55 protein-coding genes (1 of these 55 only partly in view) are annotated in these 54,420 nt (G+C 65.0%); 29 read left to right on the forward strand and 26 right to left on the reverse strand.

Annotated elements, in window-relative coordinates:
* Window positions 1-93: 93 nt before the first annotated feature.
* From mog to KTQ37_RS09880, 3 genes are all read right to left on the reverse strand, one after another.
* A complete protein-coding gene (mog, locus tag KTQ37_RS09870; protein WP_218630346.1) occupies window positions 94-621 on the reverse strand; it encodes a molybdopterin adenylyltransferase in 528 nt (175 codons plus the stop codon).
* A complete protein-coding gene (locus KTQ37_RS09875; RefSeq protein WP_218630347.1) occupies window positions 618-1,844 on the reverse strand; it encodes an argininosuccinate synthase in 1,227 nt (408 codons plus the stop codon). Before KTQ37_RS09875 ends, mog begins: the two co-directional genes overlap by 4 nt.
* Before the next feature lie 138 nt (window positions 1,845-1,982).
* On the reverse strand, window positions 1,983-2,969 hold the full coding sequence (locus tag KTQ37_RS09880; protein WP_218630348.1) for a hypothetical protein: 987 nt from the start codon (window positions 2,967-2,969) through the stop codon (window positions 1,983-1,985).
* Window positions 2,970-3,180: 211 nt separating this feature from the next.
* Here KTQ37_RS09880 and ilvA point away from each other — a divergent pair, with 211 nt between their 5' ends.
* The gene (ilvA, locus tag KTQ37_RS09885; RefSeq protein WP_218630349.1) at window positions 3,181-4,428 is read left to right on the forward strand and encodes a threonine ammonia-lyase IlvA; all 1,248 of its coding nucleotides are present in this window, start codon (window positions 3,181-3,183) and stop codon (window positions 4,426-4,428) included.
* A 3-nt stretch (window positions 4,429-4,431) separates the two neighbouring features.
* Here the strand turns inward: ilvA and KTQ37_RS09890 are convergent, their stop codons facing one another.
* The gene (locus KTQ37_RS09890; protein ID WP_236021174.1) at window positions 4,432-4,809 is read right to left on the reverse strand and encodes an Hpt domain-containing protein; all 378 of its coding nucleotides are present in this window, start codon (window positions 4,807-4,809) and stop codon (window positions 4,432-4,434) included.
* 138 nt (window positions 4,810-4,947) lie between these two features.
* On the opposite strand from KTQ37_RS09890, the gene KTQ37_RS09895 reads away from it, so the two are divergent.
* Entirely contained in the window at window positions 4,948-6,195 is a 1,248-nt protein-coding gene (locus KTQ37_RS09895; RefSeq protein ID WP_218630350.1) for a PP2C family protein-serine/threonine phosphatase, read from the forward strand.
* Here KTQ37_RS09895 and KTQ37_RS09900 read toward each other — a convergent pair.
* Window positions 6,192-6,635 (reverse strand): NUDIX hydrolase, encoded by a 444-nt coding sequence (locus KTQ37_RS09900; RefSeq protein WP_218630351.1) that lies wholly within the window; start codon window positions 6,633-6,635, stop codon window positions 6,192-6,194. The two genes, KTQ37_RS09895 and KTQ37_RS09900, sit on opposite strands and share 4 nt — an antisense overlap.
* A 96-nt stretch (window positions 6,636-6,731) precedes the next feature.
* On the opposite strand from KTQ37_RS09900, the gene hslO reads away from it, so the two are divergent.
* The 6 genes from hslO (at window position 6,732) to KTQ37_RS09930 (ending at window position 13,227) form a co-directional block, all read left to right on the forward strand.
* Entirely contained in the window at window positions 6,732-7,748 is a 1,017-nt protein-coding gene (gene hslO / locus KTQ37_RS09905; protein ID WP_218630352.1) for an Hsp33 family molecular chaperone HslO, read from the forward strand.
* A complete protein-coding gene (locus KTQ37_RS09910) occupies window positions 7,741-8,337 on the forward strand; it encodes an NUDIX hydrolase (protein ID WP_218630353.1) in 597 nt (198 codons plus the stop codon). Before hslO ends, KTQ37_RS09910 begins: the two co-directional genes overlap by 8 nt.
* On the forward strand, window positions 8,334-9,479 hold the full coding sequence (locus KTQ37_RS09915; RefSeq protein WP_218630354.1) for a CCA tRNA nucleotidyltransferase: 1,146 nt from the start codon (window positions 8,334-8,336) through the stop codon (window positions 9,477-9,479). Before KTQ37_RS09910 ends, KTQ37_RS09915 begins: the two co-directional genes overlap by 4 nt.
* Window positions 9,480-9,537: 58 nt before the next feature.
* Entirely contained in the window at window positions 9,538-11,370 is a 1,833-nt protein-coding gene (locus KTQ37_RS09920) for an ABC transporter ATP-binding protein (protein ID WP_218630355.1), read from the forward strand.
* 53 nt (window positions 11,371-11,423) lie between these two features.
* A complete protein-coding gene (locus tag KTQ37_RS09925) occupies window positions 11,424-12,647 on the forward strand; it encodes a class I SAM-dependent RNA methyltransferase (protein WP_218630356.1) in 1,224 nt (407 codons plus the stop codon).
* A gap of 67 nt (window positions 12,648-12,714) precedes the next feature.
* Window positions 12,715-13,227, forward strand: a complete 513-nt coding sequence (locus KTQ37_RS09930; RefSeq protein ID WP_218630357.1) for a L,D-transpeptidase family protein — start codon at window positions 12,715-12,717, stop codon at window positions 13,225-13,227.
* Window positions 13,228-13,254: 27 nt separating this feature from the next.
* On the opposite strand, the gene dalA is transcribed toward KTQ37_RS09930, so the two are convergent.
* A complete protein-coding gene (dalA, locus tag KTQ37_RS09935) occupies window positions 13,255-13,764 on the reverse strand; it encodes a divisome-associated lipoprotein DalA (protein ID WP_218630358.1) in 510 nt (169 codons plus the stop codon).
* Between the two features lie 171 nt (window positions 13,765-13,935).
* Here dalA and KTQ37_RS09940 point away from each other — a divergent pair, with 171 nt between their 5' ends.
* A complete protein-coding gene (locus KTQ37_RS09940; protein ID WP_218630359.1) occupies window positions 13,936-14,544 on the forward strand; it encodes a L,D-transpeptidase in 609 nt (202 codons plus the stop codon).
* A gap of 42 nt (window positions 14,545-14,586) precedes the next feature.
* On the opposite strand, the gene ubiG is transcribed toward KTQ37_RS09940, so the two are convergent.
* Window positions 14,587-15,330: a bifunctional 2-polyprenyl-6-hydroxyphenol methylase/3-demethylubiquinol 3-O-methyltransferase UbiG gene (gene ubiG, locus KTQ37_RS09945; RefSeq protein WP_218630360.1), complete on the reverse strand. Its 744-nt coding sequence runs from the start codon at window positions 15,328-15,330 to the stop codon at window positions 14,587-14,589.
* Between the two features lie 66 nt (window positions 15,331-15,396).
* Between ubiG and pip the strand changes: the two genes are divergently transcribed.
* The 6 genes from pip to infB all read left to right on the forward strand — a co-directional run bounded on the left by pip (window position 15,397) and on the right by infB (window position 22,340).
* Window positions 15,397-16,368, forward strand: a complete 972-nt coding sequence (gene pip / locus KTQ37_RS09950) for a prolyl aminopeptidase (RefSeq protein ID WP_218630361.1) — start codon at window positions 15,397-15,399, stop codon at window positions 16,366-16,368.
* Between the two features lie 16 nt (window positions 16,369-16,384).
* The gene (gene tspO, locus KTQ37_RS09955; protein ID WP_218630362.1) at window positions 16,385-16,843 is read left to right on the forward strand and encodes a tryptophan-rich sensory protein TspO; all 459 of its coding nucleotides are present in this window, start codon (window positions 16,385-16,387) and stop codon (window positions 16,841-16,843) included.
* Window positions 16,844-16,976: 133 nt separating this feature from the next.
* Complete coding sequence (gene rimP, locus KTQ37_RS09960) at window positions 16,977-17,570, forward strand: ribosome maturation factor RimP (RefSeq protein WP_218630363.1); 594 nt, start codon at window positions 16,977-16,979, stop codon at window positions 17,568-17,570.
* Window positions 17,571-17,573: 3 nt separating this feature from the next.
* Window positions 17,574-19,184 carry a transcription termination factor NusA gene (gene nusA, locus KTQ37_RS09965; protein ID WP_218630364.1) on the forward strand — a complete coding sequence of 537 codons (1,611 nt, stop codon included), beginning with the start codon at window positions 17,574-17,576 and terminating at the stop codon, window positions 19,182-19,184.
* 1 nt (window position 19,185) lies between these two features.
* On the forward strand, window positions 19,186-19,815 hold the full coding sequence (locus tag KTQ37_RS09970; RefSeq protein ID WP_218630365.1) for an RNA-binding protein: 630 nt from the start codon (window positions 19,186-19,188) through the stop codon (window positions 19,813-19,815).
* A complete protein-coding gene (infB, locus tag KTQ37_RS09975) occupies window positions 19,812-22,340 on the forward strand; it encodes a translation initiation factor IF-2 (protein WP_218630366.1) in 2,529 nt (842 codons plus the stop codon). Before KTQ37_RS09970 ends, infB begins: the two co-directional genes overlap by 4 nt.
* Window positions 22,341-22,409: 69 nt before the next feature.
* On the opposite strand, the gene KTQ37_RS16890 is transcribed toward infB, so the two are convergent.
* From KTQ37_RS16890 to KTQ37_RS09990, 4 genes are all read right to left on the reverse strand, one after another.
* The gene (locus KTQ37_RS16890; protein ID WP_260014899.1) at window positions 22,410-22,541 is read right to left on the reverse strand and encodes a hypothetical protein; all 132 of its coding nucleotides are present in this window, start codon (window positions 22,539-22,541) and stop codon (window positions 22,410-22,412) included.
* Between the two features lie 88 nt (window positions 22,542-22,629).
* Window positions 22,630-23,022 (reverse strand): (deoxy)nucleoside triphosphate pyrophosphohydrolase, encoded by a 393-nt coding sequence (locus tag KTQ37_RS09980; RefSeq protein ID WP_263847872.1) that lies wholly within the window; start codon window positions 23,020-23,022, stop codon window positions 22,630-22,632.
* A 50-nt stretch (window positions 23,023-23,072) separates the two neighbouring features.
* A complete protein-coding gene (argJ, locus tag KTQ37_RS09985) occupies window positions 23,073-24,473 on the reverse strand; it encodes a bifunctional glutamate N-acetyltransferase/amino-acid acetyltransferase ArgJ (protein WP_218630368.1) in 1,401 nt (466 codons plus the stop codon).
* Between the two features lie 19 nt (window positions 24,474-24,492).
* On the reverse strand, window positions 24,493-25,338 hold the full coding sequence (locus tag KTQ37_RS09990) for a peptidylprolyl isomerase (RefSeq protein ID WP_218630369.1): 846 nt from the start codon (window positions 25,336-25,338) through the stop codon (window positions 24,493-24,495).
* A 185-nt stretch (window positions 25,339-25,523) separates the two neighbouring features.
* On the opposite strand from KTQ37_RS09990, the gene secA reads away from it, so the two are divergent.
* Window positions 25,524-28,193, forward strand: coding sequence for a preprotein translocase subunit SecA (secA, locus tag KTQ37_RS09995; RefSeq protein WP_218630370.1), 2,670 nt, complete (start codon window positions 25,524-25,526; stop codon window positions 28,191-28,193).
* A 198-nt stretch (window positions 28,194-28,391) separates the two neighbouring features.
* Window positions 28,392-28,751, forward strand: a complete 360-nt coding sequence (locus tag KTQ37_RS10000; protein WP_218630371.1) for a hypothetical protein — start codon at window positions 28,392-28,394, stop codon at window positions 28,749-28,751.
* 7 nt (window positions 28,752-28,758) lie between these two features.
* Here the strand turns inward: KTQ37_RS10000 and radC are convergent, their stop codons facing one another.
* The 3 genes from radC to dnaK all read right to left on the reverse strand — a co-directional run bounded on the left by radC (window position 28,759) and on the right by dnaK (window position 32,724).
* Window positions 28,759-29,523 (reverse strand): RadC family protein, encoded by a 765-nt coding sequence (radC, locus tag KTQ37_RS10005; RefSeq protein WP_218630372.1) that lies wholly within the window; start codon window positions 29,521-29,523, stop codon window positions 28,759-28,761.
* A 70-nt stretch (window positions 29,524-29,593) separates the two neighbouring features.
* Complete coding sequence (dnaJ, locus tag KTQ37_RS10010; RefSeq protein WP_218630373.1) at window positions 29,594-30,745, reverse strand: molecular chaperone DnaJ; 1,152 nt, start codon at window positions 30,743-30,745, stop codon at window positions 29,594-29,596.
* Between the two features lie 65 nt (window positions 30,746-30,810).
* Entirely contained in the window at window positions 30,811-32,724 is a 1,914-nt protein-coding gene (dnaK, locus tag KTQ37_RS10015) for a molecular chaperone DnaK (protein ID WP_218630374.1), read from the reverse strand.
* Between the two features lie 178 nt (window positions 32,725-32,902).
* On the opposite strand from dnaK, the gene KTQ37_RS10020 reads away from it, so the two are divergent.
* Window positions 32,903-33,538, forward strand: coding sequence for an alpha-ketoglutarate-dependent dioxygenase AlkB family protein (locus tag KTQ37_RS10020; protein ID WP_218630375.1), 636 nt, complete (start codon window positions 32,903-32,905; stop codon window positions 33,536-33,538).
* Between the two features lie 60 nt (window positions 33,539-33,598).
* Here KTQ37_RS10020 and KTQ37_RS10025 read toward each other — a convergent pair whose 3' ends face one another.
* Both KTQ37_RS10025 and mutY read right to left on the reverse strand, forming a co-directional pair.
* Window positions 33,599-34,741 carry an alkane 1-monooxygenase gene (locus KTQ37_RS10025; protein ID WP_218630376.1) on the reverse strand — a complete coding sequence of 381 codons (1,143 nt, stop codon included), beginning with the start codon at window positions 34,739-34,741 and terminating at the stop codon, window positions 33,599-33,601.
* A 60-nt stretch (window positions 34,742-34,801) separates the two neighbouring features.
* Window positions 34,802-35,848 carry an A/G-specific adenine glycosylase gene (mutY, locus tag KTQ37_RS10030; RefSeq protein WP_218630377.1) on the reverse strand — a complete coding sequence of 349 codons (1,047 nt, stop codon included), beginning with the start codon at window positions 35,846-35,848 and terminating at the stop codon, window positions 34,802-34,804.
* 83 nt (window positions 35,849-35,931) lie between these two features.
* Between mutY and KTQ37_RS10035 the strand changes: the two genes are divergently transcribed.
* The 3 genes from KTQ37_RS10035 to KTQ37_RS10045 are packed head-to-tail and all read left to right on the forward strand — an operon-like array spanning window position 35,932 to window position 38,284.
* Window positions 35,932-36,486 (forward strand): DUF721 domain-containing protein, encoded by a 555-nt coding sequence (locus KTQ37_RS10035; RefSeq protein WP_375546120.1) that lies wholly within the window; start codon window positions 35,932-35,934, stop codon window positions 36,484-36,486.
* Window positions 36,487-36,489: 3 nt separating this feature from the next.
* Window positions 36,490-37,143, forward strand: coding sequence for a DsbA family protein (locus KTQ37_RS10040; protein ID WP_218630379.1), 654 nt, complete (start codon window positions 36,490-36,492; stop codon window positions 37,141-37,143).
* Between the two features lies 1 nt (window position 37,144).
* Window positions 37,145-38,284, forward strand: coding sequence for a CaiB/BaiF CoA transferase family protein (locus tag KTQ37_RS10045; protein WP_218630380.1), 1,140 nt, complete (start codon window positions 37,145-37,147; stop codon window positions 38,282-38,284).
* A gap of 16 nt (window positions 38,285-38,300) precedes the next feature.
* On the opposite strand, the gene KTQ37_RS10050 is transcribed toward KTQ37_RS10045, so the two are convergent.
* A complete protein-coding gene (locus KTQ37_RS10050; protein ID WP_218630381.1) occupies window positions 38,301-38,888 on the reverse strand; it encodes a glutathione S-transferase family protein in 588 nt (195 codons plus the stop codon).
* A gap of 132 nt (window positions 38,889-39,020) precedes the next feature.
* Here KTQ37_RS10050 and KTQ37_RS10055 point away from each other — a divergent pair, with 132 nt between their 5' ends.
* Window positions 39,021-40,256 carry an MFS transporter gene (locus KTQ37_RS10055; protein ID WP_218630382.1) on the forward strand — a complete coding sequence of 412 codons (1,236 nt, stop codon included), beginning with the start codon at window positions 39,021-39,023 and terminating at the stop codon, window positions 40,254-40,256.
* Here KTQ37_RS10055 and KTQ37_RS10060 read toward each other — a convergent pair.
* Both KTQ37_RS10060 and KTQ37_RS10065 read right to left on the reverse strand, forming a co-directional pair.
* Complete coding sequence (locus KTQ37_RS10060; protein WP_218630383.1) at window positions 40,244-41,086, reverse strand: SDR family oxidoreductase; 843 nt, start codon at window positions 41,084-41,086, stop codon at window positions 40,244-40,246. The two genes, KTQ37_RS10055 and KTQ37_RS10060, sit on opposite strands and share 13 nt — an antisense overlap.
* Window positions 41,083-41,376 carry an Rdx family protein gene (locus KTQ37_RS10065; RefSeq protein WP_218630384.1) on the reverse strand — a complete coding sequence of 98 codons (294 nt, stop codon included), beginning with the start codon at window positions 41,374-41,376 and terminating at the stop codon, window positions 41,083-41,085. The genes KTQ37_RS10060 and KTQ37_RS10065 overlap by 4 nt, the downstream gene beginning before the upstream one ends.
* 75 nt (window positions 41,377-41,451) lie before the next feature.
* Between KTQ37_RS10065 and ade the strand changes: the two genes are divergently transcribed.
* From ade to KTQ37_RS10085, 4 genes are all read left to right on the forward strand, one after another.
* The gene (gene ade, locus KTQ37_RS10070; RefSeq protein ID WP_218630385.1) at window positions 41,452-43,254 is read left to right on the forward strand and encodes an adenine deaminase; all 1,803 of its coding nucleotides are present in this window, start codon (window positions 41,452-41,454) and stop codon (window positions 43,252-43,254) included.
* Window positions 43,251-44,726 carry an AMP nucleosidase gene (locus tag KTQ37_RS10075; RefSeq protein ID WP_218630386.1) on the forward strand — a complete coding sequence of 492 codons (1,476 nt, stop codon included), beginning with the start codon at window positions 43,251-43,253 and terminating at the stop codon, window positions 44,724-44,726. The genes ade and KTQ37_RS10075 overlap by 4 nt, the downstream gene beginning before the upstream one ends.
* A 148-nt stretch (window positions 44,727-44,874) precedes the next feature.
* The gene (locus tag KTQ37_RS10080; RefSeq protein ID WP_218630387.1) at window positions 44,875-45,162 is read left to right on the forward strand and encodes an HU family DNA-binding protein; all 288 of its coding nucleotides are present in this window, start codon (window positions 44,875-44,877) and stop codon (window positions 45,160-45,162) included.
* Between the two features lie 91 nt (window positions 45,163-45,253).
* The gene (locus tag KTQ37_RS10085) at window positions 45,254-46,117 is read left to right on the forward strand and encodes a DMT family transporter (protein ID WP_218630388.1); all 864 of its coding nucleotides are present in this window, start codon (window positions 45,254-45,256) and stop codon (window positions 46,115-46,117) included.
* On the opposite strand, the gene KTQ37_RS10090 is transcribed toward KTQ37_RS10085, so the two are convergent.
* Window positions 46,114-46,677 (reverse strand): DUF4202 domain-containing protein, encoded by a 564-nt coding sequence (locus KTQ37_RS10090; RefSeq protein ID WP_218630389.1) that lies wholly within the window; start codon window positions 46,675-46,677, stop codon window positions 46,114-46,116. The genes KTQ37_RS10085 and KTQ37_RS10090 overlap by 4 nt on opposite strands.
* A gap of 77 nt (window positions 46,678-46,754) precedes the next feature.
* Between KTQ37_RS10090 and KTQ37_RS10095 the strand changes: the two genes are divergently transcribed.
* Window positions 46,755-47,441: an NnrU family protein gene (locus KTQ37_RS10095; RefSeq protein WP_218630390.1), complete on the forward strand. Its 687-nt coding sequence runs from the start codon at window positions 46,755-46,757 to the stop codon at window positions 47,439-47,441.
* On the opposite strand, the gene KTQ37_RS10100 is transcribed toward KTQ37_RS10095, so the two are convergent.
* The 3 genes from KTQ37_RS10100 to dapD all read right to left on the reverse strand — a co-directional run bounded on the left by KTQ37_RS10100 (window position 47,438) and on the right by dapD (window position 50,089).
* Window positions 47,438-48,706 carry a lytic murein transglycosylase gene (locus tag KTQ37_RS10100; protein ID WP_218630391.1) on the reverse strand — a complete coding sequence of 423 codons (1,269 nt, stop codon included), beginning with the start codon at window positions 48,704-48,706 and terminating at the stop codon, window positions 47,438-47,440. The two genes, KTQ37_RS10095 and KTQ37_RS10100, sit on opposite strands and share 4 nt — an antisense overlap.
* Window positions 48,707-48,784: 78 nt before the next feature.
* A complete protein-coding gene (locus KTQ37_RS10105) occupies window positions 48,785-49,138 on the reverse strand; it encodes a hypothetical protein (protein WP_218630392.1) in 354 nt (117 codons plus the stop codon).
* Between the two features lie 123 nt (window positions 49,139-49,261).
* Window positions 49,262-50,089: a 2,3,4,5-tetrahydropyridine-2,6-dicarboxylate N-succinyltransferase gene (gene dapD, locus KTQ37_RS10110; protein WP_218630393.1), complete on the reverse strand. Its 828-nt coding sequence runs from the start codon at window positions 50,087-50,089 to the stop codon at window positions 49,262-49,264.
* A 117-nt stretch (window positions 50,090-50,206) separates the two neighbouring features.
* Between dapD and KTQ37_RS10115 the strand changes: the two genes are divergently transcribed.
* On the forward strand, window positions 50,207-51,013 hold the full coding sequence (locus tag KTQ37_RS10115; protein ID WP_218630394.1) for an LOG family protein: 807 nt from the start codon (window positions 50,207-50,209) through the stop codon (window positions 51,011-51,013).
* A gap of 89 nt (window positions 51,014-51,102) precedes the next feature.
* On the opposite strand, the gene rlmN is transcribed toward KTQ37_RS10115, so the two are convergent.
* Together rlmN and KTQ37_RS10125 are read right to left on the reverse strand one after the other, a co-directional pair.
* Complete coding sequence (gene rlmN, locus KTQ37_RS10120; protein ID WP_218630395.1) at window positions 51,103-52,284, reverse strand: dual-specificity RNA methyltransferase RlmN; 1,182 nt, start codon at window positions 52,282-52,284, stop codon at window positions 51,103-51,105.
* Between the two features lie 109 nt (window positions 52,285-52,393).
* On the reverse strand, window positions 52,394-52,918 hold the full coding sequence (locus KTQ37_RS10125) for an invasion associated locus B family protein (protein ID WP_218630396.1): 525 nt from the start codon (window positions 52,916-52,918) through the stop codon (window positions 52,394-52,396).
* A 169-nt stretch (window positions 52,919-53,087) separates the two neighbouring features.
* Between KTQ37_RS10125 and KTQ37_RS10130 the strand changes: the two genes are divergently transcribed.
* Entirely contained in the window at window positions 53,088-54,077 is a 990-nt protein-coding gene (locus KTQ37_RS10130; RefSeq protein ID WP_218630397.1) for an asparaginase, read from the forward strand.
* Here KTQ37_RS10130 and KTQ37_RS10135 read toward each other — a convergent pair.
* A protein-coding gene (locus KTQ37_RS10135) for a TSUP family transporter (protein WP_218630499.1) crosses the window boundary here: on the reverse strand, window positions 54,074-54,420 show its 3' end. The gene runs 412 nt beyond the window's last position; the window shows 347 of its 759 coding nt (coding positions 413-759); its start codon lies off the right edge, out of view; the stop codon is at window positions 54,074-54,076. The genes KTQ37_RS10130 and KTQ37_RS10135 overlap by 4 nt on opposite strands.

Here is a 54,420-nt window from a genome sequence, read left to right on the forward strand (position 1 = left end):
GTGGTTGGGGGGGGGGGGGGGGGGGGGGGGGGGGTGGGGGGGGGGCCCCCCCCCCCACCCCGAGGTACTTGAGCCAAGAAGAATAGGCGAGGGTTACTTCGCCTTGGGGCGGAAGGCCTTGATCTTGGCAGGATCGGTGTCGATGAAGCCCGCGCCGATCAGGTCGAGGCAATAGGGCACCGCCGCGAAAACCGCGTTGAGGCAAGTGGCGATGGCCGAGGGTTTGCCGGGAAGTGTGATGATCAGCGACTTGCCCGCGATGCCTGCCGATTGGCGCGACAGGATCGCCGTCGGGACTTCGAGCAGCGAGGCGCGGCGCATTTCCTCGCCAAAGCCTGCGAGTTCTTTCTCGAACACATCGGCGCAGCCTTCGGGGGTTTCGTCGCGCGGTGCCGGGCCGGTGCCGCCGGTCACGAGGATCAGGTCGGCACCTTCGGACACCAGTTGGCGCAGGGTCGCGGCGACGCTCTCACGCCCGTCGGGGATGATGTGACGGGTGATGGTGAGCGGCGTGGTCACCACGCCGCGCAGCCAGTCTTCGCAGCCGGGGCCGCCCTTGTCTTCGTACTCGCCGCGGCTGGCGCGATCCGAGACGGTGACGATGGCGGCCCGGGCGCTCATTTCTTCACACGCGCGTTGCGGGTGGCGATCAGTTTCAGGCGCAGCGCGTTCAGGCGGATGAAGCCTGCGGCGTCCTTCTGGTCATAGGCGCCCGCGTCTTCCTCGAAGGTCACGTGCTTTTCGGAATAGAGCGAATAATCCGACCAGCGGCCGACGCAATGCACCGAGCCCTTGTAGAGTTTGAGGCGCACCGTGCCGGTGACGTTCTCCTGGCTCTTGTCGATCAGGGCTTGCAGCATCTCGCGCTCGGGCGAGAACCAGAAGCCGTTGTAGATCAGTTCCGCATAGCGCGGCATCAGGCTGTCTTTCAGATGGCCCGCGCCCGCGTCGAGCGTGATCTGTTCGATGCCGCGGTGGGCCTCGAGCAGGATCGTCCCGCCGGGGGTTTCATAGATGCCGCGCGACTTCATACCGACGAAGCGGTTTTCCACGAAGTCGAGGCGGCCGATGCCATGCTTGCGGCCATATTCGTTCAGCGCGGTCAGGATCGTGGCGGGCGACAGGGCCTCACCGTTGATCGCCACGGCGTCACCCTTCTCGAAGGTCACCTCGATATATTCCGGGGTGTCCGGGGCTTCTTCGGGGCTGACGGTGCGCTGATAGACGTATTCGGGCGCCTCATCGGCCGGGTTTTCCAGCGCCTTGCCCTCGGACGAGGTGTGCAGCAGGTTCGCATCGACCGAGAAGGGCGCTTCGCCGCGCTTGTCCTTGGCGATCGGGATCTGGTTCTGCTCGGCGAATTCGATCAGCTTGGTGCGCGAGGTCAGATCCCATTCGCGCCACGGCGCGATGACCTTGATCATCGGGTCGAGCGCATAGGCCGACAGCTCGAAGCGGACCTGGTCGTTGCCCTTGCCGGTGGCGCCATGGGCGACGGCATCGGCGCCATGCTCATGCGCGATCTCGACGAGACGCTTGGAGATCAGCGGGCGCGCGATCGAGGTGCCCAGAAGGTAGAGGCCTTCATAGACCGCGTTGGCGCGGAACATCGGGAAGACGAAATCGCGCACGAATTCCTCGCGCACGTCCTCAATGTGGATGTTCTCGGGCTTGATGCCCAGCAGTTCGGCCTTCTTGCGGGCGGGTTCGAGTTCTTCACCCTGACCGAGGTCGGCGGTGAAGGTGATCACCTCGCAGCCGTATTCGGTTTGCAGCCATTTGAGGATGATCGAGGTATCGAGGCCACCCGAATAGGCGAGCACGACTTTCTTAGGCGCGGACATGGCAAGCCCCTTGCTATGCTTAGTGGTTTGCACGCGGTCTATTGGTTTTTTTCCTTACGGGCAAGGGTGCGGCCGGAACGAATTGGGGCGGCCCGAAGGCCGCCCGCAAAACGTAGGAACCAGTGGAGTCGGGGGCGATTACTCGGCGGCCTCTTCGGTCACTTCGGCAACCACTTCTTCGGGCGCGCCTTCTTCGGTGGTGTCTTCCTCCGAGGTCGCTTCCTCTTCGACCGGCATCTGCGGGTCGAGCATGCGGTTCAGCTCTTCAAGAGCTTCGGGCGAAAGCTCGCGGCCATTCGAGGCGGCCAGCAGCGCGTCATGCTCGGCGGCATCGGCGGCGGCGGCTTCCTCTTCGAGGGTTGCGATCTCGGCCTCAAGGGCGGCTTTCGCTGCCAGGTCCGCATCGCGGGCTTCGGCCTCGGCGCGTTCGGCATCGAGGGCGCCCGTCGCCTCGTTATAGGCCGCCATGTCGTCGTTGTATTTCGCGACCGCCGCTTCATAGTCTGGGTCGTCCTCGGGCAGTTCGGTCGGGGTCGGCTCCGTCAGGCCGGCCAGATCGGCGTCGATCTCTTCGACCGTGCGTACGGTGGTGTATCCCGCCAGGCGCTCGTCGATCGTCGCGAGTTCCGTATTGGCATCGTCGAGTTTCTTGTCCGCCAGCATCCCGGCCTCGACTGCGGCCTTGTAGGTGGCGATGCGGCCGACCTGGCTGTTGGGCGCAGCATTGGCCAGCGCGGTCGGGCTGGCATGGGCTGCGTTCAGGCCCTTGAGCTCGGATGCGATGGCGCCATGGTTGGTTTTCGTGGCGTTCTTCTTGCCGTTCGACGACTTGCTTGAGCCGCTGAACGAGGTGCCGGTCGACTTGCTCGACTTGTCCTTCGGGCTGAACGAGGTGCCTTTGGATTTGCCGTTGCCGCCGTCGCTGCCCGAGCTCTTGCCCGAGTTGCCACCGCCGTTACCACCGCCTTTGCCGCCGCCGTTACCACCACCATTTCCGCCACCGTTGTCGCCATCCTTGCCCTTGGCAAAGACTAGATCGGCACCGGTGAAGGAGCTGGTCGCCACCGGGGCGACGACGAGGGCCGCAGCCGTTGCGGCGATGATGAGGGGGGTCTTGATACGCATGTGCGGTCTCCGCAGGTTGAGGGCGTGACAGTTGGTAAACAGATGCGGCGCAGACTATGGTCATTTTTGGGCAGGGGGAGGGCGGAAATTGGGTTGCTGCCCGAGTTGCGCATATTCTTGCCGTTTTGCCGCCGCCGCTGCGCGGAATTTTTCCTATGCCGTCAGGGAAAGGCTCTTGCCTAAAGGCGCAACGCGCGCCAGAGCATGAAACATGAGTGAATTTGCCCTCGCCACCCTTGCCGCCACCCGTGCGCTGCGCGCGTTGTTCGATCCGACTCCGCTTCAGCGCAACGATCATCTGTCCAAGCGCTATGAGGCCGATATCTGGCTCAAGCGCGAGGATCTGACGCCGGTGCGCAGCTACAAGCTGCGCGGGGCCTTCACCGCCATGCGCAAGCTGCGCGAGCGCGATCCGCAGGCCGCACATTTCGTCTGCGCGAGCGCGGGCAACCATGCACAGGGCGTGGCCTTCGCCTGCCGCCATTTCGGTGTGAAGGGAACGATCTTCATGCCGGTCACCACGCCGCAGCAGAAAATCGACAAAACCAAGACCTTCGGCGGCGACGCGGTCGAGATCGTGCTGACCGGCGACTATTTCGACCAGACGCTGACGGCCTCCAAGGAGTATTGCGCCGAAGCCCGCGCACATTTCCTCGCGCCCTTCGACGATACGGATGTGATTGAGGGGCAGGCCTCGGTCGGCGTCGAGATCCTCGACCAGTTGGGCCGCGCGCCCGATCTGGTGATCCTGCCGGTGGGCGGTGGCGGCCTGGCCGCCGGCGTCACGGGCTATCTGCGCGCGACCGCCCCGGCGACCGAGTTCCGCTTTGTCGAGCCGCTCGGCGGCGCCAGCCTGACCGCCGCCGTCGCGGCGCGCGAGCCGGTGACGCTGCGCCAGGTCAACAGCTTTGTCGATGGCGCGGCGGTGGCGCGGATCGGCGCGCTGCCCTTTGCAGCGCTCGATTGGGTGCGCCCCGAGCAGATCCTCCTCGCGCCCGAAGACCGGATCTGCATCACCATCCTTGAGATGCTGAATATCGAGGGGATCGTTCTGGAACCGGCAGGCGCCATGTCGGTCGATGTGCTGCCCGAACTTGCCGAGGAGATTCGCGGCAAGACGGTGGTCTGCGTGACCTCGGGGGGGAACTTCGACTTCGAGCGGCTGCCCGAGGTCAAGGAACGCGCGCAGCGATACTCGGGGCTGAAGAAATACTTCATTCTGCGGATGCCGCAGCGCCCCGGCGCGCTGCGCGAGTTCCTGCAGATGCTTGGCCCCGACGACGATATCGCACGGTTCGAGTATCTCAAGAAATCGGCGCGCAACTTCGGTTCGGTCCTGATCGGGATCGAGACGAAGCGGGCGGAAAACTTCGATCTGCTGACCGGCAAGCTCGACACGGCCGGGTTCACTTATCGCGACATCACCGAAGATGAGACGCTGGCCGAGTTCCTGGTCTGAGGCTCAGGCGGCCAGAACCGTCTCGATCCGCGCGAGGAACATCGCCTTGGAGTCGGAATAGCACGCCAGGATGGCGGCCAGGTCGATGGCCTCGGCATGGCCCGCCGCGGCCTTTCGCTCGCCGTCTTGACACAGCGCGCCGAAGTCGCGAAAGCCGAGGTTCCAGGCCGAGCCTTTCAGGAAATGCAGGTCTTCTTCGAGCAGGTCGGGTGCGCGGCCAAGGCGCATGGTGACGGTTTCGACCTCGTCGAGGAAAAGCTCAAGCACCTCGGCCAATCCGTCGGCTCCGATCTCCGTATGCAGGTCGAGAACTCTTTGCCAATCAATCACCGTGACCTCCGACGCACTGAAACCCTGACTGACCTGCAGGTTAGGCGCCATTCCTTTCGCAAGCTTTAATGCCGTGGTGCGCGGCGATTCACGCGATCTTAAACCCCGCCCGCGCAGGATCGGCACAGACGGTATTTGTGCGATGGGTCCAAGGTGCTTGAACAGACGATACAATCAACCCGGCCGGGGATGCCCGCGGCGGATGCAGCCCCGCGCCGCGTTCTGGTGGTCGATGACAGCCGGATGCAGCGCCGAATTCTCTCGGCCCAACTGGCGCGTTCGGGATATGAGGTGATCGAGGCGGGCAATGCGGAAGAGGCACTGGCGATCTGCGCCGAGGCCGAGCCGGATATCGTTTTGTCGGACTGGATGATGCCGGGCATGTCGGGGCTGGATTTCTGCCGGGCCTTCCGCGCAATGCCGCGCAAAGGCTACGGATATTTCGTCCTGCTGACCTCGAAGACCGACAAGAACGAGGTGGCGCAGGGTCTGGAAAGCGGCGCCGACGATTTTCTGGCCAAGCCGATCAGCGGGGAGGAACTGCGGGCGCGGTTGAGCGCGGGCGAGCGCATCCTGACCATGGAGCGGCAGTTGCAGGAGAAGAATCGCCTGCTGTCTTCGGCGCTAGGCGAGTTGCAGGGGCTTTACGACGTCATCGACCGCGACCTGACCGAGGCCTGCAAGTTGCAGCAAAGCCTTGTGCGGGAGCGTTTTCGCTCATTCGGGACGGCGCAGGTGTCGCTGATGCTGCGGCCTTCGGGCCATGTCGGTGGCGATCTGGTCGGCTTCTTCCCGATCAACGCACATCGGGTGGCGCTGTTCGGGATGGATGTGGCCGGGCACGGGATCACCTCGGCACTGATGACGGCGCGGCTGGCGGGTTATCTGTCGGGTGCGACGCCCGAGCAGAACATCGCCCTTGTTCCCGCCAGCTACGGCCATTGCGATGCCCGCCCCCCGGCCGAGCTTGCCGCCTATCTCAACCGGCTGGTGCTGGCCGAGATGCAGACCGACAGCTATTTCACGCTGATCTATGCCGATGTCGATCTGGTCTCGGGGCGGGTCGAGCTGGTGCAGGCGGGCCATCCCTATCCGGCGATCCAGCGCGCCTCGGGTGCGGTCGAGTATCTTGGCGACGGCGGTCTGCCGGTCGGGCTGATCGAGGGCGCGGAATATGAGACCGTGACCGCGCGCCTCAATCCGGGCGACCGGCTGTTCCTGATGTCGGACGGGATCACCGAAGCCGCCGACGCAGACGCGAACCTGTTGGGCGAAGAGGGGCTGGCCAAAATTATCGAGGCCGCTGCCGGGCTGCGCGGCGAGGCGTTTCTGAACGCGGTTTATGAAAAGATCGATCGCTTCGCCGGGGGGGTGCTGGCCGACGATGTCTCGGGCGTGCTGTTCGAATTCGACGAGATGCGCGGGTTGTTCGTCTAAAGCCCCGCCAGCGCCTGCGCCAGAAAGTGCCGGTCGCCTGAATTCGCGAGCTGTTCCAGCGCGACCCCAGGCTCCATCCAGATCGCGCTATGGCCGGCCTCGGTCGGCGGACCAAGGCGCAGGACGGGGCGGGCCACGTAGATCATGCACAGCTTCTCGGCCCAGAGATCGTATTCGGGCATGTAGACAAAACGCCGGTAGGTGCCGATCCGGCGCGGGGTGGCGATGCTCCAGCCGGTTTCCTCGTAAACCTCGCGGTGCAGGGCGCGCACCGGGCTTTCGCCGGGGTCGATGCCGCCGCCGGGCAGCTGAAACTCGGGCGTGGGCTCGGCCTGATGGGTGACAAGCAGCGCGCCGTCGCGCATCAGCACGGCATAGGCGCCGGGGCGGCGGCGATACGTGCGCTCATGCACGATGGGCTCTCCAAACCTGCGGATCATCCCGGCTCCTTGCCCCCTTGGGTCTTTCGGCTGTTGCGCCTATATAGGCGCGGTATGCCAGCCTTCGGGCTGATGGAAAACCCCCAAGGAACCCGCATGACCACGCTATCTCAAATCGCATGGGACGATACTGTCCTGCCGTTCCAGCTCGACCGTTCCGACGTGCGCGGCCGGGTGGCGCGGCTGGATGGCGTTCTTGAGCAGGTCCTGGCGCAGCACGATTATCCCGCGATCGTCGAGGCGCTGGTGGCCGAGGTCGCCCTGCTGACCGCGATGATCGGCCAGACGATCAAGCTGCGCTGGAAGCTGTCGATCCAGGTGCGCGGCAATGGCCCGATCCGTATCCTCGCGACGGACTATTACGGCCCCACCTCCGATGGCCAGCCCGCCCGTATCCGTGGCTGGGCCAGTTTTGACGCCGAGCGGCTCGACCCCGAGGTCGACCCGTTCAGCCAGATCGGCGACGGCTACTTTGCCATCCTGATCGATCAGGGCGAGGGCACCGTACCCTATCAGGGTATCACGCCTTTGGCTGGCGGTTCGCTGAGCACCTGCGCGCAGACCTATTTCGCGCAGTCCGAGCAGCTGCCCACGCGCTTTGCCATTTCTTACGGCCGCTCGACCCTGCCGGGGCAGGGAGAGCATTGGCGTGCCGGTGGCGTGATGTTGCAGGTGATGCCCAAGGCCTCGCCCTTCGCGGCCAAGGAAGGTTCGGGTGAGGCGGGGCTGTTGCAAAACACCGATATTCTCGAAGGCGATGAGGAAGAGAACTGGAACCGCGTGAACCACCTGCTCGATACCGTCGAGGAGATGGAGCTGATCGGCCCCACGGTGCATCCGACCGACCTTCTGGTGCGGCTGTTCCACGAAGAAGGCCCGCGCGTCTTCGATCCGCAGCGCATCGAGTTCGGCTGCACCTGCTCGGAGTCGCGGGTGCGCGACAGTCTGGCGATCTATTCGGCCAAGGATATTCGTCACATGACGACCGAGGATGGCCGCGTCACCGCCGATTGCCAGTTCTGTGGCGCGCATTACGAATTCGACCCGCAAAGCCTTGGGTTCGAGGCGACGGTCAACCCCGATGGCAGCCCGAAGGAGTCAGTCGATGAGTGATCCGCTTGCCCCGGTCCTGGCCGCTCTGGCCCGTCCGGGGCGGCCCTCGTCGGATTACGATCTCAATCCGGGGGTCGTCCTGCCGGACAACCGCGTGCTGCGCCCGGCCGCCGTTCTGGTGGCCTTCGAGGCCACGCGCGATGGCTTGCAGCTTTACCTGACCAAGCGCAGCTCGCATCTCAAGCACCACCCCGGCCAGATCGCCTTTCCCGGCGGCAAGCAGGAGCCCGAGGACAGCGGCCCGATTGAGGCCGCCCTGCGCGAGGCGCAGGAGGAGATCGGCCTGCCGCCCGGCAATCTGGAGATTCTCGGCACGCTCGAGGCGCATGAAACCGTCACAAGTTTCAACGTGACGCCGGTTGTCGCGCGTATCCACACGCCCTTCACCCCGATCCCCGAGGCGGGCGAGGTCGATGAGGTCTTCACCGTTCCCTTCGCCCATATCGCCAACCCGGCCAACTTCCGGGTCGAGCGGCGGCGCTGGCTGGGCACCTGGCGCAGCTATTACGTGGCGCCTTTCGGACCCTATTACATCTGGGGCGCGACCGCGCGTATGCTGCGGGCACTGGGCGACCGGATGGCGGAATGAAACTGACGGGCAAGTGGATCGAGGCGGGGCATCTGCAACAGGTGCTGGCCATGCTGGAGGCGGGCGGCCATCAGGCGCTGCTGGTGGGCGGTTGCGTGCGCAACGCGCTGATCGGCGCCGCCGTGACCGATATGGATATCGCCACCGACGCTGTGCCACAGCGGGTGATCGAACTGGCCCAAGCCGCCGGGCTCAAATCGGTGCCCACGGGGATCGACCACGGCACTGTCACGGTCGTTGCCGCGCATGAACCGCATGAGATCACCACCTTCCGACGCGATGTCGAAACCCATGGCCGCCACGCCACGGTGGAGTTCTCGACCCGGATTGAGGAAGACGCCGCGCGGCGCGATTTTACCATGAACGCGCTTTATGCGCGCGCCGATGGCACGGTGCTTGATCCGCTCGGGCAGGGGCTGGCTGATCTGGCCGCGCGGCATCTGCGTTTCGTCGGCGATCCCGATCAGCGCATCCGCGAGGATTACCTGCGCATCCTGCGCTTCTTCCGTTTCACCGCCTGGTATGGCGACCCCGCACTCGGCATCGACCCCGAGGGGCTGGCGGCCTGCGCCGAACACGCGCTTGGCCTTGATGGCCTCTCGCGCGAGCGGGTGGGGCATGAGATGCGCAGGCTGTTGGCCGCGCCCGATCCTGCGCCCGCACTGGCCGCGATGCAGGCGACCGGGGTTCTCGCCCATGTGCTGCCCGGCGCCGATAGCCGCGTGATCGCGCCGCTCGTGCATCTTGAGGCGGGCACCGCGCCTGCCTTCCTGCGCCGCCTTGTCGCGCTTGGTGGCGAAGATCCGGCCGAGCGGCTGCGCCTGTCCAAGGCCGAGCTGCGCGGGCTTGAGCAGATTCGCGCCGCACTGCAAAGCGATGCGCCGCCCGCCGCCCTTGGCTATCGCTTTGGCGCAGATCCAGCCGCTGATGCAATGCTGATCCGCGCGGCCTCGCTTAGCCAGCCGCTGGCGGATGATTGGCGCGCGCCGATCCTGCGCGGCGCGGCGCAGGTTTTCCCCGTCACCGCCTCCGATCTGATGCCCGGCCTTCAGGGACCGGCCCTTGGCGCGCGGCTGCGCGCGCTTGAGACCCGCTGGATCGCCGAGGATTTCCAACCGACCCGCGACGATCTGCTCAGCTAGGCCGCTCTTTCCCTTTGGTGCCCCAGACATATATCCTGCGGGTGAAAGTGAGAATGTGATGATCGACGCCTTCCGCCCCGCCGAGGGGCCGCCGCCGCAACGTTTGGGCGCCTTTTTCCGCTGGAGCCTGACCGGGGCCTGGCCCGCCCTGATTGTTGCGGGAACCATGTCGGCGTTTGCGGGCTCGATGGAGGTGGTTTCGGCCTGGTTGTTGGGCCGGGTGGTCGATACCGCCACCTCCGCCGACCCCGCCACGGTCTTTGCCGAGCACTGGACGCTGCTGGTCGGCTTCGTAATCTTCTACCTCGTGCTGCGGCCCGTGGCTTTCGGGCTGTCGTCCTCGACCTCGAACCTGCTCATCAACCCCAATGTGATGCCGCTGGTGCTGTCGCGGCTGCACCGCTGGACGATGGGCCAGTCGGTCACCTTCTTCGACAATGATTTCGCGGGGCGCATCGCGCAAAAGCAGATGCAGACCGCGCGGGCGGTGACCGATGTGGCCTCGGAGATGGTCAACACGGTGATGTTCGCGCTGGCCTCGGTTATCGGTTCGATCGCGCTTCTCATGGGGATCGACAAATGGGGCGCGCTGGCGCTGGCGGTCTGGATGGTGCTTTACTTCCTGCTGATCCGAGCCTTCCTGCCGCGCGTCCGCGCCCGCTCGAAAGAGCGTGCCTCGGCCCGCGCCATGGTAACGGGGCAGGTGGTCGACACGATCACCAATATCAAGACGGTCAAGCTCTTCGCCCATTCCGATCACGAAGACCGTGCGGCCCTTGGCGCGATGGAGAAATTCCGCCTGAAGGCGCGCGAGTTCGGCGTGATCCAGACCTGGTATCGCACGACGCAGATGGCGTTTTCCGGGCTTCTGCCAGTGATTCTGGTGGGGACGGCGATCCTGATGTGGCAGCGCGGGCAGGCTTCGGTCGGGGATATCGCGGCGGCGGGTGCGGTGTCGATCCGTATTGCGCAGATGTCGGGGTGGGTCTCGCAGGCGCTGATGGGCATGTGGGGCAATATCGGCGAGGTCGAGGACGGCATGCGCACCCTTACCCCCGCCCATACGCTGAGCGACGCGCCCGATGCGCGCGTGATCACCGCCTCGCGCGGCGAGATCGCCTTTGACCATGTCAGCTTCGCCTATGGGCGGCGCACCGGCGGGGTCGAGGATATCGCGCTGACCATCCACCCCGGAGAGCGGATCGGCATCGTCGGTGCCTCGGGTGCCGGGAAATCGACCCTCGTCGCGCTGCTCTTGCGGCTTTACGACGCCGAGAAGGGCGCGGTGCTGATCGACGGGCAGGATCTGCGCGGCCTGACGCAGGAAAGCCTGCGCCGCCAGATCGCCATGGTCACGCAGGAAACCGCGATGTTCAACCGCTCGGCGCGCGAGAATATCCTTTACGGCCGCCCCGACGCCACCGACGCCGAGCTGATCGCCGCAGCCAAGGCCGCCGAGGCGCATGAGTTCATCGAGGGCCTCGCCGATCACACCGGCAAGCGCGGCTATGACGCGGCTTTGGGTGAGCGCGGGGTGAAGCTGTCGGGCGGGCAGCGTCAGCGGATCGCCCTTGCGCGCGCCTTCCTCAAGGATGCGCCGATTCTGGTGCTCGATGAGGCGACGTCGGCGCTTGATAGCGAGGTCGAGGCCTCGATCCAGCAGGCGCTGTCGCGGGTGATGGCGGGCAAGACCGTGCTGGCCATCGCGCACCGGCTGTCGACTATCGCGCAGATGGACCGGATCGTGGTGATGGATCAGGGCCGTATCGTCGAGCAGGGCAGCCATGCCGAACTGCTCGAACGCGGCGGGCTTTATGCGCGCTACTGGAACCGCCAGTCGGGTGGATTCATCGGCACGGATGAGGATGCGCAAATCGAAGCCGCGCAATAAGCCTTGGCGCGCGCCCCCGCCCCCTGCTAATCGGGCGGCAAAAGGGGATTGCCATGTTGCTCACCATCGAACGCCTCTCGCTGCATGCCGATGCGGTTGCCCACGGCCCCGAGGGGACCGTGCATGTCGCCATGGCCCTGCCGGGCGAGCAGGTCGAGGGTGAGGCCGAGGGCGGTCGCATCGCGCAACCCAAGATCGTCACCCCCTCGCCCGAGCGCGTGAAAGCGCCCTGTCCGCATTACCGCGCCTGCGGGGGATGCGTGCTGCAACATGCCTCGGATGCTTTCGTTGCACGCTGGAAGGCCGAGGTGGTCGAGAATGCGCTGTCGGTGCGTGGGATCGCCGCGCAGGTGGCGCGGGTCGAGACCTCGCCGCTCCATGCCCGCCGCCGCGCGACGCTGGCCGGGCGGCGTACCAAGAAGGGCACGCTGGTGGGCTTTCACGCGCGGGCCTCGGATACGCTGGTCGAGGTGCCCGAATGCCTGATCCTGCGCCCCGAACTGATGGAAAAGATCCCCGCGCTGCATGCCGCGACTGCGCTTGGCGCCTCGCGCAAGGGTGAGGTGAGCTTTGCCCTGACCCTGTCGGAGGCCGGTGTCGAGATGGCCGCGCAAGGCGGCAAGGAGATGGAGCCGGCGCTTTTCGAATCGCTCTCGGGCCTTGCGCGCGACCATGATCTGGCGCGCCTGTCGTGGAACGGCGAGACCGTGGCCGCGCGCCGCCCGGCGCTGCAAAACTTCGGCCGCGCGCGGGTCACGCCGCCCCCCGGCGCTTTCTTGCAAGCCACCGAGGAAGGCGAGGCCGCGCTGGTCGGTTTCGTGCGCGCGGCGCTGGCGGGCGCCGACCGGATCGCCGACCTGTTCGCGGGCTGCGGCACCTTTGCCCTTGCCCTTGCCGACCGCGCCGAGGTGCATGCCGTCGAGGGCGAGGCCGCGATGCTCGAGGCGCTCGATCGCGGCTGGCGCGGGGCGCAGGGCCTCAAGCGCGTGACGCATGAGGCGCGCGACCTGTTCCGCCGCCCGCTTTTACCCGATGAGCTGGACCGCTATGACGCGATCGTGATCGACCCGCCGCGCGCCGGCGCCGAGGCGCAGGTGCGTGAAATCTGTGCCTCGAAAACGCGTGAACTTGCCTATGTTTCCTGCAATCCGGTCACTTTAGCCCGCGATGCGCAGGTGCTGATCGAGGCGGGCTTTGCGCTGGCCGATCTGATCGTGGTGGACCAGTTCCGCTGGTCCTCGCATATCGAGCTTGCAGCGCGGTTCCGGCGAGGCTAGCAGCCTTTCGCCGCAGCCTGATTTGGGATAGGTTGTGGATAAAACGAGCAGTCATAACAGGCAGAAAATGCACCGTCGTACCGCCCTCATGGGTCTTGGCTCTCTGGGCCTTCTCGCCGCTTGCGGCGACAGCGCGCAGGTCGCGCATAAATTCCGGTCTTATTCCGGCCCGCCGATCACGCAGGTGCAGGTCCACAAGGACGCGCGCGTGATGTATCTGATCTCGGACAAGACGCTGATCAAGGAATACAAGATCGCCCTTGGCGGCAACCCGGTCGGCAAGAAGCAGTTCGAAGGCGATGGCAAGACGCCCGAGGGGCTTTACTTCGTCAACCGGCGCAATCCGAACTCAGCCTATCACCTGTCGCTCGGGATCTCCTATCCGAACCCGCAGGATATGGCTTTCGCCGAGGCGCAGGGCAAGGAACCCGGCGGCGACATCTTCATCCACGGGCGTGCGGGCAAGGACCGGGGCCTTGGCAAGGACTGGACGGCGGGTTGCGTGGCCGTCTCCGACCCCGAGATCGAAGAGGTCTACGCCATGGTCGCCGACGGCACGCCGGTCTTCCTCTTCCCGTAAACGAAAAGGGCCCCGCGGGGCCCTTTTTCAGTTTCCGGTGACCATCGTCCACCAGATCTTGCCTGAAGGCTCCTGATACCAGCCAAAGCCCATCTGGGTCGCTGCCGGGTTCAGGATCACGTCACGGGTATCGACAACTGCCATCCAGGCCGAGAGCGTCTCGATCTCGGTCTCGTAGGTCTCCGAGATATTCTCGCCGATCACCTGGCCGGGATAGCCCGCGCGGCGGCCACGGTCGAGCATCGAGGAGCCGTCCGAGCCCCAGTGCCAGGCGCGGTTCTGCGCGGCCATGTCCTGCGCATGGGCCTGCGCGGCGGCGTTCAGCTGCGGGTTCAGCACGACCGGGGCCGTGCCGCGCACCGCGCGCAGCGAGTTCATGGATTCCTGCACCCGCAGCGGGATGAGTCCGGCCTCTTTCGAGGTGATCTTGTAAACCTGCGGCAAGGGCTTGCCGTCGGGCCCAAGCGCGGGTTCGGTCGGTTGGCAGGCGGCCAGGGTCATGGCGCCAAGCAGCAACAGCACTTTTACAGATTTCATCGCGAACGACCCCCTGAGTTGATCGTGAGTCGCTTACACGCTCGCATATGGGGGCGCAAACCCACAGTTTCGTGAAACGGGTATATGACAAGGGTTTGATTTGCGTCTGCGGCGTGCACGCAATAATGGTGCGTCGAATCGGCCACGACAGAGCCGGAACGGAGTTCGACCATGACCAGCGTGCGCAAAACCCTCGATCGCCGGGCTTTCCTGAGCACTGCCGTTTTCGCGGGCGCAAGCCTCGCGGCGCCCGCCGGTTTCGCGCAGACGCTCGATGCGGGCGTCGTGCAGCATGAGGAAAACGACTATACCAACATGCGGCGCAATATCTCGAGCTTCCGTGCGCTTGAGTGGCAGCCCTATTTCAGCAACCTCAAGAACGGGGCGATTCTGGTCGATACCGTTTCGCGCGCGCTGCATTACTGGTCCGAGGATCAGTCGATCTATCGCCTCTACCCGACCTCGGTTCCGGTGTCCGAGGAGCTGACCCGCCGTGGCCGCACTGAGGTGATCCGCAAGGTCGAAGGCCCGACCTGGTCACCGACCCCCTCGATGAAAGAGCGCAATCCCGACTGGCCGGATTTCGTGCCCGCCGGGCCGGACAACCCGCTTGGCACCCATGCGCTTTACCTGTCGTGGCAGTATTACCGCATTCACGGCACCCATGACACGCGCAAGATCGGGCGCAAGTCGTCGAACGGCTGTATCGGCCTGTATAACGAGCACATCAAGGAGCTGTTCGGATACTCCAAGGTCGGCACGCAGGTACTGCTGATCTGACCCTTGCGGGATAAGGGATAAACGGGGCGCCTTGGGCGCCCCTTATCTTTTGACGCTGGCGGTGACGTAGTTCACTGACAGGTCACGATCCGAGATCGACCAGCGCCAGGCGAGCGGGTTGAACACCATCCCCTTGCGATCGACCGGATCGAGGCCCGAGGCGCGGATCAGGCCGTAAAGTTCGTCCGGGGTGATGAATTTCGACCATTCATGCGTGCCCTTTGGTAGCCAGCGCATGATCTGCTCGGCCCCGACGATCGCGATCATATAGCTCTTGGCATTGCGATTGAGAGTCGAGCACAGCATCAACCCGCCCGATTTCAGCAGCCCCGCGCAGGTGTTCACGAAGTCCTGCGGCACGGCGACATGCTCAATGATCTCCATCGCCAACACCACGTCGAACTGCTCCCCCGCGGCGGCCAGATCCTCGGCGGCGCAGTGGCGGTAGTCGATCTCAAGGCCGGATTGCTCGGCATGGAGGCGCGCGACGGGGATGTTGCGCTCGGCTGCGTCGGCGCCCACGACGGTGGCGCCAAGGCGCGCCATCGGCTCAGAGAGCAACCCGCCGCCGCAACCGATATCGAGGATGCGCAGCCCCTCGAAGGGGCGCGGGGCCTTCAGGTCGCGCCCGAATTGCGCGGCGATCTGGGTGGTGATGTAATCCAGCCGGCAGGGGTTGAGCATATGCAGCGGCTTGAACTTGCCGTTCGGGTCCCACCATTCAGCGGCCATTGCCTCGAATTTCGCCACTTCGGCCGGGTCGATGCTGCTTGCAGCGCCTTGCATGGATCTACCTCTTGAATTCGTCCGGCCCCCATGGCGGGGGCGCTCAACGCGTTATATAGTCTGATCATGGACAGAACCGCAGGGCAAAAGCGCACATCGGGCGCCTTTCTTTACCCGCCGATCGAGCCCTTCGATCAGCGGATGCTCGATATGGGCGATGGCCACCGCATTTATGTTGAGCAGTCGGGCCATCCGCAGGGCCAGCCGGTGATTGTCTGCCATGGCGGTCCGGGGGGTGGATGCAGCCCGCAGATGCGGCGCTATTTCGACCCGGCGCATTACCGCGTGATCCTGTTCGACCAGCGCGGCTGCGGCCTGTCGAAGCCCTTCGCCTCGGTCGAGGATAACACGACCTGGCATCTGGTTTCGGATATGGAGCGGATCCGCAAGACCTTCGGGATCGACGCCTGGATGGTGTTTGGCGGCAGCTGGGGCGCGACACTGTCGCTGATCTATGCCCAGACCCATCCCGACCGGGTGCAGGCGCTGGTGTTGCGCGGGGTCTTCCTTGCGACGCGGGCCGAGCTGGAGTGGTTCTACGCCGGCGGCGCGGGCCAGTTCTTCCCCGACCTGTGGGAGCAGTTCATCCGCCCGATCCCCGACGATGAGCGCGGCGACCTGATCGGCGCCTATCACAAGCGGCTTTTCTCGGGCGATTTCGCGGAAGAGGCGCGCTTTGGCCGCCACTGGGCGATGTGGGAAAATGCGCTCGCCTCGGTCGAATACGACGGCTTTCCCGGCGAGGCGCCCGCCGAGTACGCCCGCGCCTTCTCTCGGCTGGAGAACCATTATTTCAGCAATGCCGCCTTCCTCGAAGAGGATGGCCAGATCCTGCGTGACCGCGCCCGGATCGAGCATATCCCCGCCATCGTCGTGCAGGGCCGGATGGACATGATCTGCCCGCCGATCTCAAGCTGGCGGCTGACGCAGGGCTGGCGGCAGGCGCAGTTGCGCATGGTGCCCGCCGCGGGCCACGCGCTGAGCGAGCCGGGCATCACAGCGGCCCTCGTGCGCGCGATGGACGCGCTGCGGCCCTGAGGGAGGGGAGGCGCGCATGACCTTGTCGGGTTACTTCGCCGTGTTTCTGGCAGCCTCCTGCGCGGCGGCGGCGACCGGCATGGTGTTCAAGCCCGGCGATTGGTTCGCCGCGCTGCGCAAGCCTTCCTTCACCCCGTCCGGCTGGGTCTTTCCCGTGGTCTGGAGCTATCTTTACGTCTCGCTCGCCTATGCGGCCGCGCGGGTCGCCGAGGCCGAGGGCAGCCAGTTTGCGCTTGCCCTTTTCGCGCTTCAGATCGCGCTCAACACGCTCTGGACGCCGGTGTTCTTCGGCGCGCGGCGCATGGCGTTTGGCATGGTTGTGATCGCGCTCTTGTGGGGGGCGGTCGCGGCGATGGGCCTGGCCTTCCTGCAGCTTGATCTGATCGCGGGCTTGCTGGTCGCGCCCTACCTGATCTGGCTGAGCCTTGCGGCCGCGCTGAACTGGCGGATCTGGCGCGACAACCGCGCGCTCTGAAGTTCTGCTTGCGGAATCCCCTGTAAAAGCGTATCTGCACATCAACAGCGGCGTGCCGGGGTCCAAACCTGGCGCCCACCGGAGAAGTGCAACGGGCCGCTCTGGCCCGTTTTTTGTTTTAAAGGATCGGAAGATGACCGACCTGATCGCCAAGACCGCCATCGACCGGCGTCTGGCCGAGATTGTCACCCCCGCCATCGAGGGGTTGGGATTCGAGCTGGTGCGCATCCGCCTTCAGGGCGGACGCCATCCGCTGTTGCAGATCATGGCCGACCGCCCCGAGGGTGGCATCGACGTGGATGATTGCGCCGCGATCTCGACCGCCGTTTCGGCCGTGCTCGACGTCGAGGACCCGATCGAGGAGAACTACACGCTTGAGGTCTCGTCGCCCGGCATCGACCGCCCGCTGACGCGCCTGAAGGATTTCGAGATGTGGGAGGGCTACGAGGCCCGGATCGAGACCTTCGAGCAGATCGACGGGCGCAAGCGCTTCAAGGGCATCCTGCGCGGCACCGAGGGCGACGAGGTGCTGATCGAGATCGATGAGCAGGGCGAGATGGTCACCATCGGCCTGCAATTCGACTGGCTGGCGGATGCCAAGCTGATCCTGACCGACGAGCTGATCGCCGAGATGCTGCGCCAGCGCAAGGATGCGGGCATCATCGACGAGACCCAATTCGACGACATCGAAACCGAAGACACGAATTCCCCCGACGAGGAGAACTGAGAGATGGCAATTACCTCTGCCAACCAACTGGAACTTCTGCAGACCGCCGAGGCCGTCGCGCGCGAGAAGATGATCGACCCGGATCTGGTGATCCAGGCGATGGAGGACAGCCTCGCTCGTGCCGCCAAGTCGCGCTATGGCGCCGAGATGGACATTCGCGTCCATATAGACCGCAAGTCGGGCCGCGCGACCTTCACGCGTGTGCGCACCGTGGTCGAGGACGAGGCGCTGGAGAACTACCAGGCAGAGCTGACCGTCGCGCAGGCCAAGCAGTATCTGGCCGATCCGAAAGTCGGCGACGAGGTCATCGACGAGGTTCCCCCGGTCGATCTGGGCCGCATTGCCGCGCAATCGGCCAAGCAGGTCATCTTGCAAAAGGTCCGTGAGGCCGAGCGTGACCGCCAGTTCGAGGAATTCCAGGACCGCAAGGGCACCATCATCAACGGCGTGGTCAAGCGCGAGGAATACGGCAATATCATCGTCGATATCGGCCGTGGCGAGGCCATCCTGCGCCGCAACGAGAAGATCGGCCGCGAATCCTATCGCCCGAACGACCGTATCCGCGCCTATGTTAAAGACGTGCGCCGCGAGACCCGTGGCCCGCAGATCTTCCTGTCGCGCACCGATCCGCAATTCATGGCGGAACTCTTCAAGATGGAAGTGCCGGAAATCTATGACGGCATCATCCAGATCAAGGCCGTTGCTCGCGATCCGGGCTCGCGCGCCAAGATCGCCGTGCTGAGCAATGACAACTCGATCGACCCGGTCGGCGCCTGCGTCGGTATGCGCGGCTCGCGCGTGCAGGCCGTGGTGGGCGAGCTTCAGGGCGAGAAGATCGACATCATCCCGTGGAACGAAGACACCGCGACCTTCCTGGTGAACGCGCTGCAACCGGCCGAGGTCTCGAAGGTCGTCTTTGACGAGGAAGCCGGCAAGATCGAGGTCGTGGTGCCGGACGAGCAGCTCTCGCTCGCCATCGGTCGTCGCGGTCAGAACGTGCGTCTGGCTTCGCAGCTGACGGGTCTCGACATCGACATCCTGACCGAGGCCGAGGAATCGGCGCGCCGTCAGGCCGAGTTCGCCGAGCGCACCAAGCTCTTCGTCGAGGCGCTGGACCTGGACGAATTCTTCGCGCAGCTGCTGGTGGCCGAAGGCTTCACCAACCTCGAGGAAGTGGCCTATGTCGACATCGACGAGCTGCTGGCGATCGAGGGTGTGGATGAAGGCACCGCCGAGGAGCTTCAGGCCCGCGCCCGCGACTTCATCGAAGAGCAGAACCGCAAGGCCATCGAAGCGGCCAAGGAACTGGGCGTCGAGCAGTCGCTGTTCGATTTCGAGGGCCTGACCCCGCAGATGATCGAGGCGCTGGCCAAGGACGGCATCAAGACGCTCGAAGACTTCGCGACCTGCGCCGACTGGGAACTGGCCGGTGGCTGGACCACGGTCGATGGCCAGCGCGTGAAGGACGAAGGTCTGCTTGAGAAGTTCGACGTGTCGCTGGAAGACGCGCAGGCCTTCATCATGACCGCACGCATCCAGCTGGGCTGGGTCGATCCGTCGGAACTGGCCACCGAGGCCGAGGAAGACGAGACCGAGGAAGAGATCGAGGAATAAGATGAGCCGAGGGGGCCGGGAAAAAACATCGGACGTGCCGGAGCGGCGCTGCATCGTCACGGGTGACGTGCAGCCCAAGGCCGGGCTGGTGCGTTTCGTGCTCGGCCCCGATGGCGTGATCTATCCCGACCTGGCGGAGAAGCTGCCGGGTCGGGGCATCTGGGTAACCGCAGAGCGTGAGGCCATCGACAAGGCCGCAGCCAAGGGGCTTTTTGCCCGCGCGGCCAAGGCGCCTGCGAAAGTACCCGAGAACCTCGCCGATATGGTCGAGGATGGCCTTGCACATCGCGTCGTGGAGCTTATCTCTCTGGTGCGCAAATCCGGCAGGGCTGTTGTAGGATTTGAGAAGGTGAAGGGCTGGCTGGCCGAAGGACGCGCTCGTGTCCTGTTTCAGGCCTCCGACGGATCGGACCGCGGAAAGGGCAAGCTTTGGACGCCCGAAGGCGGGCGCTGGTTCGGCTGCCTCACCAGTTCGGAATTGGGTTTGGCTTTCGGCCGCGATCATGCCATACACGGCGCGCTTGCGGCTGGCGGACTCACCCGACGTGTTATAGACGAAGCGGCAAGGCTTGCGGGAATGCGCAAGCAGGACGGCGGCAAACCCGCCCTGAAGGATACGAAGACGGCATGAGCGATACGGACGGAAAGAAACCCTTGGGTCTTGGCGGCGCGCGCCCCGGTCAGGTGAAGCAGAGCTTCTCCCATGGCCGCACGAAAAGCGTGGTGGTCGAGACCAAGCGCAAGAAGGTGGTCGTGCCGAAACCGGGCGCGTCCGGTTCCAAAGCATCGGGCTCGCCGGCGCTTGGTGATCCCTCGAGACGTCCTGCGGGGATCTCGGATGCCGAGATGGAGCGCCGTCTGAAGGCGCTTCAGGCGGCGAAAGCGCGCGAGGTCGAAGAGGCCGCCGCCCGTGCCGCCGATGAAAAGGCCCGCGAGGAAGAGCGCGAGCGTCGCCGCGCCGAGATCGAGGCCAAGGAACGCGAAGAGCGCGAGCGCGAAGAAGCGCTGCGCCTGAAGCAGGAAGAAGAGGAGCGCAAGGCCCGCGAGGCCGAACTGCGCGCCCAGAAGAAGGAAGAGGTCCGCAAGGCCCCGGCCAAGGCCGAGACCCCGGCCGATCCCGCCGCTGCCGAGGCCGCCGCCGCGCGCGCCGCGACCAAGGGCGTTTCGGCCACCGGTCCGCGCAAGACCGACCGCGACCGCGACGAGCGCAGCGCCACCCCCGACCGCGACAACCGTGGTGGCCGTGGCAAGGGCGACGAGGGCCGCCGCGCCGGCAAGCTCTCGCTGTCGGATGTCGATGGCGAAGGCGGGCGTCAGCGTTCGCTGGCCGCGATGAAGCGCAAGCAGGAGAAGGCGCGCCAGAAGGCCATGGGCTTCGGCCAGAAGGCCGAGAAGATGGTGCGCGAAGTTCAGCTGCCCGAAACCATCGTCGTGTCCGAGCTGGCCAACCGTATGGCCGAGCGCGCCGCCGATGTCGTCAAGGCGCTGATGAAGATGGGCATGATGGTTACCGCCAACCAGCCGATCGATGCCGATACCGCGGAACTGGTGATCGACGAGTTCGGCCACAAGGCCGTGCGCGTGTCGGATGCCGACGTGGAACAGGTGATCGACTCGGTCGAGGACAAGGCCGAAGACCTGACCTCGCGCCCGCCGATCATCACGATCATGGGTCACGTCGACCACGGCAAGACCTCGCTGCTCGACGCCATCCGCCAGACCAACGTGGTCTCGGGCGAGGCTGGCGGCATCACCCAGCACATCGGGGCCTATCAGGTCACGACCGAGTCGGGTGCCGTGCTGTCGTTCCTCGACACCCCCGGCCACGCGGCCTTCACCTCGATGCGTGCCCGTGGCGCGCAGGTGACCGACATCGTCGTTCTGGTCGTTGCGGCCGATGACGCGGTCATGCCGCAGACCATCGAGGCGATCAACCACGCGAAAGCGGCCGGTGTGCCGATGATCGTGGCGATCAACAAATGCGACAAGCCTGCTGCGAACCCGCAGAAGGTGCGCACCGACCTGCTGCAACACGAAGTCGTCGTCGAAGAGATGGGCGGTGAAGTGCAGACGGTCGAGGTTTCGGCCAAGACCCGCAAGGGTCTCGATACGCTGCTCGAAGCCATTGCGCTTCAGGCGGAGATCCTCGAACTCAAGGCCAACCCCAATCGCGCGGCGCAAGGCGCGGTGATCGAGGCCAAGCTCGACGTCGGCCGTGGCCCGGTTGCCACCGTTCTGGTGCAGCACGGCACGCTCAAGCGCGGCGATATCTTCGTCGTGGGCGAGCAGTGGGGCAAGGTGCGTGCGCTGATCAACGACAAGGGCGAGCGCGTCGACGAGGCTGGCCCGTCGGTTCCGGTCGAGGTTCTCGGCCTCAACGGCACGCCCGAGGCGGGCGACGTTCTCAACGTCGTCGAGACCGAGGCGCAGGCCCGCGAGATCGCCGATTACCGGATCCAGGCCGCCAAGGACAAGCGCGCCGCCGCCGGTGCCGCGACCACGCTGGAGCAGCTGATGGCCAAGGCCAAGGCTGATGAAAGCGTCGCCGAACTGCCGGTTCTGGTGAAAGCCGACGTGCAGGGTTCGGCCGAAGCGATCGTTCAGGCGCTCGAGAAGGTCGGCAACGAAGAGGTGCGCGTGCGCGTGCTGCATTCGGGCGTCGGCGCCATTACCGAAAGCGACATCGGCCTGGCCGAAGCTTCGGGTGCGCCGGTCATCGGCTTCAACGTCCGTGCGAACGCCCCGGCCCGTGCCTCGGCGAACCAGAAGGGCGTCGAGATCCGCTACTACTCGATCATCTACGATCTGGTGGACGACATCAAAGCCGCCGCTTCGGGTCTGCTCAAGAACGAAGTCCGCGAGCACTTCATCGGCTATGCCGCGATCAAGGAGGTCTTCAAGGTCTCGGGCGTCGGCAAGGTCGCAGGCTGTCTGGTCACCGAGGGTGTTGCCCGCCGTTCGGCCGGTGTGCGCCTGCTGCGCGACGACGTTGTGGTGCACGAGGGCACGCTCAAGACCCTCAAGCGCTTCAAGGACGAGGTCAAGGAAGTCACCTCCGGTCAGGAATGCGGCATGGCCTTCGAGAATTACGACGACATCCGCGCTGGCGATGTCATCGAGATCTTCGAGCGCGAAGAAGTCGAACGCAGCCTCTGAGGCAGTTGAATTTCGGAAACGAAAAAGGGGGGCTTTGCGGCCCCCCTTTTGCATTTCGGTTGTTTCTTGTCAGGATCTCGTCACGGCCCGACCCGCGTAAAGGCGACCGTCCACGCGGACGACGATCCTTTCGCTGTCGAGTTGCGCCACGAAGGTGCCCTGCACCGAGACACAGCTTCCCACCACGATGGTGCGCAGCATCAGTTCTCCTCCCAAATCCCCTCTGCTGGCTCGATAATCTCACAGCTCGCGCAAAGCGCAAAGCGAAACTATCGGGCGCGGCGCTGGCTTAAAGCCAGTCGCGCAGGATCGGGATCAGGGGCTCGTCCGCCGGGGGCATCGGGTAGCTGTGCAACTCGCGCGCACGCACCCAGGCCAGTTTCTGCCCCTCGCGCGGGGTGACGATGCCTTCCCATCGGCGGCACGCGAACAGCGGCATCAGCAGGTGGAAATCGTCATAGGCGTGGCTGGCGAAGGTCAGCGGCGCAAGGCAGCTGTGCCAGGTCTCGATGCCCAACTCCTCGTGCAGCTCGCGGATCAGCGCGGTCTCGGGGCTTTCGCCCTGTTCGACCTTGCCGCCCGGAAACTCCCACAGCCCGGCCAGCGATTTGCCCTCGGGGCGCTGCGCCAGAAGGATACGCCCGTCCGGGTCGATCAGCGCCACCGCAGAGACAAGGATCACGCGTGCGGGCGGAGGGGGCGGAGGCGCCCCCTCGGGTCCACAGCCACCGCTCACGAGCGATAGTCCGCGTTGATGTCGATGTAGCGATGGGTCAGATCGCAGGTCCAGACCGACTTCTTCGCCTTGCCAAGGCCCAGATCGACGCCGATCACCAGTTCCTGGCCCTTCATATAGGCGCTCGCGGCTTCTTCCGAGTAATCGGGCACGCGCCAGCCGTTCTCGGCAAGGACCATATCGCCAAAGCTGATGCGCAGCTTGTCGCGGTCGGCCTTGGCGCCGGACTTGCCGACAGCTGCGACCACACGGCCCCAGTTCGCGTCCTGCCCGGCGATCGCGGTCTTGACCAGCGGCGAGTTCGCCACCGCCATCGCGACCTTATGCGCATCCTCGGCGGTCTCGGCGCCGCTCACGCGGACCTCGACGAACTTGGTCGCGCCTTCGCCGTCCTTCACCACCTGATGCGCCAGATCCATCATCACGCCACGCAGCGCGGCCTCGAAATCACGCGCGGCTTTGGAGCGCAGATCGGTGATCTCGGCAGCGGTGGAGCGGCCCGTGGCCGCAAGGATCAGCGCGTCCGAGGTCGATGTGTCGCTATCCACCGTGATCGCGTTGAACGTGTCATCGGTATTGCGCGAGAGCATCTTTTGCAGGTTCTTGGTCGAGATCTTCGCATCGGTGAAGATATAGACCAGCATCGTCGCCATGTTGGGCGCGATCATCCCCGAACCCTTGGCGATGCCGGCGATCTTGATCGTGCCGCCCTCGCCCTCGATCTCGGCGGCCGAGCCCTTGGGGAAAGTGTCGGTCGTCATGATCGCGCGGGCCGCGGCCTCCATCCCTTTGGGGTCGAGGGTTGCCACCAGATCGCCCACCTTGGCGGTGATGCGGTCATAGGGCAGGGGCTCGCCGATCACGCCGGTCGAGGAGGAGAAAACGCGCGAGGCGGGCACACCGGTCGCCTGCGCGACGGCGGCGGTCACCGCATCCACGGCTTCCTGACCGAGCGCGCCGGTGAAGGCATTGGCATTGCCCGAGTTCACGATGATCGCGGCGCCCGCATCGGCGGCCACCTTCAGCTTGAGCTTCTCCTGGCAATCCAGAACACAGGCCGCGCGGGTCGAGGAGGTGGTGAACACCCCCGCGATCGCGGCACCCGGCGCCACGCGCGCCAGCATCACGTCGGTGCGGCCCGCGTAGCGCACGCCTGCGCCGATGGCGGCGAACTCGACGCCGTCGATCACCGGCAGCGCGGGGAACGCCGCAGGCGCCAGCGGCGAGACCGGGCTGGCCTTCTTGACCTTCGCCTCGACGACGGCCTTGGCCTCGGCAAGCTCCTTGCCGACCTCGGCCACGACCTCGCCCGCCGTGCCCTCAAGCTTGACACGCAGGTCTTTCACCTTGGCCTTGAGCTTGTCGATCTTGGCCTTGAGTTCGCTTTTCTTCGCCATCATGCCCTCCCGAGCCGGATCATTCGCCGAGGATCGCCGCGTCCTTCAGGAGCGCGGGGTCCACACCCTCGGTCATTTTCTCGACCTTCGCTTTTTCAACGGTTTCCGTCACGCGTTTTTCCACGGCGGCCTGGCGCAGATCGCCTTCCAGCTCGGCGCGGACCTCTTCCATCGTGGGGGCTTCGGCCAGACGGGTTTCCATCAGCTTGACGACATGCCAGCCGAACTCGGTCTGCACCGGGCCTTTGACCTCACCATCCTTCATCTCGGCCAGCGCGTCCGAGAAGGGCTTGACCATCGCCTCAAGCCCGAACCAGCCCAGATCGCCACCGTTGGGCGCCGCACCGTCGGTCGAGTATTGCTTGGCCGCCTCGCCGAAATCGAGCCCGTCCTCGATCTCTTTCTTGATCCGGGCGGCGTCCTCCTCGGTTTCCACGATGATATGCGCGGCGTTGTATTCGCGCGTGGGTTCCGCATTGGCGTATTTCGCCTCATAAGCCGCCTTGAGCGCGTCGTCCGTCACGGCGCCGCCCGCAGTGCGTTCCAAAACCGAATTGGCCAGATAGGCGCGGCGATCGACCTCAAGCGCGATCTCGTCGCGGTGCGTCATCATGTCCTGCCCGATTTCGGCCAGAGCGGTCTGCTGGATCAACTGCTCAAGGATGCCTTCGAACAGAACGTCATCGGGAAGCTGCTGATACTGCGGCGGCAGGCTTTCGCGCACGCTGGCCATGTGACCCAAGGTGATCTGGGTGCCGTTGACCGTGGCCACGACGGTGTCGGCCTTGACCTCTTCGGCCTGAACGGCGCCACCCATGGCCAAAATCACGGCAACAGACCCAAGATATTTCGCGAGTTTCGGCATCAAGGCCACTCCTGCAAGGGCCGCGGCACCCCGCGGCGTTGACACTCTGACGGCAGCCCCTTACATCGCCTAAGGTCCTGTGAAGGCAGCTTCGCCCCATTTTCGTTAGCCGTTCTAGGCGGCAAGCAGGGGCGCGACAAGGTCGCTTGTCACACGATTTGGTCAGATGAACCCGCGGAGAGAACATGCTGGGCCTTGGAACTATCGCAAAGAAGGTTTTCGGCACGCCGAATGACCGCAAGGTGAAATCGGTCCGTCCGCTTGTCGCCAAGATCAACGCGCTCGAACCCGAGTTCGAAAAGCTGACCGATGCCCAGATCATCGAGAAAACGCGCGAGCTTCAGACCCGTGCGCAGGGCGGCGAGGATCTCGACGCGCTGCTGCCCGAAGCCTTCGCCAACTGCCGCGAGGCCGCCAAGCGCGCGCTTGGCCTGCGCGCGTTCGACACCCAGCTGATGGGCGGCATCTTCCTGCATCAGGGCAACATCTCGGAAATGAAGACCGGCGAGGGCAAGACCCTTGTCGCAACCTTCCCGGCCTATCTGAACGCGCTGCCCGGCAAGGGCGTGCATGTCGTGACCGTCAACGACTATCTCGCCCGCCGCGACGCCGAATGGATGAGCAAGGTCTATGGCGCGCTTGGCCTGACCACCGGCGTTGTCGTGCCCTTCCAGCCCGATGACGAAAAGCGCGCGGCCTATCGCTGCGACGTGACCTATGCCACCAACAACGAACTGGGCTTCGACTACCTGCGCGACAACATGAAGGGCTCGGTCGAGGAAATGGCGCAGCGCGCCCATTTCTACGCGATCGTGGACGAGGTCGACTCGATCCTGGTCGATGAGGCGCGCACGCCGCTGATCATCTCGGGCCCCTCGCAGGACCGCTCGGAGCTGTACAACACGCTCGACAGGTTCATTCCCGAACTGACGGCCGAGCATTTCACCCTCGATGAGAAGGGCCGTAACGCGACCTATACCGAGGAAGGCAACGAGTATCTGGAGCGCCGCCTGCACGAGGCCGGCATCCTGCCCGAGGGCCAGTCGCTCTACGATCCCGAAAGCACGACCATCGTGCACCATGTCACCCAGGCCCTGCGCGCCCACAAGCTGTTCCACAAGGACCAGAACTACGTGGTCATGGGCACCGAGGTGATCCTGATCGACGAGCACACCGGCCGCGCGATGAAGGGCCGCCGCCTGTCGGACGGACTGCATCAGGCGATCGAGGCCAAGGAAGGCCTGCCCGTTCAACCCGAGAACGTGACGCTGGCCTCGGTGACCTTCCAGAACTACTTCCGCCTCTATGAAAAGCTTGCGGGCATGACCGGCACCGCCGCGACCGAGGCCGAGGAATTCGCTGAGATCTACAGTCTGGGTGTGGTCGAAGTACCCACCAACCGCCCGATTCAGCGTAAAGACGAACACGACCGCGTCTATCGCACCGCACGCGACAAATACGCCGCCGTGATCGAGGCGCTCAAGGAAGCCCATGCCAAGGGGCAGCCGGTGCTTCTGGGTACGACCTCGATCGAGAAATCCGAGATGATCTCGGAGATGCTCAAGGCCGAAGGCATCCCGCACAACGTCCTCAACGCCCGCCAGCACGAGCAGGAGGCCAAGATCGTGGCCGATGCCGGCCGTCTGGGCGCGGTGACCATCGCCACCAACATGGCCGGTCGCGGCACCGACATTCAGCTGGGCGGCAACGTCGAGATGAAGGTGCTCGAGGAACTGGCCGCGCACCCCGAGGCTAACCCCGAAGAGCTGCGTGCGCGCATCGAGGCAGAACATGCCGAAGAAAAGCAAAAGGTGCTTGAGGCGGGCGGGCTGTTCGTTCTGGCCACCGAGCGCCACGAAAGCCGCCGCATCGACAACCAGCTGCGCGGCCGCTCGGGCCGTCAGGGCGACCCGGGGCGTTCGCTCTTCTTCCTGTCGCTCGAAGATGACCTGATGCGCATCTTCGGCTCGGAAAAGCTCGAAGGCGTGCTGACCAAGCTGGGGATGAAGGAAGGCGAGGCGATCATCCACCCCTGGGTGAACAAGTCGCTGGAGCGCGCGCAGGCGAAGGTCGAGGGCCGTAACTTCGACATCCGCAAGCAGTTGCTGAAATTCGACGACGTGATGAACGACCAGCGCAAGGCGATCTTCAGCCAGCGCCGCGAGATCATGGAATCCGAGGATATCGGCGAGATCGCGCAGGATATGCGCCACCAGGTCGTCGAGGATCTCGTCGATCAATACGCCCCGCCCAAATCCTATGCAGATCAATGGGATGTCGAGGGGCTGACGCATGCGGTGCTCGACGGGCTGAACATGCAGCTTCCGATCGCCGAATGGGCCGCCGAGGAGGGCGTCGATCAGGACGTGCTGATCGAGCGTATCGAAGAGGCCAGTGACGCATTCATGGCGCAAAAGACCGAGACCTTCGGCGTCGAGACCATGCGCACGATCGAAAAGCAGATCCTGCTGCAAACCATCGACACCAAGTGGCGCGAGCATCTGGTGACGCTTGAGCATCTGCGTTCGGTCATCGGTTTCCGCGGCTATGCGCAGCGCGACCCGCTGTCGGAATACAAGACCGAAAGCTTCCAGCTTTTCGAGACGCTGCTGGACGGGCTGCGTTCCGAGGTGACCAAGCGCCTTGGCCAGATCCGCCCGCTGACCGAGGAAGAGCGCGCCGCGATGATGGCCCAAGCCATGCCGCAGCCCGAGCCCGAGGCACCCCCGGCCCCGGCCGCGAAACCCGGCTTCGACGAGAACGATCCAGCGACCTGGGGCGAGCCTTCGCGCAACGATCCCTGCCCCTGCGGCTCGGGCGAGAAGTTCAAGCACTGCCACGGCCGGATCGCTTGACGAAAATATGGCAAAGCTAAGGCGCTCGCCCCGTTCGGTGCGGGCGCTTTTCCATATATAGTTAACGGAACCCTGGCGGACCCTATATCTAGGGAGAATAGGGTTAATATTTGGTCACTATTGCCCCGCAATCGTCACGGCTTTGCCCGTTTTCAATCCTAGGGTGATTGAAGGGCCACGATTCGGCTGGGGAAAGCCATGCAGAAGCACAAGAACAAGCTGCACAATGCGCGCATTCTGATCGCGACCTTCATGCTGGCCGCCGCGACCGGCAACGTGATGGAAGATGCCGATACCGCGCAGCAGCGCCCGCATCTGCACAATGGTCAGCTTGTCTATGCCACCGAAATCCCGCAGGCACAGGCCGTTATCGCCCGCCCGCGCCTTGCCCTGACCGGCCAGACCATTGGCGGCGTCGCATCGCTGCCAGAGCTTGCGACCCGCGCGCTGACCGATGATATCAGTCTTGTCGCGCTCGAAGCCCCCGGCGAGCCGAAAGCCCCGCAGTTTGGCGGCTTTGGCGGCCCTGTGTCGATCCCCGCTCCGCTGAGCAACTGATCGCCCCCTAAAGATACCCTGACGACCGGAAGCTTAGCTCCGTGTCCTTGCCGATGATCAGGTGATCGTGCAGCACGATGCCCAATGCATCGGCGGCCATCCTGATGCGGTCCGTCATGGCAATATCGGCCTCGGAGGGCGTCGGATCACCCGAGGGGTGGTTATGCACCAGGATCAGCGCCGAGGCGTTCACTTCCAGCGCGCGCTTGACCACTTCGCGCGGGTAGACCGGCACATGGTCGACCGTGCCGCGCGCCTGCTCCTCATCCGCGATCAGGATGTTCTTGCGGTCGAGGTAAAGGACGCGAAACTGCTCGACCTCGCGATGCGCCATGGCGGTGTGGCAGTAATCCAGCAGCGCCTTCCACGATGACAGCACCGGCCGGTGGATGACCTTCGAACGCGCCAGCCGCTGCGCCGCCGCTTCGACGATCCTGAGCTCCTGCACCACCGCATCGCCCACCCCGGTCACCTCGCGCAGTCGCGCCTCGGGTGCCGAGAGCACGCGGCCGAAATCGCCGAAAGTGTCGATCAGCCGCCGCGCGAGCGGCTTTACGTCCTGTCGTGGGATGGCGCGGAACAGGATCAATTCCAGCAGTTCGTAATCGGGGAGGGCGGCGGCGCCACCCTCCATGAAGCGCGCCCGCAGCCGCTTGCGATGATCCCCGATGTAAGAGGGCAGCCGGCCATCGGGGAGCGCAACCGGCGCGGCCTCGTCGGGGTCACCGAAGAGCGGCAGGGGCATTTCGTGAAAGGCTGAGGGTGGCTTCATGCGGCGATTTTGCCGCAGGCTTGGTGAAGAAAGCGTTAAGAAAATGGAAAGGGCGCCCGAAGGCGCCCGTTCAACCTTTCATGCCGTCCCAGAAGCTTTTGACCTTCTTGAAGAAGCTCGCCCCTTCGGGGTTGTTCTCGGCCTCGATCTTCTCGAACTCGCGCAGCAGTTCCTTCTGGCGGGTGGTCAGGTTGACCGGGGTTTCCACCGCCAGTTCGATCACCATGTCGCCGACGCCACCGCCGCGCAACGCAGGCATGCCCTTGGCACGCAGGCGCATCTGGCGGCCCGATTGCGAGCCCTGCGGGATCTTCACGCGCGAACGCCCGCCGTCGATCGTGGGCACCTCGACCTCACCGCCAAGCGCGGCGGAGGCCATGCTGACCGGCACGCGGCAGAAAAGATGTACGCCCTCGCGCTGGAAGATCGCGTGCTCGCGCACTTCGATGAAGATGTAGAGATCGCCCGAGGGGCCGCCGCGCATTCCCGCCTCGCCCTCACCGGCCAGACGGATACGGGTGCCGGTCTCGACGCCCGCCGGAATGTTGACCGAGAGCGTACGCTCCTTCTCGACCCGGCCAGCGCCGTGGCAGGCGCGGCAGGGGTTCTTCACCACCTGGCCTTGGCCGCCACAGGTCGGGCAGGTCCGCTCGACCGTGAAGAAGCCGTTTTGCGCGCGCACCTTGCCCATGCCCGAGCAGGTCGGGCAGGTCTGCGGCTCGGCCCCGCCTTCGGCGCCGGTGCCATTGCACGACGAACACTGGGTCGAGCCGGGCACGGTGATGGTCTTCTGTGCGCCTTTGAACGCCTCTTCCAGCGTCACACGCATGTTGTAGCGCAGGTCCGAACCCCGCGCCGCGCGCGAACGCCCGCCGCCGGGGCCGCCGCGCCCACCCATGAAATCGCCGAACAGATCCTCGAACACATCTGAGAATGCCGAGCCGAAATCGCCCTGTGCAAACCCGCCGCGCGGCCCGCCGCCACCACCCATGCCGCCCTCGAAGGCCGCGTGACCGAAGCGGTCATAGGCCGCCTTCTTGTCGGCGTCCTTGAGCACGTCATAGGCCTCGTTCGCTTCCTTGAACTGGGCCTCGGCCTCGGGATTGTCCTGGTTGCGGTCGGGGTGAAGCTCTTTTGCCTTCTTGCGATAGGCCTTCTTGATCTCTTCGGCCGAGGCACCTTTGGCGATGCCCAGAACCTCGTAGAAATCACGCTTTGCCATTGCAGAATCCCCTTGGGGGAACAAGGGAACGGGCCCCGCAGGGCCCGTTCCTCAGGTTCCTGCGCTTACTTGCGCTTGTCTTCGCCCATGTCCTCGAAATCGGCATCGACGATGTCGTCGTCCACGCCGCGCGGGCCATCCTCGTCTGCATCGGTATTGCCGCCTTCGGCAGCCTGCGCCTTGTAGATCGCCTCGCCCAGTTTCATCGCGGCGTCGGTCAGGTTGCTGATGCCACCCTTAATCTTGCCGGCGTCGTCGGACTTGAGCGCCTCTTCCAGCGCGTTGGCAGCCAGTTCGATCGCCTCGACGGTCGAGCCATCCACCTTGTCGCCATGCTCTTCGAGCGACTTGCGGGTCGAGTGCAGCAGGCTTTCGGCCTGGTTCTTGGTCTCGACCAGTTCCTTGCGCTTCTTGTCGGCTTCGGCATTGGCCTCGGCGTCGCGCACCATCTTGTCGATGTCCTCATCCGACAGACCGCCCGAGGCCTGGATCGTGATGTTCTGCGACTTGCCGGTGCCCTTGTCCTTGGCCGAAACCGAGACGATGCCGTTGGCGTCGATGTCGAAGGTTACCTCGATCTGCGGCATGCCGCGCGGTGCGGGCGGAATGTCTTCAAGGTTGAACATGCCGAGGATCTTGTTGTCGGCTGCCATCTCGCGCTCGCCCTGGAACACGCGGATCGTCACCGCGTTCTGGTTGTCCTCGGCGGTCGAGAAGATCTGCGACTTCTTGGTCGGGATCGTGGTGTTGCGGTCGATCAGGCGGGTGAACACGCCACCGAGCGTTTCGATCCCGAGCGACAGCGGCGTCACGTCGAGCAGGACGACGTCTTTCACATCACCTTGCAGAACGCCGGCCTGGATCGCCGCGCCAAGCGCCACGACCTCGTCGGGGTTCACGCCCTTGTGGGGCTCCTTGCCGAAGAACTTGGTCACTTCCTCGACCACTTTCGGCATACGGGTCATACCGCCGACCAGAACGACTTCGTCGATCTCGTCCTTCGAGACGCCCGCATCCTTCAGCGCCGCCTGGCAGGGCTTGAGCGAGGCCTTGATCAGGTCGCCCACAAGGCTTTCCAGCTTGGCGCGGGTCAGCTTCATGACCATGTGCAGCGGCGTGCCGGTCGCGGCATCCATCGAGATGAACGGCTGGTTGATTTCGGTCTGCTGGCTCGACGAAAGCTCGATCTTGGCCTTTTCCGCCGCCTCTTTCAGGCGCTGGAGGGCCATCTTGTCCTTGGTCAGATCGGCGCCATGCTCCTTTTTGAACTCCTCGGCGAGGTAGTTCACGATGCGCATGTCAAAGTCTTCGCCACCCAGGAAGGTGTCGCCGTTGGTGGATTTCACCTCGAACAGGCCATCGTCGATCTCAAGGATGGTGATATCGAAGGTGCCGCCGCCAAGGTCATAAACCGCGATGGTTTTCGATTCTTTCTTGTCGAGACCATAGGCAAGCGCGGCCGCCGTCGGCTCGTTGATGATGCGCAGCACCTCAAGGCCCGCGATCTTGCCCGCATCCTTGGTGGCCTGACGCTGAGCGTCGTTGAAATAGGCCGGAACGGTGATGACGGCCTGCGTCACGGTCTCGCCTAGATAGCTCTCGGCGGTTTCCTTCATCTTCTGCAGGATGACGGCCGAGACCTGCGCGGGCGAGAATTTCTCACCCTTCACTTCGACCCAGGCGTCGCCATTGCCGCCATCGACGATCGAGTAGGGAACCAGCTTGCGGTCCTTCTCGACCTCGGCGTCGGTCACGCGGCGACCGATCAGGCGCTTGACGGCGAAAACGGTGTTGGTGGGGTTGGTGACAGCCTGACGCTTGGCGGGCTGGCCCACAAGGCGTTCGTTGTCGGTATAGGCGACGATCGAGGGCGTGGTGCGCGCCCCTTCCGAGTTCTCGATCACGCGGGGTTGCGAGCCGTCCATGATGGCGACGCAGCTGTTGGTCGTCCCAAGGTCGATCCCGATCACTTTGGCCATGTCTTTACCTCTTCTTTCGGCGATTTGGCGGGTTCGGGTCCCGTAAGGCCCCCGACCCCAATCCCAGGGTTTCGGTTCAAATGTCGGCGAACGGCGCATGTCCGTTTCCGGCTTCCCGGCGTATATAAGGAGGGTAAAAAGCCCCTGCAAGAACCGCGACCCGGGAAGATCGCAACAAATGAACGATTCCGCCGAAAGCGCGCCCAAACGCCCCGATCCGCAGGAAATCCGAGGATTTCAGCACTTTCCGGGCTGGCTGACAGCTCCAGAACAGCATGCGCTTGTCGCGCAGATCCGCGGGGTGGTTGCCGCTGCCCCGTTTTTCTCGCCGACGACGCCCTATGGCAAGCCGATGTCGGTGCGCATGACCTCGGCGGGCCGCTTTGGCTGGGTCTCCGATCGGCGCGGCTACCGCTATTCGGAAACCCACCCCTCGGGCACACCGTGGCCCGCGATTCCGCCCATGCTGACCACCATCTGGAACGCGGTCTGCGGCACCGATCGCCAACCCGAATGTTGCCTGATCAACTTCTACCCCGAAGGCGCGCGCATGGGCCTGCATCAGGACCGCGACGAGGCAGATTTCACCCAGCCGGTCGTCTCGGTCAGCCTGGGCGATGACGGTCTTTTCCGCATCGGCAACCAGACGCGCGGCGGTTCCACCCAAAGCCTCTGGCTGCGCTCGGGCGATGTGCTGGTTATGGGTGGGCCTGCGCGCCTCATTTACCACGGCATCGACCGCATCGCGCCGGGCACCTCGACTCTTCTGCCCAAAGGCGGACGTATCAACGTGACGATGCGGGTCGTCACCTGACCCCCTTTCAATGTGGCGCAAATATCCCGCGGGGGTCGGGGGGCGCGAAGCCCCCGGCGCTCAGACCGAGCCGCGCGGCATCGGGTTCGCACCCCTGTTGTAGGGCTTCCAATCCGCTACCTCCGGGTAATGCTGCCGTCGCCAGGCGCGTACACGGGGGTTCATGCGTCGCCGCCACAGTGGCGGAACCATCGCCATCAGTGCCATCAGCGGATAACCAAGCGGCAGCTGCGGCGCCTCGTTCTCGGCATAAGTCTGCAACAGCGGGAAGCGGCGATCAGGCTTGGTATGATGATCCGAATGGCGCTGAAGATTGATCAGGAGCCAATTCGTCGCCCGATGATCGGCGTTCCACGAATGATGCGGCCGCACCGGTTCATACCGCCCCTCGCCGCGATAGGCGCGGGTTAGCCCGTAATGCTCAACGTAATTCGTCAGCTCCAGCTGCCACACGGCGATGAACGCCTGATAGAGGAACAGCCCGAGCCCGATCCAGCCGCCGATCGCATATGCCAGCGCCAGCGCCGCCAGTTGAAGCGCGCCATAGCGCCAGAACGGATTGCTGCGGTGCCAGGAAAAACGCCCCGCTCGTGCCAGCCGCAGCATCTCGGCCCGCCAGGCCGATCCGGGGCAGGCGCGCAGCACGCGCAGGAAATAGCGATAGAAACCCTCATTATAGCGCGCGCTGACCGCATCGCGCGGCGTGCCGACCCAGAGGTGATGAACCTGCAAATGCTCGGATCGGAAATGTGAATAAAGCACCATCGCCAGCAGCAGATCCCCCAGCCAGCGCTCAAGCTGCGGCTTCTGGTGCATCAGCTCATGCGCATAGACAATCCCGATCGTCCCCGAGATCACACCCAGACCGAAGAACAGCCCCACCGTTTCGGAGGGGCTCAGATGATCGCTGCGGGTGACATACCAGATCGCGCCATAGATCACCGCGAACTGGATCGGGAACCAGATCAGCGTGATCAGCCGATACCAGAACAGATCTGCCTCGGGCGTCGAGACATCGGGCTGGTCCGTATTGCGGCCCAGAAGCTGGTCGAGCAGGCTCACCAGCCACCACGCATAGGCGGGCAGCAACAGCAGCGTCCAGCCGCCGAAACGCGCCTCGATCACCGCCAGAGGCACGGTGCCAAGCGACAGCCAGAAAGGCAGCGCGCGGATCGGTTTGCGGATTTCCTCGGGGCTCGACATCGGGGCCTCATGAATACGGGGCGATCATAGCGCGCGCGGCCTGCGCCGCAATCGTTGCCGTTACGGCGTCATGGCGCTTTGCGCCGCGTCCCAGACCTTGCGCATCAGCGTGGGCAGGTCTGCGGGCCGGAACGCCGCGCGGGGGGTGAACCCGTCACCTTCGGCACGCGCCACCATCACCCGCAGGCGCAGGTGGAAATGGGTAAAGGTGTGGCGCACCTCGGCGGGTGCTTCGCTCCATTCGGCGGCCAGCGGCGGGTTGGGGTTTGGCGCCTCGACCCAGTCCGAGCCGGGAAAACCGAGCGTGCCGCCCAGAAGCCCTTTGTCGGGACGCCGCTCCAGCAGCACTCCGCCCGAGGGATCGAGCGCGACATAGGCAAAGCCTGCGCGGGTGGGTTTCTCGGGTTTGGGGGCCTTGCGTGGCAGGGTCTCGGCGACGCCCTGCGCTGCCGCAGCGCAAAAGCCGCGCAACGGGCAGAGCGCGCAGACCGGCTTGCGCGGCGTGCAGATCGTGGCGCCCAAATCCATCATCGCCTGCGCATGATCGCCGGGCCGTTCGGTCGGGGTCAGCCGCGCGGCCAGCGCGGTCAGCTCGGGTTTGGCGACTGGCAGGGGCGTCTCGACCGCCCAGAGGCGCGCAACCACACGCTCGACATTGCCATCGACGACGGTCGCGGGCTCGTCATGGGCAATGGAGGCAATGGCGGCGGCGGTATAGGGACCGATCCCGGGCAGGGCGCGCAGCCCCTCGGCTGTGTCGGGGAAGCGCCCGCCGTGGTCCTGTACGACCGCGCGGGCGCATTTGAGCAGGTTGCGGGCCCGCGCGTAATAGCCGAGCCCCGCCCATTCGGCCATCACCTCGGCATCCTCGGCGGCGGCCAGATCCTCGACCCGTGGCCAGCGTTCGGTGAAGCGTCGGAAATAGTCGCGTACGGCGGCAACGGTGGTCTGTTGCAACATGACTTCTGAGAGCCACACGCGATAGGGATCGGGGCGCGCGCCCGCCGCGCGCTCGGCCGGGCCGACACGCCATGGCATCACGCGCGCCGCGCGGTCATACCACGCCAGCAGCGCCGCGCCGGCTGCGCTCTCGTCCTCGTCACGCAATCTTTATGCCTCCGCCTTGACCATTGTGCTGGCAAAGCCCCGCAGGGCGCATAAGATAACCGCGAAAATCGGGAATGACAGGGATGGCACCGAAAAAACCGCCGCAGATCAGCGACACGCCCGACCGCCGGATGCGCGGCTTCGAGCCCGCCGGGCGGCTTCTGCGCGAGCGGATTCGCGTGGCCGGTGAAAGCCGGGGGTTTGCGGTGTCGCGCCTTCTGACCCATTGGGCCGAAATCGTCGGCGAGGACATCGCCGCCCAGACCCGCCCGGTCAAGATCGGCTATGCCAAGGGCGGGTTCGGCGCCACGCTGAGCCTGCTGACCCTTGGCGCCTCGGCGCCCATGTTGCAGATGCAGCTGCCGCAGATCCGCGAGAAGGTGAACGCCTGTTACGGCTACAACGCGATCTCGCGCATCGTGCTGACCCAAACGGCCCCCATCGGCTTCGCCGAAGGGCAGGCGCAGTTCACCCCCGCGCCCAAGGCCGAGAAACCGCCGCCATCGCCCGAATTGCGCGCCCGCGCCCATGAAACCGCCGAGGGCTTTGGCGATCCCACATTGCGCGCCGCGCTTGAAAAGCTGGCGCAAAACGTCCTATCGAGGTCCGAGAGCCGGGCCAAACTGAAGAAAGGCTGACTGATGAACCGACGCACCCTCCTTCTGGGAATTTCCGGGGCCGCCGCGATCGCCGTGACCGGCGGCTGGATCGCAAGCCGCAATGCCGGCACCCAGACCTCCTTTGTGCTGCCCGCCGCGGCCGATGAGAGCGCCGAGATCCTGCCCGATATCCCGCTGGGGGATGCGAATGCGCCGATCACGCTGATCGAATACGCCTCGTATACCTGCCCGCATTGCGCGACGTTCCATGACACGGTCTTTGCGCAGCTCAAGAAGGATTACATTGACACCGGCAAGGTGAAGTTCATCCACCGCGAGGTCTATTTCGACAAATATGGCCTTTGGGCCGGGCTGATCGCGCAATGCGGTGGCGCGCCGAAATACCACGCCCTGTCGGGTATGATCTACGAGACGCAGAAGGACTGGATCGGCGACGGCAAGGACGCCACCATCGCGGACAACCTGCGCAAGATCGGTCTCAAGGCCGGGCTGAGCAAAGAACAGATCGACACCTGCATGGCCGATCAGGAGCGCGTGGGCGCGATGATCGCGACCTACCAGAAGAACGCGACGGCGGACGATATCAACTCGACCCCGACGCTGGTGATCGACGGCGTGAAGCACTCGAACATGAGCTACGAGGAGCTCAAGGCCATTCTGGACGCGAAGCTCTGAGATGACGCCACTTGCAGGTCTGAAAGTCGTCGAACTGGCGCGGATTCTGGCTGGCCCCTGGGCGGGCCAGATCCTCGCCGATCTGGGTGCGGATGTGATCAAGGTCGAGGCCCCCGAGGGCGACGATACCCGCCGCTGGGGCCCGCCCTTCATCGAGCATGAGGGCGAGAAGAGCGCGGCCTATTTCCACGGCGCGAACCGGGGAAAACGCTCGGTCACGGCGGATTTCCGCACCCCAGAGGGGCAGGAGTTCGTGCGCCGTCTGGTCGCTGATGCCGATGTGCTGATCGAGAATTTCAAGGTCGGTGGTCTGGCGAAATACGGGCTCGATTACGAGAGCCTGCGCAAGGTGAACCCGCGGCTGATCTATTGCTCGGTCACGGGCTTCGGTCAGGACGGGCCCTATGCACACCGGGCGGGCTACGATTACATCATCCAGGGCATGTCGGGCCTGATGAGCGTAACCGGCCCGGCGGATGGCGAGCCGCAAAAGGTGGGCGTGGCGGTGACCGATGTCTTCACCGGCGTCTATGCGGCGGTCGGCATTTTGGCGGCCTTGCATCAGCGCAACACCACCGGCGAGGGGCAGTTGGTCGATCTGTCGCTGCTGGACGTGGCGACCTCGATCATGGCCAATCAGGCGATGAACTTCCTGGCCACCGGCACCTCGCCCAAGCGGATGGGCAACGCGCATCCGAACCTGGTGCCCTACGCAGTCTTCCCGTGTTCGGACGGTTACGTGATCCTGGCGACGGGCAATGACGGGCAGTATCGCAAGCTCTGCGGCATTCTCGATCTCGAGGATCTGGCCGAGGCGCCACATTACCTGACCAACGCCGACCGCATCGCCAACCGCGAGGCGCTGACCGCGCTGATCTCGGAGCGCAGCCGCGGCTTTACCCGCGCCGATCTGCTGGCGGCCTGCGAGGCCAAGGGCGTTCCGGCCGGGCCGATCAACGAGATGGCGGATGTTTTCGCAGATCCGCAGATTGTCGCGCGCAAGATGCAGATCGCGCCCGAAGGCGTGCCCGGCGTACGCCTGCCGATCGCTTTCTCGGGGGCGGATCTGTCGGTTGCAAAACCCTCGCCGCGTCTTGGCCAGCATCAGGCCGAGGTCGAGGCGGAAATGAACGCAAAGTAAGGGGGCAACTGCCCCCTTACCGCACCAGCGCCTGCTTGTAGGCAGGGCGCGCGCGCATCCGGTCGAGATACTCGGTCAGGCGGTGCTCGACGATCGGGAACTTGGCGGCCAGGGCCCAGCTGAGGCAATGGCTCAGGATGATGTCGGGTACGGTCATCTCGTCGCCCATGACGAAATCCCCATCGCCCATGCGCTGCACCAGCACATGCTGCGAGCGTTCGAATTCCCACCGCAGGGTGTTCTTGATGCCCGAAAGGCGCAGCTCCTCGGGCAGGATAAAGCTGTGCCGCGCGGCCATCCACAGCGCCGCGTCGAATTCATCGAGCAGGAATTGCGTCAGGCTGTCTTGCCGCGCGCGGGCCAGAGTTCCCGCCGGATGGGTCATCGCGCCGTGGCGGTCGGCAAGGAACTGGATGATCGCGGTCGAGTCGGTCACCGGTGTGCCATCGACGATCAGCACCGGCACCTTGCCTGCCGGGTTGAAGGCCACGACCCCTTCAGAGCGCGGCGCTGCCTTCACATGTTCATAGCTTTGGCCAAGCTCTTCGAGCATCCAAAGCACCCGCAGCGCGCGCGAGGCGACAGGACCGATAACGGTATACATGGGCTCCTCCGTTTTGCGCCATTGGGTCACGGGGCGCGGGGCAGCGCAAGGCGATTGTTCGGGACACAATTGCGCGATTGACGCAGTTGCAGCCGCATGGCGAAATGCGTCTTCGCGCGAAGGGAGACACCCATGACCAAAGCCCCCCTGTTAACCCCCGTCCTGATCGGCGGGGCGATCATCCTGATGCTGAATTTCTCGGTGCGGGCCTCGTTTGGCGTCTTCCAGATCCCGATCGCGACCGAGTTCGGCTGGCCGCGGGCCGAGTTCAGTCTGGCCATCGCGATCCAGAACCTCGCCTGGGGCATCGGGCAGCCGATCTTCGGCGCGCTGGCGGAACGTTTTGGCGACCGGCGCGCGATCATTGTCGGCGCGCTGATGTATGCCGCAGGTCTTGTGCTGTCTGCCTTCGCCACGGCGCCCTGGCAGCATGACCTGCTTGAGATCGCGGTGGGCTTCGGGATCGCGGGCACGGGGTTTGGCGTGATCCTCGCGGTCGTGGGCCGCGCGAGTTCCGACGAGAACCGCTCGCTCGCGCTTGGCATCGCCACCGCGGCGGGATCGGCCGGACAGGTCATTGGCGCGCCGATGGCCGAGGCGCTTCTGGCCTATTTCACCTGGCAGAGCGTGTTCATGATATTCGCGGTCGTGATCCTCGCGAGCCTTTTCGCGCTGCCGATGCTGCGCGCCCCGCAGCGCGCCACCCGGGCCGAGCTTGAGGAAAGCATGGGCACCGTGCTCAAGCGCGCCTTCAAGGACCCGTCCTATACGCTAATCTTCCTGGGCTTCTTTTCCTGCGGCTATCAGCTGGCCTTCATCACCGCCCACTTCCCCGCCATGGTGACCGAGATGTGCGGCGCCGTGGATCCGACGGGGATGCTGGCGGCCATTGGCATCGAGACGCAATCGGCACTGGGTGCCATCGCCATCTCGGTCATCGGTCTGGCGAATATCGCGGGTTCGATCTACGCCGGTTGGGCGGGCAAGCGTTGGTCCAAGAAGAAGCTTCTGGCACTGATCTATCTGGGCCGCACCATCGCGGCGGCGGCGTTCATCTTGGTGCCGATGACACCCGCGACGGTGCTGATCTTCTCGCTGGTGATGGGCGCGCTGTGGCTGGCCACGGTGCCGCTGACCTCGGGGCTGGTCGCCTATATCTACGGGCTGCGCTACATGGGCACGCTTTATGGCTTTGTCTTCCTCAGCCACCAGATCGGCGCGTTCCTTGGCGTGTGGCTCGGCGGTAAGCTGTATGACATCTACGGCGACTACACGATGGTGTGGTGGGTCGGCGTGGGCGTCGGCGCCTTCTCGGCCATCGTGCACCTGCCGGTGCGCGAGCGGCCGATGCAGGCTCAGCCCGCCTGAAGCAGTGCCGCAAGCCCGGCGCGGTAATCGGGGTAGAGCAGGCTAACGCCAAGCTCCTGCTTGATCCGGTCGTTCCGGCAGCGCTTCGATTCCGCGTAGAAGCTGCGGGCCATCGGGCTCATGGTGGCCTCGTCATAGGGCACCATGGGCGGCTCGGGCAGGTTCAGCATCGCGGCGGCTAGGCTGAGCACGTCTTCGGGCGGCGCGGGCTCATCGTCGCAGACGTTGTAGATGCGCCCCGGATCGGGTCGCGCGATCGAGGCTGCCAGCACCCGCGCGATGTCAGTGACATGGATGCGCGAGAAGACCTGACCCGGTTTGACGATGCGCCGCGCGGTGCCGGCGCGCACCTTGGCGAAGGGGCCACGGCCGGGGCCATAGATGCCCGCAAGGCGGAAGATGTGCGGGTTGAGGCCAGGCACCGCAAGCCATTCGGCCTCGGCCAGAACACGCGCCTGACCGCGCTTGGTGGCGGGGGTGAGGGCGGTGTCCTCATCGACCCACTCGCCGCCATGATCGCCATAGACGCCCACGGTCGAGAGATACCCGGCCCATTTCAGATGCGGCGCGGCGGCGGCGATCTCGGCACCATGGGCGCGCAGCACCGGGTCGCCATCGTCATCGGGGGCGACCGAGGTCAGCAGATGCGTGACCTCGGACAGGGGCAGGGGGTCACCCGGCCAGATCAGGGCCTCGATGCCCGTGGCGCGCAGGGCCTCGGCCTTCTCTGCGCTGCGGGTGGTGCCGATGATGCGCCAGCCCTGCGGCAGCAGGATCTTGGCCAGTTCCTGCGCGGAATAGCCGTGGCCGATGCTCAGAAGGGTTTTCATGCGCCGCTCCGGTCGATGTGGCCCAGGTCGCGGTCGGGTTCGATCACGTCGCGCAGGCGTTTCTTGAGTTCTTTCGCATCGGGAAAACCGCCGTCGCGCTTGCGCTCCCACAGAAGGGTCCCATCGACCGAGACCTCGAAGGCGCCGCCATGGCCGGGGACAATGGTCACTCCGCCAAGGTCTTCGCCGAAGGTCGAGAGCAGCTCCTGCGCCATCCATCCGGCGCGCAAAAGCCAGTTGCAGCCGGTGCAATAGGTGATCGTGACGAGCGGTTTCGATGCATGTTCCATGGCCTACTGATAGCGCGCCAAGCCGGTCATAACAACGTCACTTGCAAGCCTTCGAACTCAGTGGCACCCTGAGCCATGGAACATAAAAACACTTTGAAAACATGGCCCGAGGCCGCGCCGCGTCTGATTGCCGTCGCCGCGGGTCGGGAGGCCGCCGACCTTGTGATCCGGGGCGGCAAATGGGTCAACGTCCATACGCGTGAGGTTCTGGAGGGCTACGACATCGCCGTGGCTGAGGGACGCTTTGCCGCCATCGCGCCCGATCTGTCGGTCAATATCGGCCCGCAGACCGAGGTGATCGAGGCCAATGGCCGCTACATGATCCCCGGCCTTGTCGATGGGCATATGCATATCGAGAGCGGGATGCTTACCCCCGCCGAATTTGCAGCCGCCGTGATCCCGCATGGCACCACGACCATGTTCACCGACCCGCATGAGATCGCCAATGTGCTTGGCCTTGCGGGCGTGCGGATGATGCATGACGAGGCGGCTTTGCAACCCGTCAACATCTTCACTCAGATGCCCTCCTGCGCGCCCTCGGCGCCGGGGCTTGAAACCACGGGTTACGAGATCACCCCCGAGGATGTGGCCGAGGCGATGACATGGCCCGGCATCATCGGTCTGGGCGAGATGATGAATTTCCCCGGCGTGATCCATGCCGACCCGAAGATGCTGGCCGAGATCGCGGCGACGCAAAACGCGGGGAAAACCGTCGGCGGGCATTACGCCAGCCCCGATCTGGGCGGGCCGTTCCGGGCCTATGTCGCGGGCGGCCCGGCGGATGACCACGAGGGCACCTGCGAGGCCGATGCGATTGCGCGGGTGCGGATGGGTATGCGCTCGATGATGCGGCTGGGGTCCGCGTGGTATGACGTGAAGACGCAGATCACTGCGGTCACTGAAAAGGGCCTTGATCCGCGCAACTTCATCCTGTGCACCGATGATTGCCACTCGGGCACGCTGGTCAATGACGGGCATATGAACCGCGTCTATCGCCATGCGGTTGACTGCGGCGCTGACCCGCTGGTGGCGCTGCAGATGTGCACGATCAACACCGCCACCCATTTCGGGCTGGAGCGGGAGTTGGGTTCCATCGCGCCCGGGCGGCGTGCCGATCTGATCCTGACCTCGGATCTTGTCACCCTGCCGGTCGAGCAGGTGATCGCGCGCGGGCGTACCGTGGCGATGGATGGCAAGATCACCGTCGACTGCCCGCATTACAACTGGCCCGAGGCCGCGCGTCAGACCGTGCATCTGGGCAAGGAACTGGTGGCCGATGATTTCGTCATCACCGCCCCCGAGGGCGCCAATACCGTCACCGCCCGCGTGATCGGCGTGGTTGAGAACCAAGCCCCCACCAAGGCGCTGACCGCCGAGCTTTCGGTGCTCGATGGCCGCGTCAATGGCGATCCTGCGCAGGACATCGCGCAGATCGCGCTGGTTGAGCGGCATCGCGGCACCGGCGGCGTGGTCAATGGTTTTGTCTCGGGCTTCGGTTACAAGGGCCGCATGGCCATGGGTTCAACCGTGGCGCATGACAGCCATCACATGATCGTTGTTGGCACCGACCGCGAGATGATGGCTGCCTGCGCCAATCGTCTGGGCGAGATGGGCGGCGGGATCAGCGTCTGGAAGGACGGGGCCGAGATTGCCTCGGTTCCGCTGCCGATCGCGGGGCTGATGTCGGACGACCCGGCCGCCACCGTGGCCGAACGTGCCTCGCGCATGGTCGAGGCGATGGCCGAATGCGGCTGCACGCTGAACAATGCCTATATGCAGCACTCGCTTCTGGCGCTGGTGGTGATCCCGGAGATTCGCATCTCCGACCTCGGGCTCGTCGATGTGACGCGGTTCGAACTGACGGAGCTTTTCGAATGAATGAACCGCTGACCACCCTGACCCCGCATACGCATGAGCCCGAGCTGTTCACCGATGCCGCTGAGGCCGTGGCGCGTCTTGAGGCGCTTTATGCCGAGGCGACCGGCTTCTTGCTGCAAAAGTTCAACGAGACGTTGAACGCGGGCCGCCCAAGTGCGCGCTTCCGCGCCTTCTACCCAGAGGTGCGGGTTTCAGTGGCCTCTCATACCAAGGCCGACAGCCGCCTGAGTTTCGGCCATGTCGCGCTGCCGGGAACATTTGCGGCCACGATCACCCGGCCCGACCTATTCCGCAACTACCTGACGCAGCAACTGGGCCTGTTGATCCGTAACCACGGCGTGCCGGTGCATGTGGGTATCTCGGCCACGCCGATCCCGGTGCATTTCGCGGTGGCCGCCCACCCCGAGGTGAGCGTGCCGCAGGAGGGCGTTCTGGATTTCAGCCTGCGCGATGTCTTCGATGTGCCGGATCTGGCCAATATGAACGACGATATCGTCAACGGCATGGCCGGGCCGAACCCGGACGGCTCTGGGCATCTGGCGCCCTTCACCGCGCAGCGGGTCGATTACTCGCTCGCGCGGTTGCAGCACTATACCTCGACCGCGGCCGAGCATTTCCAGAACCACGTGCTGTTCACGAACTACCAGTTCTATGTCGATGAGTTCGAGAAGGTCGCGCGCAACATGCTGGCCGATCCGACCTCGGGCTATGAGGCTTTCGTGGCGCCGGGCAATGCGCAGATCACGGCGCCCGACGGGGTCATCCCGCATCTTGCGAAGATGCCGCAGATGCCCGCCTATCACCTCAAGCGCGCCGATGGGAACGGGATCACGCTGGTCAATATCGGGGTGGGGCCGTCGAACGCCAAGACCGCGACAGACCATATCGCCGTGCTGCGGCCCCATGCCTGGCTGATGGTTGGTCACTGCGCGGGGCTGCGCAATTCGCAATCCCTGGGCGATTTCGTCCTGGCCCATGCCTATCTGCGCGAGGATCACGTTCTCGACGATGACCTGCCCGTCTGGGTGCCGATCCCGGCGCTGGCCGAGATCCAGATCGCCCTGCAGGAAGCTGTGGCCGAGGTCACCCGGCTGGAGGGATATGAGCTCAAGCGCATCATGCGCACCGGCACCGTGGCCACCATCGACAACCGCAACTGGGAGCTGCGCGACCAGTCCGGCCCGGTGCATCGCCTCAGCCAGAGCCGGGCTGTCGCGCTCGATATGGAAAGCGCCACGATCGCGGCGAACGGGTTTCGCTTCCGTGTGCCCTACGGCACGCTTCTGTGCGTTTCTGACAAGCCGTTGCATGGCGAGTTGAAGCTGCCCGGCATGGCGACCGAGTTCTATCGCACCCAGGTGGCCAATCATTTGCAGATTGGCATAAGGGCAATGGAAAAGCTGCGACAGATGCCGCTGGAGCGTATTCACAGCCGGAAATTGCGTAGCTTCGAGGAAACAGCCTTCCTGTGACGCAACGCCGCCTTTGCCGGAAAACCCGTGGATAAAGGCGAAAAAGGCTTGCCTTGCCCTGAAAAAGCGTGTGTTAGGGGCGAACGAAGCCGTGTAACGCGGCCTGAAATTGACCCCGCAACAATCGGGGCGCATGAGAGGAAAAGCAATGTCGAAACCGCTGACCAAGACCCAGCTGGTGGCCGCTCTGGCCGAAGTCATGGGCTCGGACAAGAAAACCGCCTCGGCCGCGCTGGACGCTGTTGCCGAAGTCGTCACCAAGGAAGTCGCCCAAGGCGGCGCCGTGACCCTGCCGGGTATCGGCAAGGTCTATTGCAAGGCCCGCCCCGAGCGTCAGGTCCGCAATCCGGCCACCGGTGAGACCAAGACCAAGGAAGCTGACAAGCAGGTCAAAGTCACCATCGCGAAGGCGCTGAAAGACAGCGTCAACGCCTGATCGGTTCGCTCCCCCTTGCGGGGGCCGCGCCATCCGATAGGGTCGCCCTGCGAGCAGGGCGGCCTTTTTCTTTGGCCGGGAAAGGAAGTTGATGGATCTTCGCGCAATCGCAATGGGTCTGGCCTTCGCGCTGATGTGGTCCTCGGCCTTTACCTCTGCGCGGATGATCGTGGCCGATGCGCCGCCGCTGGCCTCGCTGGCGCTGCGCTTCATGATCTCTGGCCTGATCGGGGTGGGGATCGCACTTGCGGCCGGGCAAAGCTGGCGGTTGAGCCGCGCGCAATGGCGCGCGACGCTGATCTTCGGGCTATGTCAGAACGCGCTCTATCTGGGCCTCAACTTCGTAGCGATGCAATGGGTCGAGGCCTCTGTCGCCTCGATCATCGCCTCGACCATGCCCTTGATGGTGGCGGCCCTCGGCTGGGTCGTGTTCCGCGACCGGGTACGGCCCTTGGGCGTTCTGGGCTTGGCGGCTGGCGTCGTGGGGGTCGCGATCATCATGGGCGCGCGCCTGTCGGGCGGCGTCGATCCGGTCGGCATGGCGCTGTGCTTTGTCGCGGCGCTGGCGCTGTCGATTGCCACGCTCAGCGTGCGCGGCGCGGCTTCGGGCGGCAATGTGATGATGATCGTGGGCTTGCAGATGTTCGTGGGTTCAGCAGTGCTGGCCGTTGCCTCGGTCGGGCTGGAGACCTATGAGATCAACTGGACCCCGCGCCTACTTGGGGCCTTCGCCTATACCACGCTGGTGCCGGGGGTTCTGGCAACCTGGATCTGGTTCCGTCTGGTCGGGCGGATCGGCGCGGTCAAGGCCGCGACCTTCCACTTCCTCAACCCGTTCTTCGGCGTGGCCATCGCCGCAGCCGTTCTGGGCGAACGGCTGGGCTGGCTCGATCTTGTCGGGGTCGCGGTGATCGCGGGTGGTATTCTCGCGGTGCAGCTGTCGAAACAGGCCTAGTCGCGGAACGCGGTGGCGAAGGGTTCGGGCAGGTCGAACTCGGCCAGCGCACGGGCACGGCCTTCGGGCGACATCTTGCGCGCGGTCTTCTGCACGATTTTCAACAGTGCCCCGGGTTCTTGCGAGGGGGCGAAGGGGGCGAAGTAGTGCCGCACGAAGACAAAGCAGATCACGTCCTCAAGCGCCTGCACTTCGGCGTCGCGCTTGATGCCTTCCTTGCGCAGCATCTTCGCGGCCTGTTCGACGGCCTCCTCGTCATAGCCCGCTTCGCGCATGATGGAGGCCACGCGCTCCGCATGGCGCCGGCCCTGTTCGCGGCGCCAGTTCAGGTAGCCCTCGCGCCCTTCGGGAAAGTCCGAGCGCGGCAGCAGCCAGCGTTCGATATGCTGGCCGCGCGCGGCGATTTGCAGCGGTTCGGACGCATCGGGGAACAGCCGCGTCAGCTCGGCCGACATGCGCTGACCGTAAAGCAGCGCGGCTGGCTGGCTGGCCTCGATCGTCGGATCGGCGGAATTGGCGGCGTCGATGGCGCGAAGCGCGCGGGCGAGGGGCGTTGTCATGGCGTTCCGGGGCTGATTTTCGTCAAGGCAAGGTTGCATGAATTCGTGGCAGGGTCCACGGCAAGAAGGAGAGGCATATGACAGGCTGGGCCGAGTTTCTGATCGCGGGGCTTATTTTCATGGCATCGCATGCGGTGCCTGCCAATCCGCGCATCAAGGGGCGGATCGTGGCGCTGCTGGGCCCGCGCGGTTGGGTCTGGGGATTCAGCCTGCTCTCGACCGGGCTTTTGTTCTGGGTGATCTTCGCCGCCGGCCGCGCGCCGTTTGTCGAGCTTTGGCCGCAGGCGGGCTGGATGCGTTGGTTGCTCAACATCGCCATGCCGCTTGCGGTCGTGCTCGGAACATTCGGCGTTGCCGCGCCCAACCCCTTTGCGTTCGAGGGGCGGGCCGATGGCTTCGACCCTGACCGCCCCGGCATCGCGGGCGTGGTGCGCCAGCCGCTTTTGTGGGCGCTGATCCTGTGGTCGGGCGCGCATCTGATCGCCAATGGCGATCTGTCCCATGCGATCCTGTTTGGCGTGTTCCTGGCCTTCTCGCTGATGGGCATGCGCGCGATGGAGGCTCGCAAGCGCCGCCTTTGGGGTGAGGCCGAGTGGGCGCGGCTGGCGGCAAACACCTCCGACTGGCCGTTTCAGGCGCTGATCGCGGGGCGCTGGCGGCCCCGGCGGGGGCCGTCGCTCATGCGTCTTGGGCTGGCCGTGGTGCTCTGGGCGGGGATCTTCCACCTGCACGCGCCGGTCATCGGGTTCTCGCCGCTGCCTTAACGCAGGGCGAGCAGCACCTCCATCGAGGCGTAACCGTCGGGCGCTTTGCCATTGGCACGCTGCCAGGCCATGATCGCGGCGATGGTGTTGGGGCCGATCTTGCCATCGGTGCCCTGCGTATCGAAGCCGCGCGCGGTCAGACGCTCTTGCAGCTCCTGCCGCTCGGCCGCGTTTAGCGCGCGCCCGTCGCGCGGCCAGGCCTGTGCGAAGGGGCCGTGGCCCTTCAGCCGGTCCGACAGATGGCCCACGCCGATCACATAGGCATTGGCGTTGTTGTAGCGCGAGATCGCGGTGAAATTGCCAAAGATCATCAGCGCCGGCCCCTGCGCGCCCGCAGGCAGCAGGATTGAGGCCGACCCGTAATTCGGCACCCGTCCGCCATTCACAGACCGCACCCCAAGCGCCGCCCATTCGTCGGGCGATTTCTTCACCGTCTTGCCCGCGAGGTTGTAGTTGAAGCCCTGCGGCAGGCGCACCTCGACCCCCCAAGGCTGCCCTTTCGACCAGCCCGACCGCGCGAGATAGGCGGCGGTCGAGGCCAGCGCATCGGCCGGGTTCTCCGACCAGATATCGCGCTTGCCGTCGCCGGTGAAATCGACTGCGAAGGCAAGGTAGGACGTGGGGATGAACTGGGTATGGCCCATCGCCCCGGCCCAGGAGCCGGTCATGCGCCGCGCGTCGGTGTCGCCCGACTGGATGATCTGCAGTGCCGCGATGAACTGCTGCGCAAAGAAATTCCCGCGTCGCCCGTCATAGGCCAGCGTCGCCAGCGCCGGGATGATCAGCGTGCTGCCCCGGTTCTTGCCGAAGTTCGATTCCATCCCCCAGACCGCAACGACGACCTCCTTCTCGACGCCGTAGCGCGCCTCGATCTGGCGCAGCAGCGCTGCGTTTTCGGCCAGCGCCGCACGGCCGTTCTCGATGCGGGTGTCCGAGACCGCGCTGTCGAGATATTCCCAGATCGTCTTGGTGAACTCGGCCTGATTGCGGTCGCGTTCGATGACCTTGGGATTGTAGCGGATGTCTTGCGTGGCGCGCGCCCATGTTGCGTCTGAGATACCCGCCGCCTTTGCGCGGGGCTTAAAACCCTCCAGCCAGTTTTCGAAACCGCGCTGAACGGCGGGGTCAACGGGGGGGATCTCGTCGATCATCTGGGCTCCTGCGCGCATCGCCGGGCGGGGCGAGGTCTCCAGCGGGCCGGCACAGGCCGACAGGGTGCTGAAGGCCAAAGCGGTGACGGTGGCAAGATTGACTGCTCGTTTCATGGCCTGCCTGCTATTGGTTGTTTTCAGGCAGTCTAGCAAATGCCACGGCAGGCGCAAATCGGCTTCGCGGCAAACCGCCTATTCGTTCTCGCCGTAGAAGGGTGTCATCTGCACCACGATCACCGAGTTTTCCTCAAGCGCGCGATCCATCAGGGCGCGTTCCTCGGGGTCGATCTCGTCGCCCTGTTTTTCGCGCTCGGCCAGCGTGCCGTAGCCGGTGACATCGAGCGGTGCCATGTCGGCCAGCTTGAGGATAGCCACGGTCTCGCGCACGGCCTCGGCCTCGTCGACGCCCGAGGCGTAGCACAGGATGCCCGCGCCGGTCGCGCCCTTGGGCAGACCGTCGCCCGCCTTGCGGCCAACCTCGACCAGCAGCGTGTAGACCTGCTGCGGGCGCTTCTCCTTGACGGGTTTTTCGGGCGTGTCGGTCATGGCGGTCTCCGGGGGTTCTGCCTGTCCGGGGTCACCCGCCGGGCCGGTCATGTCAAGTTCTTCCGCGCCCTTCACGCAAAAGGCCCGCCGCGAGGGCGGGCCTTGCATGGGGTGCGCTGGCGATCAGTCGCGCAGCAGCTCGTTGATCGAGGTTTTCGAGCGGGTCTTGGCGTCGACGCGCTTCACGATCACCGCGCAGTACAGGTTGATGCCGTTCTTCGAGGGCATCGAGCCCGAGACGACGACCGAACCGGCCGGAACCTCGCCATACATGACCTCGCCGGTTTCGCGGTCGACGATCTTGGTGGACTGGCCGATATAAACGCCCATCCCCAGGACCGAGCCTTCGCGGACGATGCAGCCCTCGACCACCTCGGAGCGCGCGCCGATGAAGCAGTTGTCCTCGATGATGGTGGGGCCCGCCTGCATGGGCTCAAGCACGCCGCCGATGCCGACGCCGCCCGACAGGTGGACGTTCTTGCCGATCTGCGCGCAGGAACCCACGGTGGCCCAGGTATCAACCATGGTGCCTTCATCGACGAAGGCACCGAGGTTCACGAACGAGGGCATCAGCACCACGCCCTTGCCGATATAGGCCGAGCGGCGCACGATGCAGTTCGGCACGGCGCGGAAGCCCGCGGCCTTCCACTGCGCCTCGCCCCAATGGGCGAACTTGCTGTCGACCTTGTCCCACCACGAACCGCCCTGCGGGCCGCCCGTCTGCACTTCCATGTCCTTCAGGCGGAAGCCGAGCAGAACGGCCTTCTTGGCCCATTGGTTGACGTGCCAGTTGCCATCGGCCTGACGCTCGGCCACGCGCAGCTGACCCTGGTCAAGCGCATGCAGCGTCGACTCGATAGCGTCGCGGACCTCGCCCTTGGTGTGCGGGGTGATCGTGTCGCGCGCCTCCCAGGCGGCTTCGATGGCGGTTTCCAGGGCGGCGTTCGACATGGTGTCCCCTTTGCAGATTGGCGCGTTGTCTATGGTCTTGTCAGGGAACAGCCTATAGTTGGAAGGCAGCCCCCGCGCAATGCAGCGCTTGGATCAACGCGCGAAAGGATCATTCCGATGGACGACGCACGCAGCCATCCGTTTCGTCATAGCCTCCAGGACGCCAAGGCGGCGAAACTCGTTCCCGATACGGCGCAAACCCGCGCTCCGGCCTATCGGCTGGCCTTCAGCGACACCGATTTCATGATGCGCGAAGAGCTGCGTCCGGTGCGGTTGCAGCTGGAACTTCTCAAGCCGCAGATGATCCTTGATGAGCGCGGTGTGAACTCGACCGTGGTGCTGATGGGCTCGGCGCGCATCCCGGAACCGGGCGCCGAGGGCAAGGCCGCCGCGCTGTCGAACTGGTACGAGGAGGCGCGCAATCTCGCGCGGCTGATCACCGAGCGCAGCATGAAGACCTATGGCCGCGAGGATGTCGTGGTGACAGGTGGCGGGCCGGGCATCATGGAGGCGGGAAACCGCGGCGCGCATGAGGCGGGCGGGCATTCCATCGGCCTCAATATCGTACTGCCGCACGAGCAGGCGCCGAACCCCTATGTGACGCCCGACCTGTGCTTCAACTTTCACTACTTCGCGATCCGCAAGATGCATTTCCTGATGCGCGCCAAGGCGATCTGCATCTTCCCCGGCGGCTTCGGCACGCTTGACGAGATGTTCGAAAGCCTCACGCTGATTCAGACCGGGCGGATGCGGAAGATCCCGTTCATCCTCTTCGGTCGCGCCTTCTGGGAAGAGGTCGTGAACTGGCGGGCTCTGGCCAATGCCGGGACCATCTCGCCCGAGGATCTGGACCTGATCAGCTTTGTCGATAGCGCCGAGGAGGCGCTCGAGATCATCGACGGCTGGGAGTATGGCTGCGACTGAAACGGGGCCCTCGGCCCCGGGGGCGAAGCACGCCAATTCCTGCACCGCCGATTGGTGTCAGTGCAAATGCAGCACCGGGTGAGGCGGGCTTAGAGCCCCGCCTCCGAGGCGATCTGGGCCTTTGACTTGCGTGCGCGCTCGGTTGCGGATTTCAGCTGACCGCAGGCGGCCATGATATCCTCGCCGCGCGGCGTGCGGATCGGGCTGGCATAGCCCGCTTTGTAGATGATGTCGGCGAAAGCCTCGATCCGCTCCCAGTCCGAGCGCTGATAGGGTGCGCCGGGCCATTCGTTGAACGGGATCAGGTTGATCTTGGCCGGAATGCCACGGATCAGCTTGACCAGGCGCTTGGCGTCGGCGTCGCTGTCATTGACGTCCTTGAGCATGACGTATTCGAACGTGATGCGCTCGGAGTTCGACAGCCGCGGATAGTCGCGCAGCGTGTTCAGCAACGTCTCGATGTTCCACTTTTTGTTCACCGGCACCAGTCTGTCGCGCACCTCGTCGGTGGTGGCGTGGAAGCTGATCGCCAGCAGGCAGCCGATCTCTTCGGCGGTCTTGGCGATCTCGGGGACGATGCCCGAGGTAGACAGCGTGATGCGGCGGCGCGAGAGAGAGATCCCCTCGCCATCCATCACCACTTTCATCGCGTCGCGGACATTGTCGAAATTGTAAAGCGGCTCGCCCATGCCCATCAGCACGACGTTCGAAATAAGGCGGGTCTCGTCCTTGGGCGCGCCGGGCTGAGGCCATTCATCCAGATCGTCGCGCGCGACCATGACCTGCCCGACGATCTCGCCCGCCGTCAGGTTGCGCACCAGCTTCTGCGTGCCGGTGTGGCAGAACGAGCAGGTCAGCGTGCAGCCCACCTGCGAGCTGATGCACAGCGTGCCGCGGTTTTCCTCGGGGATATAGACGACCTCGACCTCATGCCCGCCCGCGATGCGCAGCAGGTACTTGCGGGTGCCGTCCATCGAGACCTGCTTGGTCACCACCTCGGGGACCGAGATCTCGAACTTCTCGTCCAGCAGGGCGCGGTAATCCTTGGCCAGGTTCGTCATCTGCGCGAAGTCGCGCACGCCCCAGTGATAGACCCATTGCCAGATCTGACCCACGCGCATCTTGGCCTGCTTTTCGGGCGTGCCCGCCTCGATCAGCGCATCGCGCAACTGCTCGCGGGTCAGACCCACAAGGTTGACCTTGCCGCCCTCGGGCAGCTTGCGCGGGATCGTATGCACGTCTTGCGTGATCGGTGCGGAGGGCGTGTTCATTGCGGTATCCTGGCTGGGCAAGCGCCTCATATAGGGGATTCGCTGCCAAACGTGTAGTGCAAATGCAAAAGCCCCGGCCAAGCCGGGGCCCTGGCGCGATGCGCGGGGTTTACTTGCAGCGCTTGGCGGCTTCGTCCATCGCGGCGGTGAACCCCATCAGCGAGAACTTGTCTTGCGTCTGTGTGCCACGACCCGAACGGCCCGTCACGGTGACATCGGCGCCACCCTTGAGGGCTGCGATGATCTTGGCGTCTTCCTCGGCCGAGCCCGCCCACGCACCTTCGCCGCTGGTGAAGAGCGAGAACTTCTGACCGTTGTTGACCGACATCTCGACCTTGGAGTCGGTCGCGAACGGGTAGCCGCCCATGAACGAGATCTCACCCGGCTTACCCGGGCGGAAGGTCACGAACAGCAGGATATCGCCGCGGCGAACCTCGACCTTCTTGCCGTCCTTGGTGTTCACCGTCTCGGTTGGGGCCGAGACGCCCCAGCACTCTTTCGGGCTTTCTTCGACGAAAACGCTCCAGTCGGTGTTCGCGGCGACGCGGTTGCTGGTAGCCTGAGCCTGCGCCGCGCCGTGGAACAGGACCGAAGCGGAAAGGATCGCAGCGCCGCGCAGAACGGAATTCTTCATGGTTACAGCCTCCAGCTGCCAGATGCCTCTGCCCCGCCAAGCGGGCTTTCAGCCCTTTTTTCCAATGGCGGAAGTGATTTCAACTCGATATCCCACAGATAACGTAAAAGTGCCAATCGGGGAAAGCCCCAATGGCGGGAATTCGCGCATGCGTGAACGGGAGAGGGTGATGACGGCAGTACCGATGATCGAGTTGTGGCGCGGCGGGATGCTGGAATCGGCGCATGCGGGCCATGCTGTCATCTTTGGTCCCGGCGGGATCGAGGCCGCCTGGGGAGACCCGGCTGCGGTGATCTATCCGCGCTCTTCGTGCAAGATGGTGCAGGCGCTGCCGTTGATCGAGAGCGGTGCGGCTCATGCGGCGGGTCTGACCGATCGGCAACTGGCGCTGTCCTGCGCCTCGCATTCGGGGGGCGCCATGCATGTGCAAGGTGTGCAGGCGTGGCTTGCGACGCTTGGCTTGGCCGAGCCTGACCTGCGCTGCGGCCCGCAGATGCCGCGCGACCGTGCCGAGATGAAGCAGGTGATCTGTTCGGAGAGCGCGCCCTGCCAGTTGCATAACAACTGCTCGGGCAAGCATGCGGGTTTCCTGACGCTTGGCCGTCATCTGGGCGCGGGCCCGGAATATGTCGAGATCGACCACCCCGTGCAGCGCGCGGTCAGGGCCGCCTTCGAAGAGGTCACGCAGGAGGCCTCTCCGCGCTTCGGGATCGACGGCTGTTCGGCCCCGAACTTCGCCTGCACGATCACCGGGCTTGCACGCTCCATGCAGTTCTTTGCCGCCGCAAACCCCGAAGGCCCGATACGCGAGGCTGCTGCTGCGCGCCTGACCCGCGCGATGATGGCCTTCCCCGAGCTGGTCGCGGGCGAGGGGCGGGCCTGCACCGCGCTCATGCGTGCGCTGAACGGCAAGGGTGCGGTCAAGACCGGGGCCGAGGGCGTCTTCGTCGCCATCCTGCCAGAGCAGCGCCGGGGCATTGCCGTCAAGATCGCCGATGGCGCGACCCGCGCGGCGGAGGCCGCGATCGCCGCGCTTCTGGTGCGGCTCGGGGCGCTTGATGCCGCAGATCCGGTGGTTGAGCAGTATATCCCCCGCGCCATGACCAACCGGCGCGGGCTGGTGGTGGGCGAGATGCGCCTGGCGCCGGGTTTCGCTTAAATCATCTGCCAGATCAGCCGTAGCGCAAGCGCCGTCGAGGTCACAACCAGAAGCGGCTTGATCACCTTGGCGCCCACCCGCATCGCAAGGCGCGAGCCAAGCCGCGCGCCCGCGACCTGCGCCAGCCCCATGGCGAGCCCGGTAACCCACCAGGGCGCACCCACGGCCGCAAAGGCTACGAGCCCCCCGATATTCGAGGCGAAATTCAGCAGTTTCGTGTGCGCGGTCGCGCGCAGCACGCCATAACCCGCCAGCGAGACAAAGCCGATCATGTAGAAGGCCCCCGCACCGGGGCCGATCAGCCCGTCATAGAACCCGATCAGCGGCACCACGAAGGCGGTGA

The organism is Sedimentimonas flavescens (assembly GCF_019264375.1).
GTDB classification, from domain to species: domain Bacteria; phylum Pseudomonadota; class Alphaproteobacteria; order Rhodobacterales; family Rhodobacteraceae; genus Rhodobacter; species Rhodobacter flavescens.

Excerpts from the sequence above, each read along its gene's own strand:
- mog (WP_218630346.1), bottom strand. The coding sequence starts at position 621 with ATGAGCGCCCGGGCCGCCATCGTCACCGTCTCGGATCGCGCCAGCCGC.
- KTQ37_RS09875 (WP_218630347.1), bottom strand. The coding sequence starts at position 1,844 with ATGTCCGCGCCTAAGAAAGTCGTGCTCGCCTATTCGGGTGGCCTCGAT.
- KTQ37_RS09880 (WP_218630348.1), bottom strand. The coding sequence starts at position 2,969 with ATGCGTATCAAGACCCCCCTCATCATCGCCGCAACGGCTGCGGCCCTC.
- ilvA (WP_218630349.1), top strand. The coding sequence starts at position 3,181 with ATGAGTGAATTTGCCCTCGCCACCCTTGCCGCCACCCGTGCGCTGCGC.
- KTQ37_RS09890 (WP_236021174.1), bottom strand. The coding sequence starts at position 4,809 with ATGGCGCCTAACCTGCAGGTCAGTCAGGGTTTCAGTGCGTCGGAGGTC.
- KTQ37_RS09895 (WP_218630350.1), top strand. The coding sequence starts at position 4,948 with ATGCCCGCGGCGGATGCAGCCCCGCGCCGCGTTCTGGTGGTCGATGAC.
- KTQ37_RS09900 (WP_218630351.1), bottom strand. The coding sequence starts at position 6,635 with ATGATCCGCAGGTTTGGAGAGCCCATCGTGCATGAGCGCACGTATCGC.
- hslO (WP_218630352.1), top strand. The coding sequence starts at position 6,732 with ATGACCACGCTATCTCAAATCGCATGGGACGATACTGTCCTGCCGTTC.
- KTQ37_RS09910 (WP_218630353.1), top strand. The coding sequence starts at position 7,741 with ATGAGTGATCCGCTTGCCCCGGTCCTGGCCGCTCTGGCCCGTCCGGGG.
- KTQ37_RS09915 (WP_218630354.1), top strand. The coding sequence starts at position 8,334 with ATGAAACTGACGGGCAAGTGGATCGAGGCGGGGCATCTGCAACAGGTG.
- KTQ37_RS09920 (WP_218630355.1), top strand. The coding sequence starts at position 9,538 with ATGATCGACGCCTTCCGCCCCGCCGAGGGGCCGCCGCCGCAACGTTTG.
- KTQ37_RS09925 (WP_218630356.1), top strand. The coding sequence starts at position 11,424 with ATGTTGCTCACCATCGAACGCCTCTCGCTGCATGCCGATGCGGTTGCC.
- KTQ37_RS09930 (WP_218630357.1), top strand. The coding sequence starts at position 12,715 with ATGCACCGTCGTACCGCCCTCATGGGTCTTGGCTCTCTGGGCCTTCTC.
- dalA (WP_218630358.1), bottom strand. The coding sequence starts at position 13,764 with ATGAAATCTGTAAAAGTGCTGTTGCTGCTTGGCGCCATGACCCTGGCC.
- KTQ37_RS09940 (WP_218630359.1), top strand. The coding sequence starts at position 13,936 with ATGACCAGCGTGCGCAAAACCCTCGATCGCCGGGCTTTCCTGAGCACT.
- ubiG (WP_218630360.1), bottom strand. The coding sequence starts at position 15,330 with ATGCAAGGCGCTGCAAGCAGCATCGACCCGGCCGAAGTGGCGAAATTC.
- pip (WP_218630361.1), top strand. The coding sequence starts at position 15,397 with ATGGACAGAACCGCAGGGCAAAAGCGCACATCGGGCGCCTTTCTTTAC.
- tspO (WP_218630362.1), top strand. The coding sequence starts at position 16,385 with ATGACCTTGTCGGGTTACTTCGCCGTGTTTCTGGCAGCCTCCTGCGCG.
- rimP (WP_218630363.1), top strand. The coding sequence starts at position 16,977 with ATGACCGACCTGATCGCCAAGACCGCCATCGACCGGCGTCTGGCCGAG.
- nusA (WP_218630364.1), top strand. The coding sequence starts at position 17,574 with ATGGCAATTACCTCTGCCAACCAACTGGAACTTCTGCAGACCGCCGAG.
- KTQ37_RS09970 (WP_218630365.1), top strand. The coding sequence starts at position 19,186 with ATGAGCCGAGGGGGCCGGGAAAAAACATCGGACGTGCCGGAGCGGCGC.
- infB (WP_218630366.1), top strand. The coding sequence starts at position 19,812 with ATGAGCGATACGGACGGAAAGAAACCCTTGGGTCTTGGCGGCGCGCGC.
- KTQ37_RS16890 (WP_260014899.1), bottom strand. The coding sequence starts at position 22,541 with ATGCTGCGCACCATCGTGGTGGGAAGCTGTGTCTCGGTGCAGGGCACC.
- argJ (WP_218630368.1), bottom strand. The coding sequence starts at position 24,473 with ATGGCGAAGAAAAGCGAACTCAAGGCCAAGATCGACAAGCTCAAGGCC.
- KTQ37_RS09990 (WP_218630369.1), bottom strand. The coding sequence starts at position 25,338 with ATGCCGAAACTCGCGAAATATCTTGGGTCTGTTGCCGTGATTTTGGCC.
- secA (WP_218630370.1), top strand. The coding sequence starts at position 25,524 with ATGCTGGGCCTTGGAACTATCGCAAAGAAGGTTTTCGGCACGCCGAAT.
- KTQ37_RS10000 (WP_218630371.1), top strand. The coding sequence starts at position 28,392 with ATGCAGAAGCACAAGAACAAGCTGCACAATGCGCGCATTCTGATCGCG.
- radC (WP_218630372.1), bottom strand. The coding sequence starts at position 29,523 with ATGAAGCCACCCTCAGCCTTTCACGAAATGCCCCTGCCGCTCTTCGGT.
- dnaJ (WP_218630373.1), bottom strand. The coding sequence starts at position 30,745 with ATGGCAAAGCGTGATTTCTACGAGGTTCTGGGCATCGCCAAAGGTGCC.
- dnaK (WP_218630374.1), bottom strand. The coding sequence starts at position 32,724 with ATGGCCAAAGTGATCGGGATCGACCTTGGGACGACCAACAGCTGCGTC.
- KTQ37_RS10020 (WP_218630375.1), top strand. The coding sequence starts at position 32,903 with ATGAACGATTCCGCCGAAAGCGCGCCCAAACGCCCCGATCCGCAGGAA.
- KTQ37_RS10025 (WP_218630376.1), bottom strand. The coding sequence starts at position 34,741 with ATGTCGAGCCCCGAGGAAATCCGCAAACCGATCCGCGCGCTGCCTTTC.
- KTQ37_RS10035 (WP_375546120.1), top strand. The coding sequence starts at position 35,932 with ATGGCACCGAAAAAACCGCCGCAGATCAGCGACACGCCCGACCGCCGG.
- KTQ37_RS10040 (WP_218630379.1), top strand. The coding sequence starts at position 36,490 with ATGAACCGACGCACCCTCCTTCTGGGAATTTCCGGGGCCGCCGCGATC.
- KTQ37_RS10045 (WP_218630380.1), top strand. The coding sequence starts at position 37,145 with ATGACGCCACTTGCAGGTCTGAAAGTCGTCGAACTGGCGCGGATTCTG.
- KTQ37_RS10050 (WP_218630381.1), bottom strand. The coding sequence starts at position 38,888 with ATGTATACCGTTATCGGTCCTGTCGCCTCGCGCGCGCTGCGGGTGCTT.
- KTQ37_RS10055 (WP_218630382.1), top strand. The coding sequence starts at position 39,021 with ATGACCAAAGCCCCCCTGTTAACCCCCGTCCTGATCGGCGGGGCGATC.
- KTQ37_RS10060 (WP_218630383.1), bottom strand. The coding sequence starts at position 41,086 with ATGAAAACCCTTCTGAGCATCGGCCACGGCTATTCCGCGCAGGAACTG.
- KTQ37_RS10065 (WP_218630384.1), bottom strand. The coding sequence starts at position 41,376 with ATGGAACATGCATCGAAACCGCTCGTCACGATCACCTATTGCACCGGC.
- ade (WP_218630385.1), top strand. The coding sequence starts at position 41,452 with ATGGAACATAAAAACACTTTGAAAACATGGCCCGAGGCCGCGCCGCGT.
- KTQ37_RS10075 (WP_218630386.1), top strand. The coding sequence starts at position 43,251 with ATGAATGAACCGCTGACCACCCTGACCCCGCATACGCATGAGCCCGAG.
- KTQ37_RS10080 (WP_218630387.1), top strand. The coding sequence starts at position 44,875 with ATGTCGAAACCGCTGACCAAGACCCAGCTGGTGGCCGCTCTGGCCGAA.
- KTQ37_RS10085 (WP_218630388.1), top strand. The coding sequence starts at position 45,254 with ATGGATCTTCGCGCAATCGCAATGGGTCTGGCCTTCGCGCTGATGTGG.
- KTQ37_RS10090 (WP_218630389.1), bottom strand. The coding sequence starts at position 46,677 with ATGACAACGCCCCTCGCCCGCGCGCTTCGCGCCATCGACGCCGCCAAT.
- KTQ37_RS10095 (WP_218630390.1), top strand. The coding sequence starts at position 46,755 with ATGACAGGCTGGGCCGAGTTTCTGATCGCGGGGCTTATTTTCATGGCA.
- KTQ37_RS10100 (WP_218630391.1), bottom strand. The coding sequence starts at position 48,706 with ATGAAACGAGCAGTCAATCTTGCCACCGTCACCGCTTTGGCCTTCAGC.
- KTQ37_RS10105 (WP_218630392.1), bottom strand. The coding sequence starts at position 49,138 with ATGACCGACACGCCCGAAAAACCCGTCAAGGAGAAGCGCCCGCAGCAG.
- dapD (WP_218630393.1), bottom strand. The coding sequence starts at position 50,089 with ATGTCGAACGCCGCCCTGGAAACCGCCATCGAAGCCGCCTGGGAGGCG.
- KTQ37_RS10115 (WP_218630394.1), top strand. The coding sequence starts at position 50,207 with ATGGACGACGCACGCAGCCATCCGTTTCGTCATAGCCTCCAGGACGCC.
- rlmN (WP_218630395.1), bottom strand. The coding sequence starts at position 52,284 with ATGAACACGCCCTCCGCACCGATCACGCAAGACGTGCATACGATCCCG.
- KTQ37_RS10125 (WP_218630396.1), bottom strand. The coding sequence starts at position 52,918 with ATGAAGAATTCCGTTCTGCGCGGCGCTGCGATCCTTTCCGCTTCGGTC.
- KTQ37_RS10130 (WP_218630397.1), top strand. The coding sequence starts at position 53,088 with ATGACGGCAGTACCGATGATCGAGTTGTGGCGCGGCGGGATGCTGGAA.